Source organism: Raineyella antarctica (assembly GCF_900092135.1).
In the GTDB taxonomy this organism is placed as follows: Bacteria; Actinomycetota; Actinomycetes; order Propionibacteriales; family Propionibacteriaceae; genus Raineyella; species Raineyella antarctica.
On the sequence record NZ_FMYF01000013.1, the window covers coordinates 1 to 57246 of the forward strand.

Genomic DNA, 57246 nt, shown 5'->3' on the forward strand with positions numbered 1-57246 from the left:
CCCGTTGCCTCATGTCAAGATGCCCGCGTAGCTTGCTTCGTTGCCTCATCTGATTTTGCCCGGATGGCTGGCTGGGTTCGGGGCGCCTTCTTCGCGGTGGTCAGGGCCAGGAGCTGGCTGGTCAGGGCCTGGATCTCGCGTTGGACGGCCGCGGGGTTGATCTGGCGGTAGCGGCTGGTCAGGGCGGCCTTGACCAGCCCGGTCACGCTGGGTTCGGCCTGGGCGCGCTGGTAGGGGGTCTGGGCGGTGTCGTACTTCTTGATCACCTTGGCGCCGACCCGCTCCTTGGCGATGAGTTTCTGCTGGGGGTAGAAGAAGTTCGTCAGGTCGGTCTGTCGGGCCCAGATCCGGTTCAGCAGATCGAGCTCGCCGGCGGTGTCGTAGCGGTGGTAGCCGACGATCTGACGGACCTGGGTCCAGTTCTTCTGCTCCACGTGCGCGCCGTCGTTCTTGTTGCCCGAGCGTGAACGGGTGAAGGTGATCTCCTGCTCGGTGCAGTAGCGAAGAAGCTCGTGGTTGATGAACTCGCTGCCGTTGTCCGAGTCGATCCCGCGCAGCGGGAAGGGCAGGTGTTCCCGGATGTCCACCAGCGCCTCGAAGACCCACTTCTGGGCCTTGTTGCGCACCGACCGGTTCTCCACCCACCCGGTCGCGATGTCGGTGACCGTCAGGGTGAACGCGAAATCGCCGCGGGAGTTGCCACCCTCGTGGCCGACCAGGTCGATCTCGACGAAACCGGGCACCGCGTCATCCCAGTCCGCCCAGGTCCGCATCGGGATCGCGTCCTTCAGCAGCGAACCGGGCTTGGTGTGGGAGTGCCCACGCACGGCCAGTTTCGCCCGGTCCGGGGCGAGCCGGCGGTCGATCGTGGCCGCCGAGATCCGACACAACGCCGCCGCGGTCTCCTCGTCCAGATCCAGCTCCCCGAAGGCGCGCAGCACCGGAACCAGCTCGCCCAGGAACGGGGCCATCCGCTTGCCCGACGCCGCCCCCATCACCGCCCAACACGTCCGCAACGCGACCATCACGTCCTCCCCGTAGACCGGCGGGCGCCCCTTGCGGGGCCGGACGATCTTGACCTTCAACGCCTCGCGCAACGCCTTGCGGGCATGGTCACGGTGCCAGCCCGTCAGCTCGCACAACTCGTCCAGGATCACCTTCTTGCCCGCCCGGTCCGCCGCCTTGTAGCGGCGAGCGCTCGCCCTGGTCACAGCCCGACGTTCAGCCATCGTCAACCCCATCAACTCGGCGTACCGGCACAGCAGCCACAGGGCCGGTCGACGCGCCGCTACGCGGGCATTCCTAGTTGAGGCAACGACCCCCTCCACGCGGGCATCTTTGATGAGTCAACGCGCCGTTTTGCGCTGGAGGCCCAGACCTTGCTATGGTTTCCGTCGCCCGTGAATCCCGTTTTTTCGGGGGTAGCGAGCACGGCAGGTTGCCCGAGCGGCCAAAGGGAGCGGTCTGTAAAACCGTCGGCTTCGCCTACGCTGGTTCGAATCCAGCACCTGCCACACGCACGGCCGGGGAACCGGCTTGCACCAGGAACTGCAGATGGACCTCGGTTTGTCAGCAAGCAGTAACTTGTGTAAGTTTGTTCCTCGGCAGCTGGACCGGGAGGCCTCCCGGGCCAGGGTGCAGGCCCCTATAGCTCAGTAGGTAGAGCGTCTCCATGGTAAGGAGAAGGTCAGCAGTTCGATTCTGCTTGGGGGCTCGAAGTCCGCATCCACGGGCAGCGACCAGTGGATGGCGGCCAGGTGACTGGCTCGGACCATGATGGCGGGGTAGCTCAGTTGGTGAGAGCGCACGACTCATAATCGTGAGGTCGCGGGTTCGAATCCCGCCCTCGCTACCACTCAGACGTAATGACTTGACGAAACAGGGGATAGACCATGGCCAAGGCTTCTGACATCCGGCCGAAGATCACGCTCGCGTGCACCGACTGCAAGGAGCGCAACTACATCACCAAGAAGAACCGGCGCAACAACCCGGATCGCCTGGAGATGAGCAAGTTCTGCCCCAAGTGCGGCCACCACACCGCGCACCGCGAGACCCGCTGATCGCGCGTACCAGTTCTCGAGGAGGGCGTCACCCCATGGGGTGACGCCCTTTTCCGCATTCTTCGGCCTGTGTCTGCTGCGTGTCGACACCGCCCGTGACCGAGTAGCCTCTGGGTATGGCCATCACGTCTGAGCACGCCGGGAGGACCTACCCGGCCACGGAGCCCTACCAGGTGTCCCGTGCCAAGATCCGAGAGTTCGCCCGTGCGATCGGCGATGACAACCCCTCGTACGCCGGCCCGAACCCGGTGGCCCCGCCGACCTTCGCCTTCGTCGTCGCCTCCAACGCCTGGGAGGCGATGTTCGCCGACAAGGAGCTCGGCCTCGCACTGCGCCAGGTCATCCACGGCGAACAGCGGTTCGACTACACCCGCGCCCTGCGCGCCGGTGACGAGGTGGTCGGCCGGCTCACCATCGACCAGGTCCGGCTCCGCGGCGCCGCCGAGTTCATCACCACCACCGTGGACGTACGTACGACCAAGGGCGAGCCGGTCTGCACCGTCACCGCCCAGCTGATCCACAACCGCGAGGACGCCACCAGCAAGGAGGTCGAGCGATGACCGAGCCGACACCCCTCACCATCGGCAACGAGCTGCCCTCGCTCACCGTCGACCTCACCCGCGCCGACCTGGTCCGCTACGCCGGCGCCTCGACGGACTTCAACCCGATCCACTGGTCGGACCGGATGGCCCGCAAGGTAGGGATGCCGTCCGTGATCGCCCACGGCATGCTCACCATGGCGACCGCCCTGCGCGTGGTCACCGACTGGGTCGGCGACCCGGCGAAGGTCCGCAGCTACTCCTGCCGCTTCACCAAGCCGGTCCCCGTCCCCGACGACGACGCGGGCACCGAACTGCGTATCACCGGCGTGGTCAGTGCGCTCACCGACGAGACCGCGACCGTCACCCTCACGGCCGTGATCACCGGTCCCGACGGCGAGGACGTCAAGGTGCTGGGCAACGCCAAGGTAGAGGTCGACCGTGGCTGAACTCCTCTCCGACCACACCACCTTCCACCTCGGCGGCCCCGCGGCCCGCTACGAGGTGGCGCGTGACGACGCGACACTGGTCCGGCTGGTCTCCGAGGCCGACGCCACCGGTGAACCGGTCCTCGTCCTGGGCGGGGGGTCGAACCTGCTGATCGGCGACGAGGGGTTCGACGGGCTCGTCGTCGAGGTCGCCACCTCCGGCCTGTCCTTCGAGGAGGTGTCCTCGTGCGCCGGCGCCAACGTCACCGTCGCGGCGGGGGAGTCCTGGGACGGGTTCGTCGCCGAGGCGGTCGAGCGCCAGTGGCGTGGACCCGAGACCCTCTCCGGCATCCCGGGCAAGGTCGGCGCGGTCCCGATCCAGAACGTCGGCGCGTACGGCAGCGAGGTCAGCCAGTACATCGTCCGGGTCCGGACCTGGGACCGGCAGGAAGGTCGTCAGCGTACGTTCTTCCCCTTCGAGTGCCGGTTCGGGTACCGCAACTCGATGTTCAAGGAACAGCCCGGCCGCTGGATCATCCTCGACGTGTCCTTCCAGTTCCTGCTCGGTGACCTGCTCTCCTCGGTCCGCTACCAGCAGTTGGCCGACAAGCTGGGGATCGGACCGGGCGAGTCCGCCCGGGCACCCCAGGTGCGCCAGGCGGTGCTCGAGCTGCGCGCCGGCAAGGGCATGGTGCTCGACCCGGAGGACCACGACACCTGGAGCGCCGGGTCGTTCTTCACCAACCCGGTGCTGCCCGAGGCGGTCGCTGCCGCCCTGCCCGAGGGGGCGCCGCGCTACCCGGCCGGCCCGGGTGAGGTGAAGACCTCGGCGGCCTGGCTGATCGAGCACGCCGGTTTCCCCAAGGGCTGGCACCTGCCGCGCTTCGGGTCCGGCGAGGCCCCGGCGGCGCTGTCCGGCAAGCACACCCTGGCCCTCACCAACCGCGGATCGGCCACGACCGCGGACGTGGTCGAGCTGGCGGCCCGGATCCGGGCCGGCGTACGGGAGAAGTACGGCGTCACCCTGGTCCCCGAACCCACCCTGATCGGCTGCAGCCTCGACGATCGCCTCGACTGAAAGGACCCTCCCGTGACCGAGCCGGCGTCCCTGGAGTCTCCCCTGTCCACCGTGAACGTGAGTGCCACCCCGGACGACACCCGACCCGACTTCGCGGTCTGGGCACCCCGCCCGGCACGGGTCCGGCTGTGGACCCGGCCGGTCGGTGGGAGTGCCGCCGACCCCCGGGTGATCGACATGGTCCGGGCCGAGGACGGCTGGTGGGAACCGGACCTGCCGGCCGGCGGCGAGCTCGACTACGGCTACCTGCTCGACGACGACCCGACCCCCCGTCCGGATCCGCGCACGCTCCGCCAGCCGTACGGGGTGCACGGCGTCAGCCGGACGTACGACCCGGGCGCGTACGACTGGGCCGACGAGGCCTGGACCGGCCGCCAGCTTGCCGGCTCGGTGATCTACGAGCTGCACGTCGGGACGTTCACCCCCGAGGGCACCCTGGACGCCGCGATCGGGCGGCTGGACCACCTGGTCGACGTCGGGGTCGACGTGGTCGAGCTGATGCCGGTGGCCGCCTTCAACGGTCCCCGCGGCTGGGGGTACGACGGGGTGCACTGGTACTGCGTGCACGAGCCGTACGGCGGTCCGCAGGCCTACCAGCGCTTCGTCGACGCCTGCCATGCGCGCGGGCTCGCCGTCATGCAGGACGTCGTCTACAACCACTGGGGCCCCTCGGGCAACTACCTGCCGCTGTTCGCCCCCTACCTCGACGAGGCCACCGACACCCCGTGGGGCTCGCCGGTCAACCTGGACGGTCCGGAGTCGGACGAGGTCCGGCGCTACGTCATCGACAACGCCAGGACGTGGCTGCGGGACTTCCACGTCGACGGGCTACGGATCGACGCCGTCCATGCCCTCTCCGACCCGGGCCAGGCCCTCGACATCCTCGAGGAACTCGCCTCCGAGGTCGACGCGCTGAGCGCCTTCCTGGGCCGTCCGCTGGCACTGGTCGCCGAGTCCGACCAGAACAACCCGCGGCTGTTCGTGCCGCGGGAGGCCGGCGGCTACGGCCTGTCGGGCCAGTGGGCCGACGACTTCCACCACGCCGTGGTGGCCAACCTCACCGGCGAGGTCGCGGGCTACTACGCGGACTTCGCGGACCCCGATGCCCTGGCGTACGTGCTGGCGCACGGGTTCCTGCACGACGGGACCTTCTCGACCTTCCGCGGCCGCCGGCACGGGCGTCCGCTCCCGCCGCAGACCCCCGGCTGGCGACTGGTGGTCTGTGCCGACAACCACGACCAGATCGGCAACCGGGCCGCCGGTGACCGGCTGCGCAGCCGACTCGACGAGCGCGGGCTCGCCCTGGCGGCCGTCCTCACCCTGACCTCGCCGTTCACCCCGATGATCTTCATGGGCGAGGAGTGGGGCGCCTCCACCCCGTGGGCCTTCTTCACCTCCCATCCCGAGGAGGACCTCGCTCGTGCGGTGACCGAGGGGCGCCGGGCCGAGTTTGCCCGGATGGACTGGGATCACGGACAGATCCCCGACCCGCAGGTCCCCCAGACCTTCGAGGCCTCGGTCCTGGACTGGTCGGAGCCGGGCCGCGGTCCGTACGCCGAGCAGCTGGAGCTGGTCCGCAACCTGCTGCTGCTGCGACGGTCGTGGCCGGACCTGGGCGACCCGAGACTGGAGCGTACGCAGGCCTACGTCGCGCCCCAGGACGAGCACCTGGTGGTGATGGAACGTGGCGAACGCATCATCGTCGCGGTCAACCTGGGGGAGCGGACGGTCGACACCGGCCTGGCTGGCGAGCTGCTGCTCGGGACCGGCGAGGTCTCGCAGGGTCCGGACGGGGTGCGGCTCGGGTCGCGCTCGGCAGTGGTCCTGCAACGATCCTGAGACGGGCCACATCGGCTTGTCGCGGTGACTAATCTTCTGGGGGAGAGGTGGTCGGCAGGCCTCCGGTTCGACATCGGGCGGCGGATCTGCGTAAACTACCGATCTTGTCAGCGGGAAACCGCTGGCGGACGGCACTAGCTCAATTGGCAGAGCATCGGTCTCCAAAACCGAAGGTTGTGGGTTCAAGTCCCTCGTGCCGTGCGAGTCCGCCTCGGGGCAGTCCGAGCGGGCGCGACGAGTAGTCCTCGACGGCGCTAGAGTCGGTGATGTCGTCCGAGCGGGTCGATGGCACTCTTCGCCCGCCGGAGGCACCATGACCGACACAGGTTCCCGTGACCTGGCGAGACTAAGGACGACGTGTGGCAGAGGACATGACGGATCCCATCGATCCGGATGACGTCGAAGCCGCAGAGCAGCGCGCCTCGGTTCCGGCCGAGGAGCAGCGCGGGCTCCGCCGTCCGGCCCGCAGGGCCACGTCTTCTTCCCAGCGTTCCGATGTGCCTGCGTACGAGCAGAAGGCCGGCCCCGTCAGCTTCGTCAACCAGTCCGTGGACGAGTTGAAGAAGGTCGCCTGGCCCACCAAGGAGGAGATGGGTGGCTACTTCGTCGCCGTCCTCGTCTTCGTGGTGTTCATCATGCTGCTGGTCAGCCTGCTCGACACCGGTCTGGGCTGGGTGGTGCTGAAGGTGTTCGGCTCATGAACGACAACGACCGAGAGGGAAACGTGGCAGACAACGACGAGTTCGATCCGTCCGAGGTGGAGATCGACCTGGACGCGTTCGAGGACGAAACCGTCGGTGACGAGCCCGACTTCGATTTCGGCTTCGACGGCGATGATGACGACACGGTTGCCGACGAGGAGCTGAGCGCCGCCGACATCTTCGGTGTCGAGGAGCCCCCGGCCGAGCACTTCCTCGCCGACGGCGGGACGGCCGAGGCGTCCGCTTCGGCCGAGCAGGATGCGACCGCGGAGGCCGAGGACGAGTCCGAGGCCGAGGCGACCGACGAGAGTGCCGATGCCGAGGTGACCGACGAGGTTGCGGAGGACGTGGGCCAGGACGAGAGCACCGAGGACGAGGCGGAGGCCTCGCTGCCCGCCGCTCCGATCTCCCCGCCCCGCGGGCTGGACGACGACTTCGAGATCAACCTGAACTTCGACGCCGACGAGGTGACCGAGTCCCCGGCCGAGCCGATGGACTTCGATGCCGAGGTCGAGATCGACAAGGCCATGGCCGAGCTGCATGCCGACCTGGAGAGCAAGTTCGGTGACTGGTTCGTCGTGCACACCTACGCCGGCATGGAGAACCGCGTCAAGCAGAACATCGAGCAGCGCGTGACCTCCCTCAACATGGAGGACTACATCTACGAGACGATCGTCCCCACCGAGACCGTCGTCGAGATGAAGAACGGCAACAAGAAGGAAGTCACCCGTGTCTTCCTGCCCGGCTACGTCCTGGTCCGGATGGACCTCACGGACGAGTCCTGGGGCTGTATCCGCCACACCCCGGCGGTCACCGGCTTCGTCGGCAACGCCAATGACCCGACGCCGCTGATGCTCGACGAGGTCGAGAGCATGCTGCGCCCCGGGATCGTCGCCAAGGTCGCCGCGTCGGCCCAGGGCAAGGGCAAGCGCCCGGTCAAGAAGATCGAGGTGCAGGACTACCAGATCGGCGACTCGATCATGGTGATCGAGGGTCCGTTCGCCGGAGTCCCGGGCACCATCACCGAGATCAACCCGAACACCCAGCGACTCATCGCGACGGTGGAGTTCATGGGCCGCGACACCCCGGTGGACCTGACCTTCCCGCAGATCGAGAAGTCCTGACCCCGGGTCACCCCGCCATCACCGAGGACCCCTCCGCCGCGCGAATTACGCGGCGGAGGGGTCCTCGGGTTAAGATGTGAAACCGTGCTGTCGTGTGCCCGTTCCCGGGTGCCCCCAGCGCGACCGGTCGGTAGCTGAGCACCCCAGCCAGGTTCCCCTCGCACCGATCGGCAGCGAGTACCTCACGTACCCGCACGCCCCGCGCCTGCCACGGGGATGTCGACAATCGGCCGTACGGTCCCGTGCGGCCGCCGAGAAATGGTCGTACGCCCGCGTACGACCATGAGCATGCACTGAAAGGACCCTCGCATGCCTCCGAAGAAGAAGGTCGCGGCGATCGTCAAGATCGCCATCAACGCCGGTGCGGCCAACCCCGCGCCGCCCGTCGGTACCGCCCTCGGCCCGCACGGCGTCAACATCATGGAGTTCTGCAAGGCGTACAACGCCGCGACGGAATCCCAGCGTGGCAACGTCATCCCCGTCGAGATCACCATCTACGAGGACCGGTCGTTCACCTTCATCACGAAGACGCCGCCGGCCGCCGAGCTGATCAAGAAGGCCGCCGGCCTGAAGAAGGGCTCCGGCACCCCGAACAAGGACAAGGTCGGCAAGCTCACCGCCGATCAGGTCCGCGAGATCGCCACGACCAAGCTGCCCGACCTCAACGCCAATGACGTCGACGCCGCGATGAAGATCGTTGCCGGCACCGCCCGTTCCATGGGTGTCACCGTCGAGGGCTGAGGCCCGCCCTTCCGTTCGGCGACGAACGGAGTCCACCTCCACCGGACGTGGGAGGACCAGCGCGGTCCGCACCACAACTGGTACCCCAGCAGTTAAGGAAACCAGCACATGAAGCGCAGCAAGGCCTACCGGGCAGCCGCCGCCAACCGCGACGACGCCGCCCTCTACTCCCCGGCCGAGGCCCTGACCCTGGTCAAGGACAACGCCTCCGCCAAGTTCGACGAGACGATCGAGGTCGCGATGCGCCTCGGCGTCGACCCCCGCAAGGCCGACCAGATGGTCCGCGGCACGGTCAACCTGCCCCATGGCACCGGCAAGACGGCGAGGGTCCTCGTCTTCGCCACCGGTGCGAACGCTGAGGCCGCCACGGCCGCCGGCGCCGACGAGGTCGGTGCCGACGAGCTGATCGAGAAGATCCAGGGTGGCTACCTGGACTTCGACGCGGTCGTCGCGACGCCCGACATGATGGGCAAGGTCGGCAAGCTCGGACGCGTCCTCGGCCCGCGCGGCCTGATGCCGAACCCGAAGACCGGCACCGTGACGATGGACGTCGCCAAGGCCGTCACCGAGATCAAGGGCGGCAAGATCGAGTTCCGCGTGGACCGTCACGCGAACCTGCAGTTCATCATCGGCAAGGCTTCCTTCTCCCTGGAGCAGCTGCAGGAGAACTACTTCGCCGCCGTCGAGGAGATCGTCCGCCTCAAGCCGACCACGGCCAAGGGTCGCTACATCAAGAAGATCTCCGCGTCCTCCACCATGGGCCCGGGCATCCAGATGGACCCGGCCAAGGTGAAGTCCGAGGTCGAGGCCTCCGCCTGATCCACCGCATGCAGGCCAGGCACTCGCCCGGCCACGTGAGCTCGAAGGGCTCCGTTCCCCCTGGGGGAGCGGAGCCCTTCGGCGTACGGGGGAGCCGGGACCGGGACCAGTCCCTGCGCCGGGGCGGTCCTCTGGGCCTAACGGTCTTGGAGGTCGTGTACGGTCTCGGGTCCGTACGCTCCTCGGGTGCGATTTGGCGCTGGCGGCGCGGACCCGTATAGTTGTGCGAGCTGAAGACCGCTGGTGGTCGTACGTCTGTCGTACGCCCTAAGCTCCACCCGGAGGCCCGCGCAGGCGAGATTCATGATGGTTCGTTCGGCCGGTTCCGGCTCCACGTACGCTCATGTGCCCCGTGCCTGTGCATCGGGGCTTTTTTGTTGCCCCACCTCAGGTGGCCGGTGGTCGAGGCGTACGTCCCGCTGGGGACGTAGAACCGACAGAAGTGGAAGGAGACCCATGGCGAGGGAGGACAAGGCAGCAGCTGTCAATGAGCTCAAGGAGCAGTTCGAGAGCTCTGGCGCTGTTGTGCTCACCGAGTACCGCGGCCTCACCGTGGCGCAGCTGAAGAACCTTCGGCGCGCGCTGGGCGAGGACGCCACCTACGCCGTGGCAAAGAACACCCTCGTGAAGGTGGCGGCCAACAAGGCCGGTATCGACACGCTGGACGAGATCCTGACCGGCCCGAACGCCCTGACCTTCATCAAGGGTGACATCGCGGCAGTGGCCAAGGGCCTCAAGAACTTTGCCAAGGAAAACCCGCTCCTGGTCATCAAGGGTGGCGTCATGGAGGGCAAGTTCCTCGACGCCAAGCAGGTCGGCGCTCTGGCCGACCTCGAGTCGCGCGAGGTCTACCTCGCCAAGCTCGCCGGCGCCATGAAGGGCAACCTTTCGCAGGCCGCCGGGCTGTTCGCCGCTCCGCTGCAGACCGCTGCTCGCGCCCTGGGTGCGCTGCAGACTGCCGCCGAGGGCAACCCCGACCTCATTGCCGGGGCCGGCGTGGCCGCCCCCGCCGCCGAGGCGACCACCGAGCCCGAGACCGTTGAGGCAGCCCCGGCTGCCGAGGCCGACGAGGCAGCGCCTGCTGCCGAATGATCCGCTGACGGATCACCACCACCGCAGGCGTGGCCCGTTCGGCCAGACTGCAACACACATCAAGAAGTGAGGAACCATCATGGCCAAGCTGACCACTGACGAGCTGATCGCCGCTTTCAAGGAAATGACCCTGATCGAGCTCTCCGAGTTCGTGAAGCTCTTCGAGGACACCTTCGAGGTCACCGCCGCTGCCCCCGTCGCCGTCGCCGCTGCCGCTCCGGCCGCCGGTGCCGCTGAGGAGGCCGAGGAGGAGGCCACCGAGTTCGACGTCATCCTCGAGTCGGCCGGTGAGAAGAAGATCCAGGTCATCAAGGAGGTGCGCGCCCTCACCTCCCTCGGCCTGAAGGAGGCCAAGGAGCTCGTCGAGGCTGCCCCGAAGGCGATCGTCGAGAAGGTCGCCAAGGACGCCGCCGAGGCCGCCAAGGAGAAGCTCGAGGCTGCCGGCGCCACCGTCACCATCAAGTGACTCGCGCCTCGGAGCCCGCGGGCTCCGAGGAGGCAACTCTCGTCCGCAGGGGCGGGTCCCACAGGGATCCGCCCCTGCGGCGTTTCGCGGTGGGGTGGGATGGGTGTCGGCCTTGCGATGTTTCTCGCTGCCACTAGACGAGTTCGCTGCCGCTGGACGAGTTCGCTGCAGTCGCGCGGCTTCGCTGCCAGTGCAAGGGCAGTGAGGTCGGCCAGGGGCAGTGAGGTCGGCCAGGGGCAGTGAGGTCGGCCAGGGGCAGTCAGCGTGTACCCGCCATTGGAGAGCGGAAGGTCGATCCCTTCATGGTCACGTGCACTGACTGCCCATCTCCGGGCCTGGTCGTCTCCCGCCGTCAAGGATTCTCGGATCCCCGCGAAGCGGACCCATCAGAGGTGCCGACAGAGGATCCCAGGGGCTCGATGGCCGAGCCCGGTTTGCTGCTCGTTCGTGGGTCTCCTCCCCCTGGCTCTTCGCTGCTGTCAAGTCAGTTCGCTGCAGTTGCGCGAGTTCCCTGCCAGTGCAAGGGCAGGGGGGTGGGCTAGGGGCAGCGAGGCCGGCCCAGGGCAGCGAGCCCGCGGGACTCAGGAACAGACGTGGGTTTGGGACGGCCCCGGGCGTCGTCGGCACCGAGGAAGCGGATCCTCGCGAGGTCCCGGAAGCAGGCCCATCGCGCGTGATTACCCAGCAGGTGTTGTCCGTTTGCCCCAAGGTGTTGGCAGTCCCGTTGTCCGGCTACCGGGACGATCCTCGGGCCTGTTCCATGGAGATGTGGACGACTTCATGGCGTACGCCGGACCCAACGGAATCATCACCATCGATCAACTGGCCAGGTGTGGGATGACGACCGAGGAGGTCAGCCGCGCGGTCCGGAATGGATCCCTGGTACGCCTCCGCCGAGGAACCTACGCCACGGGACTGCCCGACGATCCGACCGCGCGCCACCGCCAGTTGGTGGAGGCCACGGTGCCAGCGCTGGGGGAGAGCGCCATCATCAGCCACCAGTCCGCGGCGGTGTGCCATGGTCTGGCTGTGCCCTGGTCGATGCTCGACCCCAGGATCCACCTGACCAGGGCACTCGGGGGCGGGAATCGGCGCCCGAGAATCGTCAGCCATGTCGGGCACATCCCCAGCGACCACGTCACGACCCTGGACGGCCTGCGACTGACCTCCGTAGCCTGGAGCGTCGTGGACTGCGCCAGGACACTGGGATTCGGTGGCGGTCTGGCGGTCGCGGACAGTGCGCTCCGCCTCGCACCCCAACGAGGCGACATGGGACAGCTGTCCGCCCTACTTGACTCCGCCCTGCAACAGCAGCAGGGACGGCACGGCATTGCCACGGCGCGGGCAGTCGTGGCATTCGCCTCACCGCTGCCGGAGAGCCCGGGCGAATCGGTGAGTCGAGCCGTCCTGCGGCAGGTGGGACTGCCCGACCCGGTACTCCAGTACGAGATCCGGACCCCCGCAGGCGTCTTCGTCGCCCGCACCGACATGGCGTGGCCGGAGGACAACACCGTGGGTGAGTTCGACGGCAGGCTCAAGTACCGACGCGGAAGGGACGATGCCGCGGATCCCGGATCAGTCGTCTACCGCGAGAAACGGCGTGAGGAAGCGATCCGCGACCTCGACTGGGAAGTCGTGCGGTGGGGCTGGGACGAATTGGGAGACCCGGCCGCCGTGGCCGTACGCATCCGTTCCGCGATGGCGCGAGGCCGTCGCCGCAAGGGGAGGACGTAGGCGCCAGACCCTTGGGACCGTCGGATCAGGACCCTCAGATCCCGAACCTGGCCGCCACCCCCCGTGCCAGCAGGTCGATCCCGAGTTCCAGCCGGTCGCGTTCATCGCCAGCCGGTCCGGGCAGCACCCCGAGCGCCACGGCCTGTGCCCGGGACTGCTCGTTGATGGCCAGCCCGAGGGTCAGGTGGAGGGCGGTGGCGCCGACCGAGGAGGCCTCCGGGTCCGCGATGCCGGCCTCCCGCAGGAGCTGCACGAGGGGCTCCTCCGGGTGCAGGCTGCCGAGGCTGAGGGCCAGGGCGGAGGAGGCGAGTTCGGCGCCGTCGCGGTGGGCCAGTAGTGCCGCGCGCAGGGACTGGGACCAGCTGACCAGCGATCCGCGCCAATCCTCGCCCGGGGCCGGCGCGGTGACCTCGGACAGGATGTGCTCGGTGACTGCCCCCAGCAGCTCCTGCTTGTTGGCGTAGTGCCAGTAGAGTGCGCCCGGCTGGACCCCGAGGGCCGTTGCCAGGCGACGCATGGTGAGGTCGGCCAGACCGTACGCGTCGAGGATCTCGACCGCCTTGGCGAGGACGTCCCCGCGACTGAGCGCCATGGTTCCTCCCGTCGTGGTCACCGACCCACGAGCCTAGTCGCCTGGCCGGCGCACTTGTGCCGGGCCCAGCGCCGACGCCTACCACCGACGCACCGCCACCGAGGACACCCCGGGGCCCAGCTGCACCACCCGACACCCCCTCAGCCACGGACTTGAACACCGTATAGTGAACGCTGTTCAATGTTGCGCCCCACATCGATCCGAGGAGACCGCATGACACCGCAGGACACGCTCACCGCCGAGCGCGCTGACCGTACGAACGATCCCGACCTCGCAGGCGGCGCGGATGCCCAGGGCTCCGGTTCGACGGCCGCAACGGTCGATCCCGGTGTCCTGGCGGAGCGCATCCTTGCCGGCGGCGAGATCAGCCGCGGAGAGGCGCTGGCGCTCCTGGCCACGCCGGACGCGGATGTCCTGGGCCTGGTCCGGGCCGGTGGCCGGCTCCGCCGGCACTGGTTCGGCAACTCGGTCAAGCTCAACTACCTGGTCAACCTGAAGTCCGGCATGTGCCCGGAGGACTGCGGCTACTGCTCCCAGCGGCTCGGCTCCGAGGCGGAGGTGCTGACGTACTCCTGGCTCTCCAAGGACAAGGCGGTCGAGGTCGCCCGGGCCGGGATGGAGGCCGGCGCCAAGCGGGTCTGCCTGGTCTCGTCCGGTCGAGGCCCCTCCAACCGTGACATCGACAGGGTGGCCGACATCATCGGTGGGCTCAAGGAGGAGGACCCGGAGATCGAGGTCTGCGCCTGCCTCGGCCTGCTCAAGGACGGCCAGGCCGAGAGGCTGGCGGCCGCCGGCGGGGACGCGTACAACCACAACCTCAACACCGCGGAGTCCAACTATGCCGACATCTGCTCCACGCACTCGTACGCCGATCGTGCCGACACGGTCGACAAGGCCAAGGATGCGGGCCTGTCGCCGTGCTCCGGCCTCATCGCCGGGATGGGGGAGACGCCCGAGCAGTTGGTCGAGGTCGTGTTCGCCCTGCGCGGACTCGACTCGGACTCGGTGCCGGTGAACTTCCTGATGCCGTTCGAGGGCACCCCGCTGGAGGGTACCCACCGGCTGACCCCGCTGGACTGCCTGCGGATCCTCGCCATGGTCCGCTTCGTGCACCCCGACAAGGAGGTCCGGATCGCCGGCGGCCGCGAGGACAACCTGCGCTCGTTGCAGCCGCTCGGGCTGGAGGTCGCCAACTCGATCTTCCTGGGCGACTACCTCACCTCCGAGGGGCAGGCCGGTGCGGCCGACCTGCAGATGATCGCCGACGCCGGCTTCGTGCCGGTGGGGGCGGAGGACGACCCGGCGTACGTGGCGCCGCAGGTCGGCCGGGGCGCGCCGGTCGTGCGCCGCCGCGGTGCCGGCACCGACGTGGCCCCCAACGCCTGATCCACGAGGTCCGGCCCGCCGACCCGTGCGGCGGGCCGTTCCTGTCCCCGCTCCGGATCGTCCTGACATCCGCCCCGGACCCCGGGCCCGCAAATGCGCTTCGGTGGCGTACGATGATCGCGAGGTTTCGGCCGGAGACACGTTCTCCGGCCACCAGGGCGTCGCCCGATGTTCACCCGGTCCGGCTGGCAGGCCGACGCGGCGCGGGGTAGATTAGGCGACAGCGGCGAAGATCTGGGCTATCATAAGTGGTTGCACTTTTTCACTATGACTGGTAGTGTCGTGCTTTGCCTGTTGTCGCCTGCCGCCCTCACAGCTCCTCCACGCCCATCCTGCCCCCGTTGACGGGATTCGTGGTCGTTGCTGTCCTCCGGTCTGTGGCACTGGCATCCAACCGCCTGCCAGTTCTGGAAGGACCAAACTGTTGGCCGCCGCGCGCATTGCCTCGAAGAACACCGACGTCATCTCCTCGACGGGACGTATCTCGTTCGCGAAGATCCACGAACCACTGCAGGTGCCTCACCTGCTCGATCTGCAGATCAAGTCTTTTGACTGGCTCCGTGGGAACGATGCCTGGAAGGAGTCGGTGGAGGAGGCCCTCGAACAGGGCCGCACCGATATCAACACCAAGTCCGGCCTCGAGGAGATCTTCGAGGAGATCTCCCCCATCGAGGACTTCTCGGAGACGATGTCCCTGTCGTTCCGGGACCACCGCTTCGAGGAGCCGAAGAACACGGTCGAGGAGTGCAAGGAGAAGGACGCCACCTACTCGGCTCCGCTCTTCGTCACCGCCGAGTTCATGAACAACGACACGGGCGAGATCAAGTCCCAGACGGTGTTCATGGGGGACTTCCCCCTCGTCACCGACCGGGGCACGTTCATCATCAACGGTTCTGAGCGCGTCGTCGTGTCGCAGCTCGTCCGTTCCCCGGGTGTGTACTTCGAGCGCACCCCGGACAAGACGTCCGACAAGGACATCTACACCTGCAAGATCATCCCGTCGCGCGGTGCGTGGCTGGAGTTCGAGGTCGACAAGCGCGACCAGGTCGGCGTACGCCTCGACCGCAAGCGCAAGCAGTCGGTCACGGTCCTGCTCAAGGCCCTGGGATGGACCAACGAGCGGATCCTCGAGGAGTTCGGCCAGTACGAGTCCATCCGGCACACGCTGGAGAAGGACCACACCACCGGCCAGGACGACGCGCTGCTGGACATCTACCGCAAGCTGCGCCCGGGCGAGCCGCCGACCGTCGAAGCGGCCAAGAACCTGTTGGAGAACTACTACTTCAACCACAAGCGCTACGACCTGGCCAAGGTCGGCCGCTACAAGATCAACAAGAAGCTGGGGATGGGCCTGCCCTTCGACCAGCAGGTACTGACGATCGACGACATCGTCGCCTCGATCCGCTACGTCGTCGCGCTGCACGACGGCCAGAACACCCTGCCCGGCGTTGACGCCAACGGCGAGGTCGTCGACGTGCTCGTCGAGGTCGACGACATCGACCACTTCGGCAACCGTCGTCTGCGTACGGTCGGCGAGCTGATCCAGAACCAGCTGCGCACCGGCCTGGGCCGCATGGAGCGTGTGGTCCGCGACCGCATGACCACGCAGGACATCGAGGCGATCACCCCGCAGACCCTGATCAACATCCGCCCGGTCGTGGCGGCGTTGAAGGAGTTCTTCGGCACCTCGCAGCTGTCGCAGTTCATGGACCAGAACAACCCGCTGGCCGGCCTGACGCACAAGCGTCGCCTCTCGGCCCTGGGCCCCGGTGGCCTCTCCCGTGACCGCGCCGGCATGGAGGTCCGTGACGTCCACCCGTCGCACTACGGCCGCATGTGCCCGATCGAGACCCCTGAAGGCCCGAACATCGGCCTGATCGGCTCGCTGGCGTCCTTCGCCCGGGTGAACGCGTTCGGCTTCATCGAGACCCCGTACCGCCGGGTCGTCGAGGGCCGCGTCACCACCGACATCGACTACTTGACCGCCGATGTCGAGGACCGCTACGTCATCGCCCAGGCCAACGCGCCGCTGAACGAGGACGGCACCTTCTCGGAGGAGCGCGTCCTGGTCCGCAAGCGCCACGGCGACGTCGACACGCTGCCGAGCTCCCAGATCGACTACATGGACGTCTCGCCGCGACAGATGGTGTCGGTGGCGACCGCCCTGATCCCGTTCCTCGAGCACGACGACGCGTCCCGCGCCCTGATGGGCTCCAACATGCAGCGCCAGGCCGTTCCGCTGGTGCGCTCCGAGGCCCCGTTCGTCGGCACCGGCATGGAGTACCGTGCGGCCGTCGATGCGGGTGACGTCACCCTGGCCAAGAAGGACGGCGGCGTCACCTCGGTGACCGGCGACGTGATCGAGATCTCGAACGACGACGGCACGCTGTCGGCGTACAAGCTGGAGAAGTTCGTCCGCTCCAACGCCGGCACCTGTGTCAACCAGCGTCCGCTGGTCCAGGTCGGGCAGCGCGTCGAGGCCGGCACCCCGCTGGCCGACGGCCCGTGCACCGACAACGGCGAGCTGGCGCTCGGACGCAACCTGCTCGTGGCCTTCATGCCGTGGAACGGCCTGAACTACGAGGACGCGATCATCCTGTCCCAGCGCCTGGTGCAGGACGACGTCCTGACCTCGATCCACATCGAGGAGCACGAGGTCGACGCCCGCGACACCAAGCTCGGTGCCGAGGAGATCACCCGGGACATCCCGAACGTCTCCGACGACATGCTGGGCAACCTGGACGAGCGCGGCATCATCCGGATCGGCGCCGAGGTCACCACCGGTGACATCCTCGTCGGCAAGGTCACGCCCAAGGGCGAGACCGAGATGACCTCGGAGGAGCGCCTGCTCCGCGCGATCTTCGGTGAGAAGGCCCGCGAGGTCCGCGACACCTCGATGAAGGTGCCGCACGGCGAGTCCGGCACGATCATCGGCGTCAAGCTGTTCGACCGTGACAACGGCGACGACCTGGCCCCCGGTGTGAACCAGATGGTCCGCGTCTACGTGGCCCAGAAGCGCAAGATCTCGATCGGCGACAAGCTCGCCGGACGCCACGGCAACAAGGGCGTCATCTCGAAGATCCTGCCGGCCGAGGACATGCCGTTCCTCGAGGACGGCACCCCGGTCGACATCATCCTGAACCCGCTGGGCGTGCCCTCGCGCATGAACGTCGGCCAGGTCATGGAGCTGCACCTGGGCTGGATCGCCAAGACCGGCTGGGACGTCACCGACGTCGAGGAGCCGTGGGCCGAGCGCCTGCGCTCGGTCGGCCTGGGTCGGGTGGAGAGCGACAACACGCTGGCCACCCCGGTCTTCGACGGCGCCACCGACGTGGAGCTGGCCGGGCTGCTGAAGCACGGCCTGCCGAACCGCGACGGGGTCCGGGTCATGCAGGGCACCGGAAAGGCGCGGCTGTTCGACGGCCGCTCCGGCGACCCGTTCCCGGAGCCGATCGGCGTGGGCTACCTCTACATGCTGAAGCTGCACCACCTGGTCGACGACAAGATCCACGCCCGGTCCACCGGTCCGTACTCGATGATCACCCAGCAGCCGCTGGGCGGCAAGGCGCAGTTCGGTGGCCAGCGTTTCGGCGAGATGGAGGTGTGGGCACTGGAGGCGTACGGCGCTGCCTGGGCACTGCAGGAGCTCCTCACCATCAAGTCCGACGACGTCTCCGGTCGTGTGAAGGTCTACGAGGCGATCGTCAAGGGCGAGAACATCCCCGAGCCGGGCATCCCCGAGTCCTTCAAGGTCCTGATCAAGGAAATGAAGTCGCTGTGCCTCAACGTGGAGGTCCTCTCCTCCGACGGCGTCGTGCAGGACCTGCGCGACTCCGAGGACGAGAACTACCGCGTCCCCGACGGCTTGGGGGTCGACCTCCGTCGCCGCCCCGATGCCCTCGCCCAGGGCTGACAGCTCCTACCCACCAGCAACTCTTTCAGGACTATCAGCCCGTCTGACGAGACGGGAGGAAGAGATACATCGTGCACGACGCGACATCTTTCGACATTCTGCGGATCGGCCTGGCCACGGCCGAGGACATCCGCGGCTGGTCCCACGGCGAGGTGAAGAAGCCGGAGACCATCAACTACCGCACCCTGAAGCCGGAGCGGGACGGCCTGTTCTGCGAGAAGATCTTCGGTCCCACCCGGGACTGGGAGTGCAGCTGCGGCAAGTACAAGCGGGTCCGCTTCAAGGGCATCGTCTGTGAGCGCTGTGGCGTGGAGGTCACCCGCTCCAACGTCCGCCGCGAGCGGATGGGCCACATCGAACTGGCCGCCCCGGTCACGCACATCTGGTACTTCAAGGGTGTGCCGAGCCGGCTCGGCTACCTGCTGGACATCGCTCCGAAGGACCTCGAGAAGGTCATCTACTTCGCCGCGTACATGATCACCCGGGTCGACGAGGAGGGTCGCCACCGCGACCTGCCCTCGCTCGAGGCGAAGATCACCCAGGAGAAGAACAACCGCTCCAAGCAGCGGGACGCCTCCATCGAGCAGCGCATGAAGAAGCTCGAGGAGGACATGGAGAAGCTCGAGGCCGAGGGCGCCGCCGCGGACATGAGCCGCAAGGTCCGTGCCCAGGCCGAGAAGGAGATCAAGCTCCTGCGTGACCGCGCCCAGCGCGAGATCGACCGCCTCGACGCGGTCTGGGACCGCTTCAAGGGCCTCAAGGTCCAGGACCTCGAGGGCGACGAGGTCCTCTACCGCGAGATGAAGTCGCGCTTCGGCCGCTACTTCGCGGGCTCCATGGGTGCCGCCGCGATCCAGCAGCGACTGCGGGACTTCGACCTGCAGGCCGAGTCCGAGAACCTGCGCAACATCATCCAGACCGGCAAGGGGCAGCGGAAGACCCGCGCGCTCAAGCGCCTCAAGGTGGTGTCCGCGTTCCTGCAGACCGGCAACTCGCCGGAGGGCATGGTCCTGGACGCCGTCCCGGTCATCCCCCCGGACCTGCGCCCGATGGTGCAGCTGGACGGTGGCCGCTTCGCGACCTCCGACCTGAACGACCTCTACCGTCGCGTCATCAACCGCAACAACCGGCTGAAGCGCCTGCTCGACCTCGGGGCCCCCGAGATCATCGTGAACAACGAGAAGCGGATGCTGCAGGAGGCCGTCGACTCGCTGTTCGACAACGGTCGTCGTGGCCGGCCGGTGACGGGTCCGGGCAACCGCCCGCTGAAGTCCATCTCCGACATGCTCAAGGGCAAGCAGGGTCGCTTCCGCCAGAACCTGCTGGGCAAGCGCGTCGACTACTCGGGCCGTTCGGTCATCGTGGTCGGCCCGCAGCTGAAGCTGCACCAGTGTGGTCTGCCCAAGACCATGGCGCTGGAGCTGTTCAAGCCCTTCGTGATGAAGCGCCTGACCGACCTCAACCACGCCCAGAACGTGAAGGCCGCCAAGCGGATGGTCGAGCGCAAGGACGGCCGGGTCTGGGACGTCCTCGAAGAGGTCATCACCGAGCACCCGGTGCTGCTGAACCGCGCACCTACGCTGCACCGCCTCGGCATCCAGGCCTTCGAGCCCCAGCTGATCGAGGGCAAGGCCATCCAGCTCCACCCGCTCGTGTGTACGGCCTTCAACGCCGACTTCGACGGTGACCAGATGGCCGTCCACCTGCCGCTGTCCGCCGAGGCCCAGGCCGAGGCGCGCATCCTGATGCTGTCGACGAACAACATCCTGAAGCCGGCCGACGGTCGTCCCGTCACCCTGCCGACCCAGGACATGATCATCGGCATGTACTTCCTGACCCAGGAGCGCGAAGGCCTGCCCGGCGAGGGCCGGGTGTTCCGTGACCCCGCCGAGGCGCGGATGGCCTTCGACCTCGGCGAGATCCGTCTCGGCTCCTCGGTCACCATCCGGATGAAGGACATCGTCCCGCCGGAGGGTGAGGAGCTGCGCGAGGACGGCACCATCATGATGCGTACGACGCTGGGTCGGACCATCTTCAACGAGGCCCTGCCGGCGGACTTCCCGTACGTCAACTACGAGGTCTCCAAGAAGCCGCTCAGCCGGATCGTCAACGACCTGGCCGAGCGCTACCCGAAGGTCGCCGTCGCCATGGCGCTCGACAACCTGAAGGACATCGGCTTCGGCTGGGCCCCCCGGTCCGGCGCGACGGTGTCGGTCTCCGACATCGAGACCCCGGACAGCAAGCCCGAGCTGATCGCCCGCTACGAGGCCAAGGCCACCGCGATCGACAAGCAGTACGAGCGCGGCAAGTCCACCGCCGAGGAGCGCCGCTCGAACCTGATCGAGCTGTGGCAGCAGGCGACGGCCGAGTTGACCTCCGAGATGGAGAAGAACTTCTCCCGGACCAACCCGATCTACATGATGGTCCACTCGGGTGCCCGAGGGAACATGACGCAGATGCGCCAGATCGCCGCCATGCGAGGCCTGGTGGCCAACCCCAAGGGCGACATCATCCCGAGCCCGATCAAGTCCAACTTCCGTGAGGGCCTGACGGTCCTGGAGTACTTCATCTCCACCCACGGTGGTCGGAAGGGCCAGGCCGACACCGCTCTGCGTACGGCCGACTCGGGTTACCTGACCCGTCGTCTGGTCGACGTGTCGCAGGACGTCATCATCCGCGAGGAGGACTGCGGTACCGAGGCGGGCCTGACCAAGCGGATCGCGATCATGCGCAACGGCGAGCTCGTGCCCGACCCGACGATCGAGGTCGCGGTCTACGCCCGCTGCCTCGCGGTCGACATCGTCAAGGACGGCGAGGTGCTGCTCCAGGCCGGTGTCGACCTGGGCGACGTCAACATCGACATGCTGATGGCCAACGGCATCACCGAGGTCAAGGTCCGGTCGGTGCTCACCTGTGAGTCCCACTCCGGCACCTGCGCCATGTGCTACGGCCGTTCCCTGGCCACCGGCAAGCTCGTCGACGTCGGCGAGGCCGTCGGTATCGTCGCGGCCCAGTCGATCGGTGAGCCCGGCACCCAGCTGACCATGCGTACCTTCCACACCGGTGGTGTGGCCGGTGACGACATCACGCAGGGTCTGCCGCGTGTCGTCGAGCTGTTCGAGGCCCGGTCCCCGAAGGCCAAGGCCCCCATCGCGGGTGCCGCCGGCCGGATCCGCCTGGAGGTCACCGACCGTGGACGCAAGATGTCCATCGTGCCGGACGACGGTGGCGAGGAGATCGAGATCGTGCTCGGCCGCCGTACCCGCCTCCTGGTGGAGGACGGCGACCACGTCGAGGTCGGCCAGCAGCTGTCCAACGGCCAGCTCGACCCGCAGGACGTGCTCGAGGTCCTCGGTGTCGCCGCGGTGCAGCAGCACCTGGTGGACGAGGTCCAGAAGGTGTACGGCACCCAGGGCGCCCCGATCCACGACAAGCACCTGGAGATCATCATCCGCCAGATGCTGCGTCGCGTGACGGTGCTGGAGTCCGGGGACACCGACATGCTCCCCGGCGAGCTGATCGACCGTCCCTCGTACGTCGCCAAGAACCGCAAGGTCCTGGCCGAGGGTGGCCAGCCCGCCCAGGGCCGTCCGGTCCTGATGGGCATCACCAAGGCGTCGCTGGCGACCGACTCGTGGCTGTCGGCGGCCTCCTTCCAGGAGACCACCAAGGTCCTGACCGACGCGGCGATCCACGGCAAGTCGGACTCGCTGCTCGGCCTGAAGGAGAACGTCATCCTGGGCAAGCTGATCCCGGCCGGTACCGGCCTGGAGCGCTACCGCAACATCCGGGTCGAGCCGACCCCGGAAGCCAAGGCGGCGGCCTACACCATGGCCAGCTACGACGCGTACGACTACGACCTCATGTCGGGGGCGGGTACCTCGGTGCCGCTCGACGACTTCGACATGGGCGAGTACCGCTGAAGTGAATGACGTCGTGGGGGGCATCCGGGATCGGGTGCCCCCCACGGCTGTCACCACCGGGGTGACCGGCGGCTCGGGGGGCCCTCCCGGTGGGACGTTTTGACCATCGGGCCCTGAGTAGGTAACCTTGGTATCTGTGTCCGGCGTGTCCGGACCAATCGCAGCGCCCGCTCATGAGGTGGTCGGCCGAACCGGGCCGATCGAGGTTGAACCGGTGAGGCCCCGTATCGCGTCGTACGCGGTGTCGGCCGCCCACGGACCTCCGGAACACCCCTGGCAGAGCCGCGATCCGCGGTCGTCCCGCCTTCGGGAGCCGACGTCGCGTGAGGATATGATCCCCGCGCGCTCGTCCTCTCCGGGCAGGGGATCGCAGCAGAGGAGTCATCCAGACCCCGTTCAGGAGTCGTACGACAAGGGCGAGCCCGGCCATCGGGGGAGTCCGAACAACGGAAAGAGATACCAGCCGGTGCCAACTATCCAGCAGCTGGTCCGCAAGGGCCGGACAGACAAGGCGACCAAGAGCAAGACGCCTGCCCTCAAGGGCTCGCCGCAGCGCCGTGGCGTCTGCACCCGCGTCTACACCACCACCCCGAAGAAGCCGAACTCGGCGCTGCGGAAGGTCGCCCGCGTGCGTCTCTCCAGCGGCATCGAGGTCACCGCTTACATCCCCGGCGTCGGCCACAACCTGCAGGAGCACTCGATGGTGCTCGTGCGCGGCGGTCGTGTGAAGGACCTTCCGGGCGTTCGCTACAAGATCATCCGCGGCTCGCTGGACACCCAGGGTGTCAAGAACCGTAAGCAGGCCCGTAGCCGCTACGGCGCGAAGAAGGAGAAGTAATGCCTCGCAAGGGACCCGCGCCTCGGCGCCCCATGCCCGCTGACCCGGTCTACGGTTCGCCGCTGGTGAGCCAGCTGGTCAGCAAGATCCTCGTCGACGGCAAGAAGTCCGTCGCCCAGAACATCGTCTACAGCGCCCTCGAGGGCACCCGCGCCAAGACCGGCGTCGATCCGGTGCAGACCCTCAAGCGCGCGCTGGACAACGTGAAGCCGGCCCTCGAGGTCAAGTCCCGCCGTGTCGGTGGCGCGACCTACCAGGTGCCGATCGAGGTCAAGCCGGCCCGCGCGACCACGCTGGCCCTGCGCTGGCTGGTCGGCTTCTCCCGCGACCGTCGTGAGAAGACCATGGCCGAGCGTCTGATGAACGAGATCCTGGACGCCTCGAACGGCCTCGGTGCCTCCGTGAAGCGTCGCGAGGACACCCACAAGATGGCCGAGGCCAACAAGGCTTTCGCTCATTACCGTTGGTGACAACCATGTCTCACGGCCACGGGCGCCGATGGCTGGTCCCCGACTGTGCGCGTTCCGCGCATCGTCCGCGGATTGGCCCGTCGGCGCCCGTCGCCGTACCCTGTGCTGGGTTGCGTCTCGCATGCCGCCCGTCAGGCCAGACCGCCCTCGAGGCATACGAAGGCCGGCACAACACTGAACACCGGTCCAGCCGCCACGCGCGGTCGACCCGGACGATGACCGCACACATGACGAGAGGTACCCTTCGTGGCTGTCGAGATTGAAACCGACCTGGCCAAGGTTCGCAACATTGGCATCATGGCCCACATTGACGCCGGTAAGACCACTACTACCGAGCGCATCCTGTTCTACACGGGCATCAACTACAAGATCGGTGAGGTCCACGAGGGTGGCGCCACGATGGACTGGATGGAGCAGGAGCAGGAGCGTGGCATCACCATCACCTCCGCCGCCACCACGTGCCACTGGCACGACATCCAGATCAACATCATCGACACCCCCGGCCACGTGGACTTCACGGTCGAGGTCGAGCGGTCGCTGCGCGTCCTCGACGGCGCCGTCGCCGTCTTCGACGGTGTCGCCGGCGTCGAGCCGCAGTCGATGACCGTGTGGCGCCAGGCCGACAAGTACGGCGTGCCGCGCATCTGCTTCGTCAACAAGCTCGACCGCACGGGTGCCAGCTTCGAGCACGCCGTCCAGACCATCCGTACCCGCCTGGGTGCCACGGCCGCTGTCATGCAGCTGCCGCTGGGCTCCGAGGGCGGCTTCTACGGCGTCATTGACCTGGTCTACATGCGTGCACTCGTGTGGCGCGGCGAGACCACCGTCGGCGAGGACTACGAGATCGAGGAGATCCCGGCCGACATGAAGGAGGCCGCCGAGGCCGCTCGTACCGAGCTCCTCGAGGTCATCGCGGAGAACGACGACGAGTTCATGGAGAAGTACCTCGGTGGCGAGGACTTCACCCCGGAGGAGCTGAAGGCCGCCGTACGTCGCGCCGTGCTGTCCAGCTCGATCACCGCCGTCTTCACCGGCAGCGCCTTCAAGAACAAGGGCGTGCAGCCGCTGCTCGACGCCGTCGTCGACTACCTGCCCTCCCCGCTGGACGTCCCCGCCATCGAGGGCTTCAAGCCCGGCGACGAGTCCGTGGTCATCGAGCGCCACCCGAGCGACAGCGAGCCGCTGTCCATGCTGGCGTTCAAGATCGCCGCCGACCCGCACCTGGGCCGCCTGACCTACATCCGGGTCTACTCCGGCCGTCTGGAGACCGGTTCGACCGTGCTCAACTCGGTCAAGGGCAAGAAGGAGCGCATCGGCAAGATCTACCAGATGCACGCCAACAAGCGCGAGGAGATCGCCTCGATCGGCGCCGGCCAGATCGTCGCCGTGATGGGCCTGAAGGACACCGGCACCGGTGACACCCTGTGCGACCCGGCCAAGCCCGTCGTGCTGGAGTCCATGACCTTCCCGGCCCCGGTCATCGAGCAGGCCATCGAGCCGAAGTCGAAGGCCGACCAGGAGAAGCTCGGCGTCGCGATCCAGCGCCTCGCCGAGGAGGACCCGACCTTCCAGGTCCACACCGACGAGGAGACCGGCCAGACGATCATCGCCGGCATGGGTGAGCTCCACCTGGACGTGCTGATCGACCGGATGAAGCGTGAGTTCCACGTCGAGGCGAACATCGGCAAGCCCCAGGTTGCCTACCGTGAGTCGCTGAAGAAGAAGGTCGTCAAGTTCGAGTACACCCACAAGAAGCAGTCGGGTGGTTCGGGCCAGTACGGTCGCGTCATCATCGACGTGGAGCCGGGCGAGCCGGGCACCGGCTATGAGTTCGTCAACGCCGTGACCGGTGGACGTATCCCCAAGGAGTACATCCCCTCGGTCGACGCCGGTATCCAGGACGCCATGCAGTTCGGCGTGCTCGCGGGCTACCCCGTCGAGGACGTCAAGGTGACCCTGACCGACGGTGCCTACCACGACGTCGACTCCTCGGAGCTCGCGTTCAAGATCGCCGGTTCGATGGCCTTCAAGGAGGCCGCGAAGAAGGCCAACCCGGTCCTCCTCGAGCCGATCATGTCCGTCGACGTGACCACCCCCGAGGACTACCTGGGCACCGTCATCGGTGACCTGAACGCCCGTCGTGGCCAGGTCCAGTCGATGGAGGACCAGCACGGCAACAAGGTCGTCCACGCCCTCGTCCCGCTGTCGGAGATGTTCGGCTACGTCGGCGACCTGCGGTCGAAGACCTCGGGCCAGGCCTCGTACTCGATGGAGTTCAACTCCTACGCGGAGACCCCGAAGACGGTCTCGGACGAGATCATCCAGAAGGCCCGCGGCGGCGAGTGATCGCCTGAGTTCCTGAACGGCGCCGCGCAGTCGGACCGATCCACGGCGATCGGTTTGACTGGGCGGCGCCGAGAGGGAACACTAAGTTGGGTCACCCACGGGCGACCCGACAGTAGTCAGACCGGTACTCCGGTAGAAAACACGCTCGTCTCGCAACCTGTGAGGCGACCATCAAGAAGGAGCCCCAGTGGCAAAGGCCAAGTTCGAGCGGACCAAGCCGCACGTCAACATCGGCACCATCGGGCACATCGACCACGGCAAGACCACTCTGACCGCGGCGATCTCGAAGGTGCTCCACGACAAGTACCCGGACCTGAACGAGGAGTCCCCCTTCGACTCCATCGACAAGGCTCCCGAGGAGCGTCAGCGCGGCATCACGATCTCGATCGCCCACATCGAGTACCAGACCGAGAAGCGCCACTACGCGCACGTTGACTGCCCCGGTCACGCTGACTACGTCAAGAACATGATCACCGGTGCTGCCCAGATGGACGGCGCCATCCTGGTTGTGGCCGCCACCGACGGCCCGATGCCGCAGACCCGCGAGCACGTGCTGCTCGCCCGCCAGGTGGGCGTGCCCGCCATGGTCGTCGCCCTGAACAAGTGCGACATGGTCGACGACGAGGAGCTCATCGAGCTCGTCGAGATGGAGGTCCGCGAGCTGCTGGCTTCGCAGGACTTCGACGAGGACTGCCCCGTCGTCCGCATCTCCGCCTACCAGGCCCTGCAGGGTGTCCCGGAGTGGGTCAAGTCCGTCGAGGACCTGATGGACGCGGTCGACGACTACATCCCGACCCCGGTCCGCGAGACCGACAAGCCCTTCCTGATGCCCGTTGAGGACGTCTTCACGATCACCGGTCGTGGCACCGTCGTCACCGGCCGTATCGAGCGTGGCATCGTCAAGGTCAACGAGACCGTCGAGATCGTCGGTATCCACGACAAGACCCAGTCCACCACGGTGACCGGCGTCGAGATGTTCCGCAAGCTGCTCGACTCGGGCGAGGCTGGCGACAACGTCGGCCTGCTGCTGCGTGGCACCAAGAAGGAAGACGTGCAGCGCGGCATGGTCGTCTGCAAGCCCGGCTCGGTCACCCCGCACACCGAGTTCGAGGGTCGCGTCTACATCCTGAACAAGGACGAGGGTGGCCGTCACAAGCCGTTCTTCGCCCACTACGCACCGCAGTTCTACTTCCGTACGACCGACGTGACCGGCGCCATCGAGCTGCCGGAGGGTGTCGACATGGTCATGCCCGGTGACAACACCGACATGAAGGTCACCCTGATCCACCCGATCGCCATGGAGCAGGGCCTGAAGTTCGCCATCCGCGAGGGTGGCCGCACCGTCGGCGCCGGCAACGTGACCAAGGTCATCAAGTGACCTTGTGGCACCAGCCACGCTGATCAGGTTCGACTGATCGACCAAGGAGGCCCGTCCCCGTCAGGGGGCGGGCCTCTTGTCATGCGTGGGTCCGGGGCGTACGTGTGGGGGCCCGGCTCGGGTGGGGCCCGGGCGCGGCCTGGGCTGGGACGTGGCTCGGCCTGGGCAACCAACATGGGGGTCGCGGCGGATCGAGGCGGTGCCGAGGCCTGCCCTGGAAGCTGTGCGCTGCCGTTGGCGGACTTCAATGCCCCTCTCAGGCCTCGCTGCCGTTGCAAGGGCAGTGAGGTCGGCCAGCTGCAGCGAACGTCCCCGGCGGCAGCGAACCTGGCCAGTGGCGGGGAGTGGGGCCAGAGTCCAGCCGGGGCCGAGGGGAGGAACCGGGGCGAGGGCAGCGTCCAGCCGGGGCCGAGGGCGGCGAACCGGGGCGAGGGCAGCGAACTCCAGCGCCACCGTCCGGGAACCGGCACCCTTGACCCTCCCGGAGCCTCGTGTGAGGATCGGCGCATGTGCAACTACTGCGGATGCCAGGAGCAGACGCTGATCCGTGACTACTACGCCGAACACAACGGCTCCCGCGACCTCGCCGACCGCGCCCGGCGCCAGATGGACGAGGGCAGGTACGACGAGGCCCGGGAACACGTCACGCTCCTGCTCGCCGAGCTGGAGGGCCACTGGGCGGGGGAGGAGGGCGGCCTGTTCGCCGTGATGGTGGACCGCTACCCGGACGACTTCGCCGACTACATCCGCCCGCTGGTCGAGGAGCATCGGGCCCTGGCCACGTTCCTGCGCGAGCTGGACGTCACGGACGCGGAGCACCGGGCCGCGTTCGCCGCCCAGGTCCTGGAGCTGCACGAGCACATGATGCGCGAGGAGGACTCGCTCTTCCCTGCCTCGGTCGTGACGTTCGACGGGGAGGACTGGACGCGGGCGATCGACGGCTGGCAGCAGGCGCACCCGGGTCGTGAACTGATCGCCGACTGAACCCGGCACAACAGCACAACGGAAAGGGCCGGCCACCCCGCGGGGGGTGACCGGCCCTTCTCGATCCTCTGTGGAGCCCGTGCCGGGTCCCGGGGAGGCACCCGACGAGGCCCGTCTCAGCGACGTGCCAGCCAGGGCCCCAGTGGCCTCAGAGGCGCGCCTGCCACTTGTCGGTCCAGACCAGGTCGTTCGGCTGGCCCTTGAACTCCGACTTGCCCTCGAGCTTGTCGATCGTCTGCTTGACCGTCTCCGCGTTGGCGGCGTACGCGTTGACGTAGCACTTCACCATGGTCGCGTCGTGCAGGTGCGTGGTGAAGTTGAACGACACCATGAACGTGGGGACCTCCCACACGTACCACGGGCACTCGTTGCTCATGGCGGTCTTCCACTGGATGCGGTAGTTGTTCTGCGCGCCGTAGCCGATCACCTCGGCGACGACCAGCGCCGCGTCCACCTCCTCGCGGTACTTCAGCGTCGCACCCTTGACCCGGGTGGTGCCGTCGTTGAGGGTGACCTGGTAGCCGCGCGACTCCAGCTCCTTGGTGACCAGGTCGACGGTCTCGTCGCTGCCGGCGGCGATGCCGCCCTTCTCACCGGCCAGGTAGTAGAGCCGGATGCGCTTGTGGTCGGTGGGGTTGAGGGGCAGCTGGTCCAGGGTGTTCTTGACCAGCGTGATGCCCTTGTCCGCGGCCTCGGCGCGCATCTGCAGGTGCTCCTCGCAGCCGACGACCTCGAGCTCCTCGGGCGCCTTGGTGAGGGTGCCGTTCGCCTTCTTCTCGGGGAGGCGGAGCTTGGCCTTCAGGCCGAGGATGCGGCGCAGCGCATCGGTCATCCGCTCCTCGCTGATGACACCGTTGCGGTAGCCCTTCAGCATGAAGCCGAAGTCCTCGTCGATGTCGTTGAAGAACAGGAACATGTCGCAGCCGGCGGCGATCGAGCGGGGGACGTAGTCCTCGCGGCGCATCGCGGAGGTCATGCCGAGCATGTGCGAGGCGTCGGTGATCAGCAGGCCGTTGAAGTCGAGCTTCTCCTTCAGCAGCGTGGTCGCCAGCTCCGGGGCCAGCGTGGCGGGCAGCACGTCCTTGTCCTGCAGACCGGGGACGAGGGCCTTCTGGACGGCCGGCGCGGCGATGTGGCCGGCCATCACCATGTCGAGCCCGTTGGCGATGTGGTGGGCGTACACGCGACCGTACGTGTCCATCCACTTGTCCATCTCGAACTCGTTGATGCCCAGCACCAGGTGCTGGTCGCGCTCCTCCAGGCCGTCACCGGGGAAGTGCTTGACGCAGCACAGCACCTCGGACTCCTTGAGGCCCTCGACGTACGCGGAGGTGTAGGTGATGACGTCGTCCGGGTTGGTGCCGTACGCCCGGGTGTTGACGATCGTGTTGCGCCAGTTGTAGAGGATGTCCACGCACGGGTCGAAGTTCACGTTGACGCCGAGGGCGGCCTCCTCGCGGCCGGAGACGTAGCCGGCGTCGTGGGCGACCTTGGGGTCGCGGGAGGCCTCGGACTGGGCGCCCGACGCGATGTAGGTGCCGTCCTTGCAGGCGCCGTTGCCGCCGGCATCACAGTTCGCGGCCACCAGCAGCGGGATCTTGGAGTCCGTCTGCAGCTCGTTCAGCAGGTTCTGCACCTGGTCGGACGTACCGCCCTGGTAACGCGCCCCGCCGATGTGGTACTTGGCCAGGATCTCCTTGTTGGTCAGGGTGTTGCCGGAGAACTGGTCGGCCCCGAAGAAGAACAGGTTGACGAAGAGCTGGCCCACCTTCTCCTCGTCGCTCAGGGAGGCGATGGTGTCCTCGACCCAGGCGATCCGTTCGGCATCGAGGTTGTAGGGCTTCTGGGTCAGGTCGACTTGTGCGGGCATCGGGACGTCCTGTCTGTAGTGCGTGTGTGCTGTGCTGGGGGCCGGTCGGGTGGGCCGGAGCGAAGGGTCCGGTCAGCTGGCCGGAGTGAAGGCGATCGGTCGGCTGGGGCCGGAGGGCCGCGTACGCCCGTCGTGGTGACGGGCGTACGCGGCAGGGGGCTTACTTGACCCGAGGCATCGAGACCTTGCGGTTCCCCGAGACGGTCTCCCACGGGACCTCGTCGGGGAGCTTGGCGTTGTACTCGTCGATCAGCTGCTGCTGGTAGGCGCCGGCGTACGTGCCGTCGAGGAACCTGGCCAGCGCCTCGTCCTTGAAGCGCTCCCAGGAGTGCTTCTCCTGGCCGGGCAGGATCGGGTAGAACAGGCAGTCGACCTTCGAGGCGGCGTCGCGGTCGCCGGGGGCGTCACCGATCAGCAGGATGTGGTCGTCGGGGTACTTGCCCTTGGCGGCGTACTGGACGTGCTCGGCCTTGGAGCCCATCTCCTGGCCGGCGATCACCTGCATGTACTGGGCGATGCCGTGCTCGTTCCACTCACGGTTGAGTGCCTCCAGCGGGGTGGCGGAGACGGTCATCTCGTCCACGCTGTCGTGCATCGCCTGCATGGCCTCGCGCACCCCCGGGAACGGGCCGCAGCCGTGCACCATGTCGGCGATCCGGGCGTTGACGTCGTTGCCCCAGGCGATCATCCGCTCGGCGGTCTCGGAGGGGTGCTCCTTGGCGAAGGCGGCCACGCCCTTGTCGGAGAGCGGGTGGTCGGACTCGATGAACTGGGTCAGCTCCGGGTAGTCCGGGATGGTGACGCCGCGCTCGGCGACCTCCGCCCGGTCCCGCAGCAGGTCGAGCAGCTGGCGCAGGGCGAGCCACCGGTTCAGGCCGCGGGTGATCGAGCCGAGGTTGACGAACAGGGCCGTCTCGCGGGCCAGGGTGGACACCGGCTGCAGGTCCCACCCCTTGATGTACGCGGGGGTGAAGCACTCCAGGTGCTTGATGTCCATCGCGTCCATCGCACAGCCATCGGAGTCGATACCGGCGAAGAAGTCCTTCGTCGGCTTGAAGTCGACCAGTACCTGGGCGGCCGCGGGGATGTTCTCGGTCATGGAAAGTCCTTACTCGTTCGCTGGGCCGGGTGGTCAGATGTGGCTGTCCGGCAGGCCGCCGAAGGCATCGACGGGGGAGATGCCGGTGAACTGCGACTTGCCCTCGAGCTTGTCGAGCACCGCGTCCTGGGTGAAGTCCTTGTCGTCGTAGGCGTTGATGAACGTCTTGATCTGGGGGACGTCGGGCAGGTGGTTCGGGCAGGCGAACGAGACGAAGATCGTCGGGACCTCGTGGACGTACCACGGGATGTCCATCGTGCCCTTGGTGGAGGGCCAGTAGACGCGCTCGATCGGCTGCATCAGGCCGTCGACCTTGGCCACCGAGATGACGAGGTCGTAGTTGTCGGTGATGTCGGAGATCGGGGACTTGCCCTCGTACGCGCTCATCACCAGCTTGGCCAGCTCGTCCGGGCCCTTGCCCTCGGCCTTGCGCTTGAGGGACTCGTACACGGTCACCTCGTAGCCGCGCTCGCGCATCTTCTCGGCGAAGGAGTCCGCGGGATGGCCGGCACCGCCACTGAGGGAGGTCATCGGGTTGGGCGAGCCCTCGATCGGGACGACCAGCACCCGCTTGTGCTTCTCGGTCGAGATCGGCAGCGGGGCGAAGCGCTTGTCCTGGTCCTTGACCAGGGTGATCGCCCGGTCGGCCACCTCGACGGCGAGGGCCTTGTTCTCCGGCAGGCCGATCTTGTCCAGCGCGTCCTCCTTGGGCGGCAGCAGCTCGGCGCGGGAGCGCTGGTGCAGGCCCAGCTTGGCCTTCAGGCCCAGCGTGCGGGTGATCGCCTCGTCGAGGCGCTCCTGGGTGAGCAGCCCGTTCGAGAGGCCCTCCTTCATCCAGGCGACGTCCTCGTCGGGGTCGTTGAAGAACAGGAACAGGTCGCAGCCGGCCATGATGGCTGTCGGCAGCACCTCGCGGCGCGGCATCGCGCCGGTCATCGCGACCATGTGCGAGGCATCGGTGACGACGACGCCATTGAAGCCGAGCTGGCCACGCAGCAGGTCGGTGGTGATCGCCTTGCTCAGCGTGGCGGGCAGGATGTCCTCGTCGGTCATCTGCGGCTCGAACTTCTTCTGGTAGCTCGGCAGCGCGATGTGGCCGGCCATGATCGAGGGCAGGCCGGCGTCGATCAGGCCCTGGTAGACCTTCCCGAAGGTGGCGTCCCACTCGTCGGTGGACAGCCAGTTGGGGGCGGAGGAGAGGTGCTGGTCGCGCTCGTCGATGCCGTCACCGGGCCAGTGCTTGGCGGCGGGCATGATGCCGGACTCCATGATGCCCTTCATGTAGGCCTTCGACATCTCCAGCACCAGGTCGGGGTCCTTGCCCCAGGTCCGCACCGAGATGATCGGGTTGCGCCAGTTGTTGTTCAGGTCGACGATCGGGGCGAACGACCAGTTGCAGCCGATGGCGGCCGCCTCGACGCCGGAGATGCGGCCCATCTCGTACGCGTACTTCGGGTCACCGGTTGCCGCGATCTTCACCTCGTGGCCGACGTAGGTGCCGTCGTTGGCGGCACCGTTGCCACCGGCCTCGGTGTTCGCGGCGATCAGCAGCGGGATCCTGGTGTTGTCCTGCAGGCACCGGTTCTGCTCCCAGATCTCCGGCGCGGGCGCCTTCTGGTAGCGCACGCCGGCGATGTGGTAAGTGTCCAGCACACCCTTGAGGTACTCAGGGTCGCGGCTGGACCCCATGTTGATGAAGAGCTGGCCGATCTTCTCGTCGAGTGACATCGACGCGAGGGTCTGTTCGACCCAGGCCACCCCCTCGTCGTCCAGGTTGAACGGCATCGCCTTGAGATCGACCACGGCCCTGACTCCTCATCGTGTCATCACTGTTTCTTCGGGACGTTCTCAACCTAACGAGGCGCCGAGAAGGTCGGACAGTGAATGCCAAGTGTTGCCAGTAGCGGGATGTCCGCCGCCCGCCGACACCGGGGCTGTGATGGGGTGGAGGGCTGGGGGCCGGGCCCCGGGATCAGTTGTGCCAGCGCCGGGGCTCGGTCTCAGCCGTCAGTCGCAGCCCTCGGGACCGCACGCCGGGGCGTCGCCGTCGGAGTCCAGGGTGATGAAGTTGCGTGGGGCCGGGTGGGCCTCCTCCCACACCTTCTGCAGGGCCTGGGCGAAGAGTTCGGTGGGCTGGGCGCCGGAGATCGCGTACTTGTCCTCGAGCACGAAGAAGGGCACGCCGGTGACGCCGATCGACCGCGCGGTGTTGAAGTCCCCGAGCACCTCGGCGTGCAGCCGGTCGTCCTCCATCGCCGTCCGGACGGCCTCCTCGGACAGGCCGTGGCGGCCGCCGACGGCCACCAGCACCTCCGGGTCGCTGATCGCCTCACCGCGCAGGAAGTGCGCCGACAGCAGGTCGTCCTTCACCGCGCCGACGTCGACGCCGCCCGTGCCGGCGGCAAGGTGCAGCAGCAGGTGCGCGCGCAGCGAGTTGGCCGGCACCAGGCGGTCCCAGTCGTACTCCAGGCCCACGGTCCGGGCCTGCTCCGAGACCGTCCCGAGCATCTGGCCGACCTGCTCGGAGGACATGCCCTTGACCGAGGCGAGGTACTCCTGCTCGCTGCCCTCGTACCGCTCCGGCAGCGAGGGGTCGAGCTGGTAGGAGCGCCAGGTCACCCGTACGTCGTCCCTGTGCGCGAAGCCAGCGAGGGCGGCCTCGAAGCGGCGCTTGCCGATGAAGCACCACGGGCAGGCGATGTCGGACCAGATGTCGACGCGCAGGGTCATGTCGTGCCTTCCTTGGGGGCCGTGGGGCCCTGGCTCATCGACGGACGAGCAGGGCCACGGGGTAGTCGAAGAGGATCTGTGCCACCTCGACCGTACCCGAGAAGGTCCCGGGCCGGAGCAGGCTGTCGTACGTTCCGTCGAGCCGGACGGTCGTGTCCCGCCACCCACCGGCGGCGGCGAGGCCGCGCGGCAACCGGGTTGCCAGGGTGATCGCACCGCCCCGGTCGAAGCCGACCAGGTGCTGTGCCGCCGGGCCGTCGGCCGGCACCGGCGCGTACCCGGTGAACAGCTCGGGACGGTTCCGGCGCAGGCGCAGGGCCTGCCCGGTGACCCACAGCTTCGCGGCGCCGGTGGCGTCGATCGGTGGTGCCTCGGTGCCCTGCAGGATGCGCTCGCAGGCGGCGAAGTCGACCTGGCGGCGGTTGTCGGGATCGACCAGTGAGTCGTCCCACATCTCGGTGCCCTGGTAGACGTCCGGCACGCCGGGCATCGTCAGCTGGACGAGCTTCTGGCCCAGCGAGTTGGACCAGCCGGAGCGGGTGACCATGTCCAGGATGACGCGCAGCCTCTCGGCGTTGTCCGGGTCGTCGTACGCCCGGTCGATGGCCGCGTGCACGACCCGCTCGAACTCCTCGTTCGGGTCGGTCCAGCTGGTCTGGTCGGCCGCCTCGCGCATCGCCTTGGTGGCGTACGCCTGCACCCGCTCGCGCTCGATCGGGCCGGCCCCGGTCAGGGTCTGGGCCAGCAGGTAGGCCAGCGAACGGTTCTGGATGTCCATTCGCTCCACGAAACCCTGGGCGAACGGTGCCCACACCTCGCCGATCTCGGACAGCACGTTGAGCCGGGCCCGGACGTCCTCGCTGCGCTTGGTGTCGTGGGTGGACAGCGACGTCATCGACTCGGGCCAGTACAGCTGCCGGTCGACCATTCGGCGGTGGAACTCGTCCACGCCGATCCCGAACGTTCCGGGGTCGCCGCCGACCTCGTTGAGGGCGATGTAGCGCGAGTAGCGGTAGTAGGCCGTGTCCTCCACACCCTTGGCCATCACCGCGCCGCACAGCTGCTGGAACCGGACCGACATCGGGTCCTTCGGGTCGTGCAGCCGGTCGGTGACCTGGCCGATGACCTCCTTCAGGTCCGGCCGGGCCTCGATGGCTGCGCGCTCCGCGGCCAGCAGGTAGCCGTCGCCCTGGGGCAGGTAGGAGCGGTACACCTCGTAGCGGGCCGCGATCTCGGCGAGCGCCGACTCCAGCGGTTCGCGCTCCACTGCGGGGGCCAGACGGGCGATCCGGTGGCGCTCGGCCTCCAGCAGCTCGTACGCCGCGTTGAGCTTGCCCTCGAGGATGTGGTCCTCGATGTTCACGTGGTCACCGGTGATCGAGGTGTAGATCCGGGTGAACTGCTTCTCCGCGGACGTGTCGATGAACACGGCGCCGGCATCGAACATCGCGTCGTAGCCGCTGGTGCCCTGGATCGGCCAGCTAGGCAGGGACTCGTTGCGCTCCAGGATCTTCTCCCCGACGATCCAGGCGTCCGGGGCCAGCTCGCGCAACCGGACGAAGTAGCCTCCGGGGTCGGCCAGGCCGTCCGGGTGGTCCACCCGCAGGCCCTGGACGTCACCGTCGCTGATCCACTTGGCGATCCGGGTATGCGTGGCCGCGAAGACCTCAGGGTCCTCCTGCCGCAGGCCGGCCAGCGAGGTCACCGTGAAGAACCGGCGGTAGGTGAGGGCGTCCCGGCCCAGCTGCCAGGGGACCAGCCGGTAGTACTGGCGCTGGTGCACCGCCCGGGCGGAGTCACCGGGGGACCAGGTGCCCTCGGCGACCGGGTAGCGGTGCTCGTAGTAGTGCAGTTCGGCGCCGTCGTCGGTCTCGACCAGCGCCAGCTGGTCCTCGCCGTCCTTGCCCAGCACCGGCAGCAGCACCGGGAAGCGCTCCCACTCGATGTCGTACCAGCCCGCGTAGGGGGAGTCCTTGCCCTCCTTGAGGACGCTCCACCAGGACGGGTTCTGGTCGGGCTCGGCCACTCCGAGGTGGTTGGGGACGATGTCCACCACCACGTCGATACCGGCCGCCCGTGCCGCCTCGACCAGCTCGGCCCAGGCCGACTCGCCGCCACGCTGGGGGTCGACCTGCGTCGGGTCGACGCAGTCGTAGCCGTGCTCGGAGTCGAGTGTCGAGGTCAGGAGTGGCGAGAGGTACAACGCACCGACCCCCAGGTCACGCAGGTAGCCGACCATCCCCGCCGCATCGCGCAGCGTGAAGTCCGGGGTGATCTGGAGTCGGTAGGTCGAGCTGGGTGCAGGCACGGGCTTCCTTTCGGTCAAGTCCGCCGCCAGACTATCGGTCCTGTCACTTCTTGCGGCCCGAGGACCCCGGAGGATCCAGGACCATGGCCGATCCGCCGCCGCGACGGACGGGTTCGGAGGCCGCGGCCAGGCGGCTGAACAGGCCTGCCGGGTCCGATTTCGGTCCAGCTCGTTCACTTCGTCGGTGCGGCCTGCCAGAGTGGGACCTGACCGTCCGGTGGCCACCGTCCGGTGGGTGCGCCGTGCACCCACCGGCCGCGCAGGCCCCGGTCCCTCGACCACCAGGAGTGATCCATGACGACCAACCTCGCGCCCACTGTCCCCTTGCTCGGCGGGGGCCGGATGCCGCTGCTCGGCCTCGGTACCTGGCCGATGACCGGTGCCGAGTGCACCGAGGCGGTGGCCACCGCCATCGACGCCGGCTACCGCCTGGTCGACACTGCCGAGAACTACGAGAACGAGGCCGCCGTCGGCGCCGGCGTCCTGCAGGCGTCCGTGCCCCGCGAGGAGGTGTTCGTCACCACCAAGTTCAACCAGAAGTGGCACGGGCGTGACCTGGTCACCCAGGCGCTCGAGGCGGCGCTGGAGCGGATGGGCCTGGACTACGTCGACCTGTGCCTGGTGCACTGGCCCAACCCCGGGCACGGCCGTTACGTCGAGGCCTTCGAGGGTCTCCTCGCCGCGCAGCAGGCCGGGTTGACCAGGTCGGTCGGCACGTCGAACTACACCGCTGAGTTCCTCGAGGCGCTGTTCGATGCCGGCTACGTGCCGGAGGTCAACCAGATCGAACTGGACCCGACGCGCCCCCGCCGCGACCTGCAGGCGATCCACCGCGAGAAGGGCATCGTCACCGAGGCCTGGAGCCCGCTGGGCCGCTACCACCGCGACGACCTGATGGCCGCACCCGCCGTCGCCGACGCCGCTCGCGAGCTCGACCGGACCCCGGCCCAGATCGTGCTGCGCTGGGAGGTCCAGCAGGACATCGTGGCGGTACCGAAGTCCGCGGACCCGGCGCGCCAGGTCGAGAACCTGTCCCTGTTCGACTTCGAGCTCTCGGCCGAGCAGATGGCCGCCATCGACGCGCTGGCGGACCCGAACGCCGACATCGTCTCCCCGCTCGAGTTCGGCCACTGAGGCTCCCGAGCCAGCCGGGCGTACGGCCGCGGACCTCGGCGTCGAGTGCCGCGGCCGTACGTCCATCCATACGTCCACCAGCTCGTCCGACCGCCCCGTAGCCAAGCCTTTCCTCGGTATCCCGGGGGGCCGCCGACGGTTACCGTTGTTGTACATGAGCACCAACGAGACCGCCGGTCGCCCGGTCGACCTCCACTTCCTCCGCCGCTTCATGTGGCTGTCCGTGGCCGCGGCGCTGGCCACCATGGCGATCAAGGGTGGCGCCGCCTACCTGACCGGATCGGTCGGCCTGCTGTCCGATGCGCTGGAGTCCACGGTCAACCTGGCCGCCGCGCTGATCGGTGTCTGGGCCCTCACCCTGGCCGCCAAGCCGGCCGACGAGGGGCACCCGTTCGGGCACGGCAAGGCGGAGTACTTCTCCTCCCTCGCCGAGGGATCGATGATCCTGGTCGCGGCGACACTGATCGTCTACACCGCCATCCAGCGGCTGATCCACCCGGCTCCGGTCGAGGAGATCGGCGTGGGCCTGCTGCTGTCCACCGGTGCCTCACTGATCAACCTGGCGGTCGCGCTCGTGCTGCGGCGCGTCGGCCGGCGGCACCGCTCGATCGCGCTGGAGGCCGACGGCAAGCACCTGATGACCGACGTGTGGACCTCGGCCGGCGTGCTGGTCGGGGTGGGGCTGGTATTCGTCACCGGCTGGCAGCCGCTCGACCCGATCGTCGCCCTGCTGGTGGGCGTCAACATCCTGGTCACCGGCTGGGGCCTGCTGCGCCGCTCCGGGACCCTGCTGCTCAGCAGCTCGATCGAGGAGTCCGAGCTGGCGCTGCTGCGTGAGGTGGAGGCCAGGGTCGCCGCGCGTGAACCCGTGCACTTCCTGCGCAACCAGACCGTCCAGCAGGGCCAGACGGCGCTGGTCCACGCCTTCATGTGCGTCCCGGACGACTGGACGGTGCTGCGGGCCCGGCGGCTGGCCGAGGAGGTCAAGCAGGAGCTGACCGCCGTGCTGCACCGGACCGACACCTACGTGCACGTCCAGTCGCACTCCTCCCACGACGTCGAGTCGGACGAGGTGCTCGAGGCGCTGGAGCGCGAGAGCCGCCAGTCACGCGAGCAGTCCGCCGGCTGATCAGCAGGAAGCGGGGTCGTTGCCCTCCGAGCCGACGGTGCCCAGCAGGCGTACGCCACTGCGCTCGCCATCGGCCAGCTCGGCCCAGGTGCACGGCAGCTGGACCGCCATCACGGCGGAGACGGGGAAGGCACAGCGTACGGCGTCCGCATCCCCGTGGCCCGCGTCGTACGACAGCTCGTTGGCCAGCATCGGCAGCCCGGGGGAGTGCGCGACCACCAGCAGGGAGTCGACCTCGTCCTCGATCTCGCCGATCCGCTGCAGGAGCGTCTCCACGTCGGCCAGGTAGAGCGCGTCCTGGTACTCCTCGCGAGGCTCGCCGGGCAGGGCGAGGCCGGCGACGGTCTGGCGGCAGCGCTCGGCGCTGGAGCTCATCACGACCTGGATACCGGCGTCGGCCAGCAGGGCACCGGCCGCGGCGGCCTGCCGTTGGCCGAAGTCACTGAGCGGGCGCTCCTTGTCGGAGGCGACGGAATGCGCCGCGGCCTCGCCGTGGCGCATCAGGTAGAGCATACGTTCCATACCCCCCAGGGTACCGGAGCGGGGGAGGGCGGACGACGCGCGTGCCGTCCGCCCTCCCCCCGCGTCCACCTTCCGGCGCCCGGCTCAGGGGTTCGGATCCTCCGAGGGCGGGTGCACCCGTCCGCCGCGGGAACGATCCAGGGACACCGGTCCGACGATCGGCTCCCACCCCCGGTCGGGGCGCCGGATCGACGGGTTCGCCTCGCGGGACCGGTAGACGATGTAGGGCCGGGTCGGGTAGGCGAGCGGGACCGAGAAGGCGTGCACCAGGCGGGTGTACGGCCAGATCGCGAAGAGCAGGAACGCCGCCACGATGTGCAGTTGGAAGTACAGCGGCACCCCGGTCATCAGGTCCGCCTGCGGCTGCAGGCCCAGGATCGAGCGCAGCCACGGCGAGATGGTCGCCCGGTAGTCGTAGCCCTCGCCGCCCAGCACCTGGTACATCACCGTCGCGATGCTGCCGAGCAGGATCGGCAGCGCCAGCAGGACGTACATCACCTTGTCGTTGACGGTGGTCGCCTGGAAGACGCCACCGACCGTACGCCGGCGGTAGATCAGCAGGGCCAGGCCGAGCACGGTGGCCAGGCCGGCCAGCCCGCCGCCGACGGTGGCGAGCAGGTGGTAGGCCTCCTGCTTGATGCCCATCCCCTCGGTCCAGGTCTTCGGGACCAGCAGGCCCATCACGTGACCGGCACCGACGGCAAGGATGCCGTAGTGGAACAGGGGTGATCCGAGCCGCAGCATCCGGCTCTCGTGCAGCTCGGAGGAGCGCGTGGTCCAGCCGAACTTGTCATGGCGGTAGCGCCAGATGGTCCCGACCACGAGCATGGTCAGGCTGACGTAGGGGAAGACGATCCACAGCATGATTTCCAGGGCAGTCATCATCGCTCCAGGGGGTGGGTCGAGCCGGTGCCGGCCGTACGTCGGAGGGCCTCGGTGGGCACCAGGGGTTCGCGGGGACCGAGGGCGTCGACGCCGACCATCTCGGTCGGGGGGCCGCCGGCGATCAGGTCGAGGGTACGCAGGCGGGTGGCCTCGTCCACGTGCGGCAGCGTGAGGGTGACCGCCTCCACGACGGCCTTCCAGGGGCTGGCCAGCTGCCCCAGCGCCTCGCGCAGGACCTCCAGGCCCTCGCGGTGCGAGCCCAGCAGGACCCCTGCCACCTCCGGGTCCCCGAGGGCCGAGAACTCCAGCACGACCGGCAGGTAGTCGGGCAGCTCGTTGGCGGCGAGCTCGTGGCCGGCGGCCCGGTAGGCCTCCAGGAAGGTGACCAGCGCCGTGCCGCGCTTGCGCGTGTCGCCGGTCAGGTAGTACGAGAGGTAGAGCGAGCACTTCCGCTTCAGGTCGAAGGTCTCCACGTACTGCTGGGCCAGGGCATCGCCACCGACGTGGCGGGCATGGGCCAGGAAGGTCGCGAGCCGGTCGCCGATCGGGCGGGGCAGCGCAGCGACCTCGGCCTCGACCGCCGGGTAGCGCTCGAGGTTGGCGGGCGTGGGGTAGTCCAGCAGCACGGCCGCAGCCATGTGCGTCAGGGCGCGCTGCCGGGCGGAGTGCGGGACGACGGCCAGCGCCGGCCGGCGGGGTCGGCCGAGGAAGCTTCCCCGGCCCGCTCCGGGAAGACTCACAGCGCACCTCCGGCGAAGCCCGGGGTGCCGGGGAAGCCATCCAGGTCCTCGCGCCGGCTCAGGGTGAGCCGGACCCGCTGCGCCCCACCGGGCGAGCCGGATCCGTGCGAGCCACCATGGTCGGCCTCGGAGTGTGCGTGCCCGGCCGCGGCCAGTCCCGGACCGTTCATCCCGACCCCGTCGGGCTCGTCGAGCGAGCAGCCCATCGGGTCGACCGCCGCCATGGCGCGGCCGATCTCGCCGTGCGTGGTCGGGATGACGTACCGCTCGTCGTAGTCGGCGATGGCCAGCAGCCGGTACATGTCCTCGACCTCCTGCCCGGTCATCCCGACCGCCGCGGCGATCTCCTCCTGCGGCGGGTTGCCCAGGTTGATGTCGCGCATGTACGAGCGCATCGCGGCCAGCCGGCGCAGCGCCAGCTCGACCGGACGGGGGTCGCCGGCGGTGAACAGCTCGGCCATGTACTCCAGCGGGATGCGCATCGTCGACAGCGCGGTCAGCAGCACCCGGTGGTCCTCGGCATCGTTCCCGGTCCGGGCGACCTCGTCGACGATCGGGGACAGCGGCGGCACGTACCAGACCATCGGCAGCGTGCGGTACTCCGGGTGCAGTGGCAGCGCGACCTCGTAGTCGTGGATCAGGCGCCACACGGGGGAGCGCTGGGCGGCCTGGATCCAGTCGTGCGGGATGCCGGCGGCCTCTGCGGCGACCTGGACCGCGGGGTCGTGCGGGTCGAGGAAGGCGTTCCGCTGGGCGGCGAGCAGGTCGTGCTCGTCCTCCACCGAGGCGGCCTCGGTGACCCGGTCGGCGTCGTACAGCACGATGCCGAGGTAGCGCAGCCGGCCCACGCAGGTCTCGGAGCAGACCGTGGGCAGCCCCTCCTCCAGCCGCGGGTAGCAGAGCGTGCACTTCTCGGCCTTGCCGGAGCGGTGGTTGAAGTAGACCTTCTTGTACGGGCAGCCGGAGACGCACATCCGCCAGCCGCGGCACTGGTCCTGGTCGACCAGCACGATCCCGTCCTCGACCCGCTTGTACATCGCGCCCGAGGGGCAGGAGGCCACACAGCTGGGGTTGAGGCAGTGCTCGCAGATCCGGGGCAGGTAGAACATGAAGGTCTTCTCGTACTCGAGCCGGACCTTCTCGTTCATCTTCGCCAGGATCGGGTCGTTGACGGCGATCTCCTGGGAGCCGGCCAGGTCGTCGTCCCAGTTGGCCGACCAGGAGATCTTCATCTCCTCGCCGGTGATCAGCGAACGCGGGCGCGCCACCGGTACGTGCGGGGAGTCCGCGGGCGCGGTCAGCAGCATGTCGTAGTCGTACGTCCACGGCTCGTAGTAGTCGGCGATCTTGGGCATGTCCGGGTTGTAGAAGATCGTCGCCAGCTTGCGCAGGCGACCGCCGCCGCGCAGCCGGATCCGGCCGTTGGGCTGGCGGATCCAGCCGCCCTTCCAGCGGTCCTGGTCCTCGTACGTCCGGGGGTAGCCGAGGCCCGGACGGGTCTCGACGTTGTTGAACCAGACGTACTCCAGGCCGGACCGGTTGGTCCACGCCTGCTTGCACGTGACCGAGCAGGTGTGGCACCCGATGCACTTGTCGAGGTTCATCACCATCGCCATCTGCGCCATGATCCGCATCAGTACTGCACCTCCTGGCTGCGGCGACGGATGACCGTCACCTCGTCGCGTTGGTTGCCGGTGGGCCCGACGTAGTTGAAGCCGTAGGCGTGCTGGGCGTAGCCGCCGACCAGGTGGGTCGGCTTCATCAGCACCCGGGTCAGGGCGTTGTGGATGCCGCCGCGGGTGCCGGAGGTCTCCGTACGGGGGACGTCGACCGTACGCTCCGTGGCGTGGTGCATGAACACCGTGCCCTCCGGCATCCGGTGGGAGACCACCGCGCGGGCGACCACGACGCCGTTGCGGTTGTACGACTCGACCCACTCGTTGTCCTTGACGCCGATCTTCGCCGCATCGGCCGGGGACATCCAGATGTTGGGGCCGCCGCGGCTCAGCGAGAGCATGTACAGGTTGTCCTGGTACTCGGAGTGGATGGACCACTTGTTGTGCGGGGTCAGGTAGCGCACGCCGACCTCGACCCCGGCGCTCTCGTGGCCGGTGGTGGTGGAGCCGATCTTCGCGTCTCCGAAGAGCCGGTGCATGTCCAGCGGTGGCTTGAAGGTCGGCAGGTTCTCCCCGAGGTCGGACATCCAGTCGTGGTCGAGGAAGAAGTGCATCCGGCCGGTCAGGGTGTGCCAGGGCTTGTCCCGCTCCACGTTCTGGACGAACGCGGAGTAACGACGTCCGCCGGTCTCCGACCCGGACCACTCCGGGGAGGTGATCACCGACTGCGGCTGCTGCTCGGTGTCGGCGTACGTGATCCGGCGTCCCTCGTTCTCCGCGGCCAGGTCGGCCATCCGGGTCCCGGTCCGCTTCTCCAGGGTGTGGAAGCCCTGGGTGGCGAGGTGGCCGTTGGAGGTCCCGGACAGCCGCAGGATCATCTCCGCGGCCTTCACGTCGGTGTCGACCAGCGGCCGGCCGGCGCAGGAGCCGTTCCGGGCCACCCCGTTCATCCCGGCCAGCTCGGCGATCTCCTGCTCCGGGTGCAGCACGATGCCCTTCACCGGCATCCCCAGCTTTTCCGACAGCGGCCCGATGGTGTCGAACTTGTCGCGGATCGCCGTGTAGTCGCGCTCGATGGTGATCAGCTTGGGCATCGTCACGCCGGGGACCATCGGGGTCTCGGCGAGCGGCCTGGTGGCGCCGTGCGGCATGCCCATCGCGTCGGGCGTGTCGTGGTTGAGCGGGGCGGCGAGCAGGTCGTGGCGGGTGCCCAGGTGTTCTCGGGCCATGTCGGAGACGATCCCGGCCAGGGTCCGGAAGATCTCGAAGTCGGTCCGGGACTCCCACGGCGGCGCGATCGCCGGGTTGAACGAGTGGATGAACGGGTGCATGTCGGTCGTCGAGATGTCGTGCTTCTCGTACCAGGTCGCCGCCGGCAGCACCAGGTCGGAGTGCAGCGTGGTCGAGGTCATCCGGAAGTCGAGCGTGGTGAAGAGGTCGACCTTGCCGGTCGCGGCCTCGTCGCGCCAGACCATGTCCCGGGGCCGGCGCTCCGGCTCGCACTCGGCGGCCCGGATGGCGTCCCGCGCGCCCAGCAGGTGCTTGTGGAAGTACTCCGCACCCTTGGCGGAGGAGCCGATCAGGTTGGTCCGCCAGTTGGTGACCACCCGTGGGAAGTTCTCCGGGTCGTCCGGGTCCTCGCAGGCGTAGTGCAGCTCGCCCTTCTGGAGCTGGTCGACCACGTACGCCGGCACCTCCATGCCTGCGGCGGCCGCGTCCTCGGTGATCGTCAGCGAGTTGCGGTCGAAGGTCGGGTAGGTCGGCATCCAGCCGCGCTTGTTCGCCTCGATCAGGGTGTCGGCGGTGGTCCGCCCGCGCATCCGGTCACTGGCCAGCGGGGAGGCCAGCGCGTCGGCGGGCAGCCCGTCGTAGCGCCACTGGTCGGTCGCCAGGTACCAGTAGGAGGCGGTGGTCATGTGCCGGGTGGGCCGTTGCCAGTCGAAGGCGAAGGCGTACTGTTGGAAGCCGGTGATCGGCCGGACCTTCTCCTGGCCGACGTAGTGCGCCCAGCCGCCGCCGTTGCGGCCCTGGCAGCCGCACATCATCACCAGGGCGATCATCGTGCGGTAGATGGTGTCGGCGTGGAAGTAGTGGTTCACCCCCGCGCCCATGATGATCATCGAACGGCCGTGCGAGTCGTCCGCGTTCTGCGCGAACTCCCGCGCCACCCGGGTGATCTGGGCGGCCGGAATGCCCGTGATCGTCTCGGCCCAGGCCGGCGTGCCGACCGCCTCGGTGTCGGTCTCGTCGCGCGGCCACTCGCCGGGCAGCGGCGCCCGCTCGACGCCGTACTGGGCCAGCATCAGGTCGTAGACGGTGGTGACCAGCAGCTCGCCGACCCGGCGGGCAGGGACGCCGCGGCGCACCAGCGAGGAGCTGCCGACGTGGTTGGCGTCCTCGTCATCGGTGCCGGCGGGCACGGTGTCGAACCGGGGCAGCGAGAGCTCGACCGGCTCGTAGGAGCCCTCCAGCAGGGACATCACCGGGTCGATGTCGCCGGCCTCGAGGTTCCACTTGCCGAGGCCGGACTCGCCGAAGCGGTGGCCCAGGGAGCCGTTCGGCACCCGGGGGGCACCGCTGCGGTCCATCACGACCGTACGGAAGGCGGCGTTCTCCTCGGCTGCGAACTCCGGCAGGTCCTCGGCGGTGACGAACTTGCCCGGCACGTGCGTCAGGGTGCCGTCCGGCAGCCGCTGCTCGGCGAGCGCGACCAGGTAGGGCGCATCGGTGTACTTCTTCATGTAGTCCAGGAAGTACGGGGTGCCCGCCGCGACGTGGAAGTCGCGCAGGATGACGTGTCCCATGGCCAGGCCCAGGGCTCCGTCGGTGCCCGGGTGGATCGCCATCCACTCGTCGGCGAACTTGGTGTTGTCGGCGTAGTCGGGGCTGACCGTGACCACCTTGGTGCCCTTGTAGCGCACCTCGGTCATGAAGTGGGCGTCCGGGGTACGGGTGACGGGGACGTTGGAGCCCCACATCATCAGGTAGGAGCTGTTGTACCAGTCGCCGGACTCGGGGACGTCGGTCTGGTCCCCGAAGACCTGCGGGGAGGCCATCGGCAGGTCGGCGTACCAGTCGTAGAACGACAGGATCGCGCCGCCCAGCAGCGAGTAGAAGCGGGTGCCGGCGCCGTACGAGACCTGGCTCATCGCCGGGATGACGGAGAAGCCGGCCAGCCGGTCGGGACCGTAGCGCTTGATCGTGTAGACGTGGGCGGCGGCCGCGATCTCGTTGGCGGTGTCCCAGCTGACCCGGACCAGGCCTCCCTTGCCGCGCTGGGACTTGTACGCGTGTGCCTTCTCCGGGTCCTCGACGATCGACTCCCAGGCGTCGACGGGGTCGGGGTGGGCCCGCTTGGCCTCCCGCCACAGCCGCAGCAGCACCGACCGGGCGTACGGGTAGCGGACCCGGGTGGGGGAGTAGGTGTACCAGCTGAAGGCCGCGCCGCGCGGGCAGCCGCGGGGCTCGTAGTCCGGCATGTCGGGGCCGGTGCCCGGGTAGTCGGTCTGCTGGGCCTCCCAGGTGATGATGCCGTCCTTGACGTACACCTTCCACGAGCAGGACCCGGTGCAGTTCACCCCGTGGGTGGAGCGGACCACCTTGTCGTGCGACCAGCGGTCGCGGTAGAAGACGTCGCCCTCACGGCCGCCGGTGAGGAAGAGTTGCCGCTTGTCCGCCGAGGCGGTGCCGCGCCGGAAGAAAGTCCCCAGGCCGAGCAGGCCGTTGTCGTCACTCGGGGTCGGGGCCGCGTGCTCGGGGCCGGTGGAACCTGCCGGACGTGTGGTGGAGGTCATCGGGGGTCCTTTCGCGATGGGGGCAGCGGTCAGCCGGGAAACGGTGCCCTGGGCCGGGCGTACATCACCCAGGTGAGCAGCGTGCAGAGGATGAAGAAGATCCCGCAGCCGATGAAGAAGGCGTGGGCGTCGAGGTTGGCCAGGGCCACGCCCACGAAGAACGGACCGAAGGAGGCGATGGCGGCGGTGAAGCCGATCACGCCGCCGGCCTGGCGCGGCGGCATGATCATCGGCATCTGCTTGAAGGTGCCGGCGTTGCCGATGCCCGCGAAGAAGAACATCGCGAACATGGACACCAGGAAGCCCTTGTACTCGTCGGGTGAGCTCGGGTTCAGGAACGTGGCCGCCACCAGGATCGAGATGGACATCCCGACGCCGGCGACGAAGGTCCACAGGGCGCCGCCGAACCTGTCGCACAGCGGGCCCCAGGCCACCCGGACCGCGGAGGCGATCAGCGGCGGCAGGAAGCCGAAGGCGGCGCCGGCGACGAGACCCGAGACGTCACCACTGGCGGGGACGAACTTCGAGGTGATGCCGAAGGTGTTGTTCACCAGCAGGACGAACTGGGCGGCGAACCCGGAGAACGCGCCGAAGGTCATCAGGTAGATCAGCATCAGGGCCCAGGTGTTCCGGTTGCCGAAGATGTCCATCTGCTGGCGGAAGTTGGCCTTGACCGGGACGTCGCGCAGGAAGAACCAGGCCAGCACGGCGGCCAGCACCGTCCAGGGGACCAGCACCAGGCCGACGTTGTGCAGCCAGATCGGGTGGCCGGCCGCCTGCTGCGGGGTGAGGAAGGCGGTGCCCAGCAGGCCGAAGCCCATCACCCACGGGCCGAGGACCTGGATGATCGACATGCCGAAGTTGCCGATGCCGGCCTGGGTGCCCAGGGCCGTCCCGGACTTCGACTTGGGGAAGAAGTAGCCGGTGGAGGGCATGTAGCCCGAGAAGACCCCGCCGCCGATGCCACAGGCGAAGGCGAGCAGCAGCAGGGTCGAGTACGGGGTGCCCGAGTCGCGGACCGCGAAGGTCCAGCCGAGCATCGGGATCAGCAGCAGCAGGGACGACAGCGTGACGAGCTTGCGGGTGCCCAGCAGCGGCGGGAGGAACATCCAGGTCAGCCGGAAGATGCCGGCGGCCAGGCCGGGCATGGAGACCAGCCAGTACAACTGGGCCTTGGTCAGGTCGAAGCCGACCTTGTTCAGCTGCGGTGCCACGGTGGAGACGATGTACCAGGTGCAGAACGCCAGGATCATCGAGTAGGTCGTGATCCAGAGTGTTCGCCAGGCGATGCGACTGTCCCAGGTCTCCTCGTTGTTGGGATCCCAGTTGGACAGATCCGGTGCGAGTGCGGTGCCTGCCGCCATCCTTCGACTCCCTCGTATGTCGTAGTACTACGCGCATCCTGCCGTATTTTTCCCGATCATGCCAAGGAAAATGACCCGAGTTGGTGTGAGGTGTGCTGCACGGAGTTGTGACCGGCCGGCCGATGGGCTGGCCGGCCCGCCACGGGCCGGCGCCCTCGGACGGTGCGGGTCGGGCGGCTGCGGGGACCGTCAGGAGACGGCGCGGAGGGTGGGCGGAACGACCGTCTCCAGGTGGGCGTGGTCGGCCCAGGTGTCGACGTCGGAGCACTCGGGGCCGCTGGTCGCCACAGCGGTCATGGCCAGTCCGGCGACGAGTCGGCGGACGGAGGCGTTGCGCGTACCGCCGTCGGCGGCCAAGGTGTCCAGGCCCCGCTGGAGGGCGTCCGGACGGTAGAGGGCTGCCAGCCATTGCGGATGGCACTCGTGGTCGACCAGGTGGGTGCCGTCGACCCCGTCCAGGTGGGCGAGCAGTCGGGGGAGCGCGGAGGCGATGAACGGCATGTCGCACGCGAGCACCAGGATCGGCGTGCCGTCGCCCACGGAGCGCGGGCCGGTGGTGCCGGAGAGGGCCTGCAGGCCTGCCTCGATGCCGGCGACCGGGCCGCCGTGGGCGGGTGTCTCCTGGGTCTGCAGGACGGTCGCGGGGACCTCCAGTGCTGCCGGGCCGACCACGACGCGGTGCCGCGCCCCGGTCGTGGAGTCCAGGGTGTGGTCGAGCAGGCGGCGCCCGGCGAGGATGACCTCGGGCTTGCACGCGCCCTCGAGGCGTCGCGCGCGGCCGCCCGCGAGGATGATGGCGTCGTAGGTGACCCAGGTCATGGTCCGACCTTAGAACACCTCGGCCCCGGATGCACCTGGTCGCGCCGACCCGGGCGAGCTCGGAGGAACGGCGGCTCAGATGTCGAGCAGGCCGCAGAGGGCGTCCAGCCTGCGGAAGGTGATCCGCCCGGAGGCCTGCTCCCGGACGATCGGCTTGGCGCAGAAGGCGACGCCCAGCCCCGCGGCCGCGATCATCCCCAGGTCGTTGGCACCGTCACCCATCGCGACGGTCCGCCCGGGCGTGGCGCCGACCTCCGCGGCATAGCTGCCCAGGAACTCGACCTTGGCCCGGCCGTCGACCACCCGGCCGACCGTACGGCCGGTGAGCAGTCCGGCGTCGTCCACCTCGAGCCGGTTCGCCCTGACCAGGTCGATCCCGAGCCGCTCCGCCAGGGGCGCGACCACCTCGATGAACCCGCCGGAGACCAGGCCGACGTGGCCGCCCCGGGCCTGCACCGTGCGCACCAGTTCCTCGGCACCCGGGGTGTACGACACCCGTGCCAGAACGTCGGCGAGCGTGGACGCCGGGACCCCGGCCAGGGTGGCGACCCGGCGGGCGAGGCTCTCGGCGAAGTCGATCTCGCCGCGCATCGCCTGCTCGGTGACCCGGGCCACCTCCTCGCGCGTGCCGGCGGCCTCGGCGATCTCCTCGATCACCTCGCTGGTGATGAAGGTGGAGTCGACGTCCATCACGACCAGCTCCGGGCCGTCCAGCAGGGGCCCGCTCACCACGGCGGCGGACAGGTCGTACGCGTCGGCGACGGGTCGTACGTCGATCGTGCCTGGGGCCCCGCCCTCCACGTACACCGCCTGCCAGGCGTCCTCGTGGCGGTGGCGTACGCTGGTCACCCCGGGAAAGAGGGCCTGCGCGGCCTCGATGGCCGCCTCGGGGATGCCGGCGGGGGACACGAGGGCGAGGCGCTGCCTCACGGCGGGAACTGGCTGCACGGCCGCGACCCTACCGCCTCGAAGGCCCGGCGCCGGGCGCCTTCCGCGTGGTCCGCGAGGACGCGGAGCGGCGCGGAACGAGTGATTTGCTCTGGGCCTCGATTGATGACAACATAGTGGGGTTGCTCCGACAGGGCAGCAAGCGTCATCAACATTCCATAGGGTCTCGCACGAGTTGCACCGCCGACAGGGTCGGTGGAGGTGCTCGGGAGTTCGCCCCGCCAGGGGCTCAGATGGGTAGATGACGCATGCTGTTCGGCCGCCAGAGGGTTCGGCTCGGACACCGTGGACCGTCCCCGGATGGATCCCTGGTGAACGAGACGCGCTGAACCGGATGTCACAAAAGAGGACCTCTTGACAGGTCCTTGTGTCTCCAGGATGCGCGACACGCCCGACCGCGTGGGTCGCTCGATCATCGGGATCGCGCGGGTTTTCCGCTGGGTCTGGTCAGACCGGGAGCAACAAGACCGGTACTGCTCACCCGAGCGGCCGCCGAAGCACGAGAAGTAAGGACGAACTGTGGCGGGACAAAAGATCCGCATCAGGCTGAAGGCCTATGACCATGAGGTCATCGACTCCTCGGCGCGCAAGATCGTCGATACGGTGACGCGAACTGGTGCCCAGGTTGCCGGCCCGGTGCCGCTGCCCACGGAGAAGAACGTGTTCTGTGTGATCCGTTCGCCCCACAAGTACAAGGACAGCCGCGAGCACTTCGAGATGCGTACGCACAAGCGGCTCATCGACATCATCGACCCGACGCCGAAGACCGTCGATTCGCTCATGCGTCTCGACCTTCCGGCCGGTGTCGACATCGAGATCAAGCTCTGAGGGACGTCTGAATCATGAGCAACGAACGCAACCTGAAGGGTCTGCTGGGCACCAAGCTCGGCATGACCCAGGTCTGGGACGCTGACAACAAGATCATCCCCGTGACCGTCATCCAGGCCGGCCCCTGTGTCGTGACCCAGGTCCGTACGCCCGAGTCCGACGGCTACTCCGCCGTCCAGCTCGGCTTCGGCGCGGTCAAGGCCCGCAAGGTCACCAAGCCGATGGCCGGTCACTTCGAGAAGGCCGGGGTCACCCCGCGCAAGCACCTGATGGAGCTGCGCACGGCTGACGCCGCCGAGTACGAGGTCGGCCAGGAGCTGACCGCCGACGTCTTCGCCGACGGCGAGTTCGTCGATGTCACGGGCATCACCCGCGGCAAGGGCACCGCCGGTGTCATGAAGCGCCACGGCTTCAAGGGCCTCGGCGCCGGCCACGGTGTGCACCGCAAGCACCGCGCCCCCGGTTCCATCGGTGGCGCCTCCACGCCGGCGCGCGTCTTCCGCGGCATCAAGATGGCCGGCCGGATGGGCGTCGACAAGAAGACGGTGCAGAACCTCAAGGTCCACGCGGTCGACGTTGAGAAGGGCCTCATCCTGGTCAAGGGCGCGATCCCGGGCACCAAGGGTGGTCTGGTCGTTCTCCGCAGCGCCGCCAAGAAGGCTGCCACGGAAGGGAAGGCCGCATGAGCACCCTGACCATCGACGTCCTGGACGCCCAGGGCAAGAAGGCCGGCACCGCTGATCTCCCCGCCGAGATCTTCGACGTCGAGCCCAACACCGCGCTGATCCACCAGGTCGTGATCGCCCAGCTGGCTGCTGCCCGCCAGGGTACGGCCAAGGTGAAGACCCGCGCCGAGGTCTCCGGCGGCGGCAAGAAGCCGTGGCGCCAGAAGGGCACCGGTCGCGCCCGTCACGGCTCGACCCGTTCCCCGATCTGGACCGGTGGCGGTGTCTCGCACGGCCCCGTGCCGCGCTCGTACGCCCAGCGGACGCCCAAGAAGATGATCGCCCAGGCGCTCTACGCCTCGCTGACCGACCGCTTCCGCGACGGCAACATGCGCGTGGTCACCGGCTTCGGCGTGGACGACAAGCCCTCCACGAAGGCGGCCCTGGCCTCCCTCAGCAACTTCTCCGAGGCCCGCAAGGTCCTGGTCGTGGTGAACCGCGACGAGGAGCTGCTGCAGCTGAGCCTGCGCAACGCCGGCAGCGTGCACCTGCTGGTCCCCGACCAGCTCAACGCGTACGACGTGCTGAACGCCGACGACGTCGTGTTCACCCAGTCCGCCCTGGACGCCTTCGTCGGTAGCCGTACCGCCAAGGAGGAGCAGAAGTGAACGAGCCGCTGAAGATCCGCGAGCACCACGACGTGCTGATCGCCCCCGTGGTCTCCGAGAAGAGCTACGGCCTGATCGACCAGAACAAGTACACGTTCCTGGTCCGTCCGAACGCCAACAAGACCGAGATCAAGATCGCGGTCGAGAAGGTCTTCGGCGTCAAGGTCATGGCGGTCAACACCCTGAACCGCAAGGGCCACACCCGCCGGACGAAGTTCGGTCTCGGCAAGCGCCCCGACACCAAGCGAGCGATCGTCACTGTTGCTGACGGCGAGCGCATCGACATCTTCGGAGGCTCGGTCGACTGACCGGGCTCCTCGCTGAGACAAGGAAACACACTCCTATGGGTATCCGTAAGTACAAGCCGACAACTCCGGGCCGACGCGGCTCGTCCGTTGCCGACTTCGTCGAGCTGACCCGGTCGACGCCGGAGAAGTCGCTGCTCGTCGCGAAGCCGAAGACCGGCGGCCGTAACAACAACGGCCGGATCACGACCCGTCACATCGGTGGCGGTCACAAGCAGGCGTACCGCTTGATCGACTTCAAGCGCTACGACAAGGACGGCGTGCCGGCCAAGGTCGCTCACATCGAGTACGACCCGAACCGCACCGCGCGCATCGCTCTGCTCCATTACCTGGACGGCGAGAAGCGCTACATCATTGCTCCGAAGGACCTGCAGCAGGGCGCCCTCGTGGTGTCCGGCGAGGGTGCGGACATCAAGCCGGGCAACAACCTGCCGCTGCGCTCGATCCCGGTCGGCACCACGGTCCACGCCGTGGAGCTGCGTCCGGGTGGCGGCGCGAAGATGGGCCGGTCCGCCGGCACGTCGGTGCAGCTGGTCGCCCGTGAGGGCAAGAAGGCCACCCTGCGTCTCCCCTCCGGGGAAATGCGCATGGTGGACGTCCGCTGCCGCGCCACCGTCGGGGCCGTCGGCAACGCCGAGCAGTCCAACATCGACTGGGGCAAGGCCGGCCGCAACCGCTGGAAGGGCAAGCGCCCGACCGTCCGTGGTGTGGTCATGAACCCGATCGACCACCCGCACGGTGGTGGTGAGGGTCGTACCTCCGGTGGCCGCCACCCGGTTTCGCCCTGGGGCAAGCCCGAGGGTCGCACCCGCGACAAGAACAAGGCCAGCAACCGCGACATCGTCCGGCGTCGCAAGTCCGGCAAGAAGCGCTGATCGAGGAAGGGAAGGTAGAACATGCCTCGCAGTCTGAAGAAGGGCCCCTTCGTCGACGACCACCTGTGGAAGAAGGTGGACGCGCAGAACGAGAAGGGCACCAAGACCGTCATCAAGACCTGGTCGCGCCGATCGATGATCCTGCCCGACATGATCGGGCACACCATCGCCGTGCACGACGGTCGCAAGCACGTCCCGGTGTTCGTCACGGACGCCATGGTTGGCCACAAGTTGGGGGAGTTCGCTCCCACCCGTACGTTCAAGGGCCACATCAAGGACGACCGCAAGTCGCGTCGGCGCTGATCCGAGGAAGTTGAGAGCCAATGAGCAACACTGACAAGGCACGGCCGAGCCGTCGCGCGGCCCTGCTCGGCGATCGCCCTGGTAACTACGCCATCGCCAAGCAGGTGCGGATGTCCGCCCAGAAGGTCCGCCGTGTGGTGGACATGGTCCGTGGAATGGGCGTCGACGATGCCCTGAACACCCTGAAGTTCGCCCCGCAGGCCGCCTCCGAGCCGGTCTACAAGGTGGTGGCCTCGGCCGCCGCCAACGCGGAGAACACCGACGGCCTGCGTCGCAACGACCTGTACATCTCCCAGGCGTTCGTCGACGAGGGCATGACGATGCGTCGCATCCGTCCCCGCGCCAAGGGGTCGGCCAGCCGCATCCTGAAGCGTTCCAGCCATATCACCGTCGTCGTCGAGCCTCGCTCGAATGACACCGAGAACAAGAAGAAGGAGGCCTGAGCATGGGTCAGAAGATCAACCCGAACGGCTTCCGACTCGGTATCACCACCGACCACGTGAGCCGCTGGTTCGCAGAGAAGCAGTACGCCGAGTTCGTCGGTGAGGACAACAAGATCCGCGAGTGGATCCACTCCAACCTGGAGCGCGCCGGCATCTCGAACGTGGAGATCGAGCGTCGTTCCGAGCGGGTCACCATCTTCCTGTACGCCGCTCGTCCGGGCATCGTCATCGGCCGTAACGGCGCCGAGGCGGAGCGCGTCCGCGGCCAGCTGGAGAAGATGACCGGCAAGCAGGTGCAGCTGAACATCCTCGAGGTCAAGGACCCCGACACCGATGCACAGCTCGTCGCCCAGGGTGTCGCCGAGCAGCTCGGCGCCCGCGTGGCCTTCCGCCGCGCGATGCGCAAGGCCCAGCAGTCGGCCATGCGCGCCGGCGTCAAGGGCATCCGGATCCAGTGCTCCGGCCGTCTCGGCGGCGCCGAGATGAGCCGCTCGGAGTTCTACCGCGAAGGCCGTGTGCCGCTGCACACCCTGCGCGCCGACGTCGACTACGGCTTCTACGAGGCCCGTACCAGCTTCGGCCGCATCGGTGTGAAGGTCTGGATCTACAAGGGTGACGTCTCCGGGACGCGTGCCGAGCGCGCTGCCCAGAAGGCCGCCCGTCAGAACGCCAACCAGCGCCAGCGTCCGGCGCGCGGTGGCCGTGGTCGTGGGGATCGCCCCGAGCGCGGTGGCCGTCGTCGTCAGGACGCTGCGGCAGGCCAGGACGCCCCCCGGGCGACCGAGTCTGCCCCCGCGACCGAGAACGCAGGAGCCTGATATCCATGCTGATCCCCCGTCGAGTGAAGTACCGCAAGCAGCACCACCCGGGGCGCTCCGGCGCCGCCAAGGGTGGTACCGCTCTCGCATTCGGTGACTACGGCATCCAGGCACTGTCCAACGCCTACGTCACGAACCGGCAGATCGAGTCCGCTCGTATCGCCATGACCCGTCACATCAAGCGTGGCGGCAAGGTCTGGATCAACATCTACCCGGACCGTCCGATGACCAAGCACCCTGCCGAGTCCCGCATGGGTTCCGGCAAGGGCACCCCCGAGTGGTGGGTGGCCAACGTCAAGGCCGGTGCCGTGATGTTCGAGCTGGCCGGCGTCGATGAGGAAGTGGCTCGCGAGGCCATGCGCCTGGCGATCCACAAGCTGCCGATGAAGGCGCGCTTCATCAAGCGCGAGGTAGGTGAGAACTGATGGCGAAGACCACCAGCGCAGTCGAACTGCGCCAGATGAGCCGTGAGACCCTGAACGAGAAGGTCGTCGAGCTGAAGAAGGAGCTCTTCAACCTCCGGTTCCAGCACGCGACCGGCCAGCTCGAGTCGCAGGGTCGTCTGCGCGAGGTCCGCAAGGACATCGCGCGGATCTACACCGTGCTCCAGGAGCGGAACCTCGGCATCGTCGAGGACCCCGACCGGGCCGCCGACACCACGGACGTCGAGAAGGATGAGAAGGCAGACGCATGAGCGAGCAGACCACTGAGAAGGAGACCGCGGAGCGCGGCCGCCGCAAGGTGCTGACCGGCTACGTCGTCAGCGACAAGATGGAGAAGACCATCGTCGTCACCGTGGAGGAGCGCAAGAAGCACCCCCTCTACGGCAAGGTGATGCGTCAGACCGCGCGCTACAAGGCCCACGACGAGAACAACGAGGCCGGCATCGGCGACCGCGTTCGGATCATGGAGACCCGCCCGACGTCGCGTGACAAGCGCTGGCGCCTCATTGAGATCGTCGAGAAGGCCAAGTAACCACATCGAGTTCCACTAGGCCCTCGGAAACTGGGGAACCAGTGGGACAACCAGGAGATAGAAGATGATCCAGCAGGAGTCGCGACTGAAGGTCGCCGACAACACTGGTGCGAAGGAACTCCTTTGCATCCGTGTTCTCGGTGGTTCCGGTCGTCGCTACGCCGGACTCGGCGACACCATCGTCTGCACCGTGAAGGACGCAATTCCCGGTGGAAACGTGAAGAAGGGTGAGGTCGTCAAGGCCGTCGTGGTCCGCACCGTCAAGGAGACCCGTCGACCCGACGGTTCTTACATCAAGTTCGACGAGAACGCCGCCGTGATCCTGAAGAGCGACGGGGAGCCCCGTGGCACCCGTATCTTCGGACCGGTCGGCCGTGAGCTGCGCGACAAGAAGTTCATGCGCATCATCTCGCTCGCCCCGGAGGTGATCTGACATGAGTGACCAGAAGAAGCTGCACGTGAAGAAGGGTGACCGCGTCAAGGTCATCGCCGGCAAGGACAAGGGCACCGTCGGCGAGATCATCGCCGTCGACCCGTCCAACGAGCGCGTCACCGTCCAGGGCGTCAACATCGTCAAGCGCCACCTGACCGACCGCCAGGCCGGCGGCCGGACGGTCCAGGGCGGGATCGTGTCCTCCGAGGCCCCGATCCACGTCTCCAACGTCCAGCCGGTCGTCAAGAAGGACGGTGAGGAGGTCGTGACGCGCGTCGGACACAAGCGCGTCAAGGTCACCCGCACCCGTGCCGACGGCTCGGAGCACGAGGTCTACCGCAGCGTCCGTATCGCCAAGGCCACGGGGGAGGAGTTCTGATGTCCACCGAGACCACCGAAGCAACCACGCCCGTGACCCGCGAGGTGCCGCGTCTGAAGACGAGGTACCGCGAGGAGATCGTCCCGGCGCTGCGCGAGCAGTTCCAGATCGCCAACGCGATGCAGATCCCCGGTCTGGTCAAGATCACCGTGAACATGGGTGTCGGCGACGCCGCCCGTGACTCCAAGGTGATGGATGGCGCGATCAAGGACCTCACCGCGATCACCGGCCAGAAGCCGCAGGTCACGAACGCCCGCAAGTCGATCGCCCAGTTCAAGCTCCGCGAGGGCCAGGCCATCGGCACGCACGTCACCCTCCGCGGTGACCGCATGTGGGAGTTCCTGGACCGTCTGCTGTCGATCGCCCTGCCGCGTATCCGTGACTTCCGCGGGCTCAACCCGTGGCAGTTCGACGGCAAGGGGAACTACACCTTCGGTCTGACCGAGCAGGTCATGTTCCACGAGATCGACCAGGACAGGATCGACCGTACCCGCGGTATGGACATCACGATCGTCACCTCGGCGACCAACGACGAGGAAGGCCGCGCGCTGCTCAAGCAGCTCGGCTTCCCCTTCAATGACAACCCGAAGAAGGCGAAGGCCAAGGTGTCCGGCTCTCGCTACTCCCGTGGGAAGAAGTGAGTAACTGATGGCAAAGACCGGTCTGAAGGTCAAGCAGTCCCGTAAGCCCAAGTTCGCGGTTCGCGGCTACTCCCGCTGCCAGAAGTGCGGCCGTCCGCACTCCGTCTACCGCAAGTTCGGCCTGTGCCGCATCTGCCTGCGGGAGATGGCCCACAAGGGCGAGCTGCCCGGCATCACCAAGTCCTCCTGGTGAGTCCTGCGTACGCGGTGCCGTCCGTCTGACGAGCGGCGCCGCGTACGAGGGGCAACGGGGGAGGGGCGGACGAGAGTCCGCCGCACCTCCGGGTGGGCCCATGCCCACGGCCAGCCGGTGGGGCCGATGCTCTCACCAGATTCCTAGATTTTCACACTTCCAACGCCGCAGGTCCGGGCCTCGAGCCATCGGAAACCGCAGCGAGAAAGAGGCTTCCTGAGCCATGAGCATGACCGATCCGATCGCAGACATGCTGACGCGTCTGCGTAACGCCAATCAGGCGCACCATGACGAGACATCTATGCCCCACT

Annotated in this window: 52 protein-coding genes, 4 tRNA genes and 1 pseudogene (1 of these 57 only partly in view); 42 read left to right on the top strand and 15 right to left on the bottom strand. The window is 68.1% G+C overall.

Going from position 1 to position 57246, the window contains the following annotated elements:
• Positions 1–14: 14 nt before the first annotated feature.
• A complete protein-coding gene (locus GA0111570_RS15100; RefSeq protein WP_217634033.1) occupies positions 15–1229 on the bottom strand; it encodes an integrase catalytic domain-containing protein in 1215 nt (404 codons plus the stop codon).
• Positions 1230–1432: 203 nt separating this feature from the next.
• Here GA0111570_RS15100 and GA0111570_RS15105 point away from each other — a divergent pair.
• The 16 genes from GA0111570_RS15105 (at position 1433) to GA0111570_RS15180 (ending at position 12621) form a co-directional block, all read left to right on the top strand.
• A tRNA-Tyr gene (locus GA0111570_RS15105) sits at positions 1433–1514 on the top strand.
• A 127-nt stretch (positions 1515–1641) separates the two neighbouring features.
• A tRNA-Thr gene (locus GA0111570_RS15110) sits at positions 1642–1714 on the top strand.
• A 64-nt stretch (positions 1715–1778) separates the two neighbouring features.
• A tRNA-Met gene (locus GA0111570_RS15115) sits at positions 1779–1855 on the top strand.
• A gap of 37 nt (positions 1856–1892) precedes the next feature.
• The gene (gene rpmG, locus GA0111570_RS15120) at positions 1893–2060 is read left to right on the top strand and encodes a 50S ribosomal protein L33 (RefSeq protein WP_092613233.1); all 168 of its coding nucleotides are present in this window, start codon (positions 1893–1895) and stop codon (positions 2058–2060) included.
• 116 nt (positions 2061–2176) lie between these two features.
• A complete protein-coding gene (locus tag GA0111570_RS15125) occupies positions 2177–2620 on the top strand; it encodes an FAS1-like dehydratase domain-containing protein (protein WP_092613237.1) in 444 nt (147 codons plus the stop codon).
• On the top strand, positions 2617–3048 hold the full coding sequence (locus GA0111570_RS15130) for a MaoC family dehydratase (protein WP_092613240.1): 432 nt from the start codon (positions 2617–2619) through the stop codon (positions 3046–3048). Before GA0111570_RS15125 ends, GA0111570_RS15130 begins: the two co-directional genes overlap by 4 nt.
• Positions 3041–4105 (top strand): UDP-N-acetylmuramate dehydrogenase, encoded by a 1065-nt coding sequence (locus GA0111570_RS15135; RefSeq protein ID WP_092613243.1) that lies wholly within the window; start codon positions 3041–3043, stop codon positions 4103–4105. The genes GA0111570_RS15130 and GA0111570_RS15135 overlap by 8 nt, the downstream gene beginning before the upstream one ends.
• 12 nt (positions 4106–4117) lie before the next feature.
• On the top strand, positions 4118–5944 hold the full coding sequence (gene treZ / locus GA0111570_RS15140; protein ID WP_245703242.1) for a malto-oligosyltrehalose trehalohydrolase: 1827 nt from the start codon (positions 4118–4120) through the stop codon (positions 5942–5944).
• Positions 5945–6072: 128 nt separating this feature from the next.
• Positions 6073–6145, top strand: a tRNA-Trp gene (locus GA0111570_RS15145).
• 170 nt (positions 6146–6315) lie between these two features.
• Positions 6316–6645 carry a preprotein translocase subunit SecE gene (secE, locus tag GA0111570_RS15150; protein WP_092613458.1) on the top strand — a complete coding sequence of 110 codons (330 nt, stop codon included), beginning with the start codon at positions 6316–6318 and terminating at the stop codon, positions 6643–6645.
• 323 nt (positions 6646–6968) lie between these two features.
• The gene (nusG, locus tag GA0111570_RS15155) at positions 6969–7769 is read left to right on the top strand and encodes a transcription termination/antitermination protein NusG (protein ID WP_425438633.1); all 801 of its coding nucleotides are present in this window, start codon (positions 6969–6971) and stop codon (positions 7767–7769) included.
• Between the two features lie 309 nt (positions 7770–8078).
• The gene (gene rplK / locus GA0111570_RS15160) at positions 8079–8510 is read left to right on the top strand and encodes a 50S ribosomal protein L11 (protein ID WP_092613248.1); all 432 of its coding nucleotides are present in this window, start codon (positions 8079–8081) and stop codon (positions 8508–8510) included.
• 108 nt (positions 8511–8618) lie between these two features.
• On the top strand, positions 8619–9329 hold the full coding sequence (rplA, locus tag GA0111570_RS15165) for a 50S ribosomal protein L1 (protein WP_092613251.1): 711 nt from the start codon (positions 8619–8621) through the stop codon (positions 9327–9329).
• A gap of 456 nt (positions 9330–9785) precedes the next feature.
• Positions 9786–10421: a 50S ribosomal protein L10 gene (gene rplJ, locus GA0111570_RS15170; protein WP_092613254.1), complete on the top strand. Its 636-nt coding sequence runs from the start codon at positions 9786–9788 to the stop codon at positions 10419–10421.
• Positions 10422–10500: 79 nt separating this feature from the next.
• Entirely contained in the window at positions 10501–10887 is a 387-nt protein-coding gene (gene rplL, locus GA0111570_RS15175; protein WP_092613257.1) for a 50S ribosomal protein L7/L12, read from the top strand.
• 780 nt (positions 10888–11667) lie between these two features.
• Positions 11668–12621 carry a type IV toxin-antitoxin system AbiEi family antitoxin domain-containing protein gene (locus tag GA0111570_RS15180; protein ID WP_281245220.1) on the top strand — a complete coding sequence of 318 codons (954 nt, stop codon included), beginning with the start codon at positions 11668–11670 and terminating at the stop codon, positions 12619–12621.
• A 34-nt stretch (positions 12622–12655) separates the two neighbouring features.
• On the opposite strand, the gene GA0111570_RS15185 is transcribed toward GA0111570_RS15180, so the two are convergent.
• Positions 12656–13213 carry a TetR/AcrR family transcriptional regulator C-terminal domain-containing protein gene (locus GA0111570_RS15185; protein WP_092613263.1) on the bottom strand — a complete coding sequence of 186 codons (558 nt, stop codon included), beginning with the start codon at positions 13211–13213 and terminating at the stop codon, positions 12656–12658.
• Positions 13214–13426: 213 nt separating this feature from the next.
• Between GA0111570_RS15185 and bioB the strand changes: the two genes are divergently transcribed.
• The 8 genes from bioB to GA0111570_RS15225 all read left to right on the top strand — a co-directional run bounded on the left by bioB (position 13427) and on the right by GA0111570_RS15225 (position 28451).
• On the top strand, positions 13427–14599 hold the full coding sequence (gene bioB / locus GA0111570_RS15190; RefSeq protein ID WP_092613266.1) for a biotin synthase BioB: 1173 nt from the start codon (positions 13427–13429) through the stop codon (positions 14597–14599).
• A gap of 424 nt (positions 14600–15023) precedes the next feature.
• Positions 15024–18512 (top strand): DNA-directed RNA polymerase subunit beta, encoded by a 3489-nt coding sequence (rpoB, locus tag GA0111570_RS15195; RefSeq protein WP_092613269.1) that lies wholly within the window; start codon positions 15024–15026, stop codon positions 18510–18512.
• A gap of 71 nt (positions 18513–18583) precedes the next feature.
• A complete protein-coding gene (locus GA0111570_RS15200; RefSeq protein ID WP_092613272.1) occupies positions 18584–22435 on the top strand; it encodes a DNA-directed RNA polymerase subunit beta' in 3852 nt (1283 codons plus the stop codon).
• Positions 22436–22901: 466 nt separating this feature from the next.
• Complete coding sequence (gene rpsL / locus GA0111570_RS15205) at positions 22902–23273, top strand: 30S ribosomal protein S12 (RefSeq protein ID WP_092613275.1); 372 nt, start codon at positions 22902–22904, stop codon at positions 23271–23273.
• Entirely contained in the window at positions 23273–23743 is a 471-nt protein-coding gene (gene rpsG, locus GA0111570_RS15210) for a 30S ribosomal protein S7 (protein ID WP_092613277.1), read from the top strand. Before rpsL ends, rpsG begins: the two co-directional genes overlap by 1 nt.
• Positions 23744–23989: 246 nt before the next feature.
• Positions 23990–26089: an elongation factor G gene (gene fusA / locus GA0111570_RS15215; RefSeq protein WP_092613280.1), complete on the top strand. Its 2100-nt coding sequence runs from the start codon at positions 23990–23992 to the stop codon at positions 26087–26089.
• 187 nt (positions 26090–26276) lie between these two features.
• A complete protein-coding gene (gene tuf / locus GA0111570_RS15220; protein WP_092613283.1) occupies positions 26277–27467 on the top strand; it encodes an elongation factor Tu in 1191 nt (396 codons plus the stop codon).
• 507 nt (positions 27468–27974) lie between these two features.
• The gene (locus GA0111570_RS15225; RefSeq protein WP_092613286.1) at positions 27975–28451 is read left to right on the top strand and encodes a hemerythrin domain-containing protein; all 477 of its coding nucleotides are present in this window, start codon (positions 27975–27977) and stop codon (positions 28449–28451) included.
• A gap of 148 nt (positions 28452–28599) precedes the next feature.
• Here the strand turns inward: GA0111570_RS15225 and GA0111570_RS15230 are convergent, their stop codons facing one another.
• From GA0111570_RS15230 to treY, 5 genes are all read right to left on the bottom strand, one after another.
• The gene (locus GA0111570_RS15230) at positions 28600–30321 is read right to left on the bottom strand and encodes a glycoside hydrolase family 3 protein (RefSeq protein WP_092613289.1); all 1722 of its coding nucleotides are present in this window, start codon (positions 30319–30321) and stop codon (positions 28600–28602) included.
• Positions 30322–30481: 160 nt separating this feature from the next.
• Positions 30482–31420 carry an HAD family hydrolase gene (locus tag GA0111570_RS15235; RefSeq protein ID WP_092613292.1) on the bottom strand — a complete coding sequence of 313 codons (939 nt, stop codon included), beginning with the start codon at positions 31418–31420 and terminating at the stop codon, positions 30482–30484.
• Between the two features lie 33 nt (positions 31421–31453).
• A complete protein-coding gene (locus tag GA0111570_RS15240) occupies positions 31454–33223 on the bottom strand; it encodes a glycoside hydrolase family 3 protein (protein ID WP_092613295.1) in 1770 nt (589 codons plus the stop codon).
• A gap of 204 nt (positions 33224–33427) precedes the next feature.
• The gene (locus GA0111570_RS15245) at positions 33428–34150 is read right to left on the bottom strand and encodes a DsbA family oxidoreductase (protein ID WP_175557534.1); all 723 of its coding nucleotides are present in this window, start codon (positions 34148–34150) and stop codon (positions 33428–33430) included.
• Positions 34151–34184: 34 nt separating this feature from the next.
• The gene (gene treY / locus GA0111570_RS15250; protein ID WP_092613298.1) at positions 34185–36458 is read right to left on the bottom strand and encodes a malto-oligosyltrehalose synthase; all 2274 of its coding nucleotides are present in this window, start codon (positions 36456–36458) and stop codon (positions 34185–34187) included.
• A 294-nt stretch (positions 36459–36752) separates the two neighbouring features.
• Between treY and GA0111570_RS15255 the strand changes: the two genes are divergently transcribed.
• Together GA0111570_RS15255 and GA0111570_RS15260 are read left to right on the top strand one after the other, a co-directional pair.
• Positions 36753–37592, top strand: a complete 840-nt coding sequence (locus GA0111570_RS15255) for an aldo/keto reductase (protein WP_092613300.1) — start codon at positions 36753–36755, stop codon at positions 37590–37592.
• 154 nt (positions 37593–37746) lie between these two features.
• Positions 37747–38721 (top strand): cation diffusion facilitator family transporter, encoded by a 975-nt coding sequence (locus GA0111570_RS15260; RefSeq protein WP_092613303.1) that lies wholly within the window; start codon positions 37747–37749, stop codon positions 38719–38721.
• Here the strand turns inward: GA0111570_RS15260 and GA0111570_RS15265 are convergent, their stop codons facing one another.
• The 8 genes from GA0111570_RS15265 to serB all read right to left on the bottom strand — a co-directional run bounded on the left by GA0111570_RS15265 (position 38722) and on the right by serB (position 49409).
• On the bottom strand, positions 38722–39243 hold the full coding sequence (locus GA0111570_RS15265; protein WP_092613306.1) for a SixA phosphatase family protein: 522 nt from the start codon (positions 39241–39243) through the stop codon (positions 38722–38724).
• Positions 39244–39327: 84 nt separating this feature from the next.
• Positions 39328–40125, bottom strand: coding sequence for a respiratory nitrate reductase subunit gamma (narI, locus tag GA0111570_RS15270; protein WP_092613309.1), 798 nt, complete (start codon positions 40123–40125; stop codon positions 39328–39330).
• The gene (narJ, locus tag GA0111570_RS15275; RefSeq protein WP_139283282.1) at positions 40125–40868 is read right to left on the bottom strand and encodes a nitrate reductase molybdenum cofactor assembly chaperone; all 744 of its coding nucleotides are present in this window, start codon (positions 40866–40868) and stop codon (positions 40125–40127) included. The genes narI and narJ overlap by 1 nt, the downstream gene beginning before the upstream one ends.
• Positions 40865–42502 carry a nitrate reductase subunit beta gene (gene narH, locus GA0111570_RS15280; RefSeq protein WP_092613315.1) on the bottom strand — a complete coding sequence of 546 codons (1638 nt, stop codon included), beginning with the start codon at positions 42500–42502 and terminating at the stop codon, positions 40865–40867. The genes narJ and narH overlap by 4 nt, the downstream gene beginning before the upstream one ends.
• A complete protein-coding gene (locus GA0111570_RS15285; RefSeq protein ID WP_092613318.1) occupies positions 42502–46278 on the bottom strand; it encodes a nitrate reductase subunit alpha in 3777 nt (1258 codons plus the stop codon). The genes narH and GA0111570_RS15285 overlap by 1 nt, the downstream gene beginning before the upstream one ends.
• Positions 46279–46307: 29 nt before the next feature.
• Positions 46308–47642 carry a nitrate/nitrite transporter gene (locus tag GA0111570_RS15290; protein WP_092613321.1) on the bottom strand — a complete coding sequence of 445 codons (1335 nt, stop codon included), beginning with the start codon at positions 47640–47642 and terminating at the stop codon, positions 46308–46310.
• A 189-nt stretch (positions 47643–47831) separates the two neighbouring features.
• A complete protein-coding gene (gene mobA, locus GA0111570_RS15295; RefSeq protein WP_092613324.1) occupies positions 47832–48461 on the bottom strand; it encodes a molybdenum cofactor guanylyltransferase in 630 nt (209 codons plus the stop codon).
• Positions 48462–48536: 75 nt separating this feature from the next.
• Positions 48537–49409, bottom strand: a complete 873-nt coding sequence (serB, locus tag GA0111570_RS15300; protein WP_245703246.1) for a phosphoserine phosphatase SerB — start codon at positions 49407–49409, stop codon at positions 48537–48539.
• A gap of 519 nt (positions 49410–49928) precedes the next feature.
• Here serB and rpsJ point away from each other — a divergent pair.
• The 16 genes and pseudogenes from rpsJ to rpsH all read left to right on the top strand — a co-directional run.
• Entirely contained in the window at positions 49929–50237 is a 309-nt protein-coding gene (gene rpsJ / locus GA0111570_RS15305; protein WP_091414454.1) for a 30S ribosomal protein S10, read from the top strand.
• 14 nt (positions 50238–50251) lie between these two features.
• Positions 50252–50923, top strand: coding sequence for a 50S ribosomal protein L3 (gene rplC / locus GA0111570_RS15310; RefSeq protein WP_092613327.1), 672 nt, complete (start codon positions 50252–50254; stop codon positions 50921–50923).
• A pseudogene (gene rplD, locus GA0111570_RS15315) lies at positions 50920–51561 on the top strand (50S ribosomal protein L4); the annotation flags it as partial. The gene rplC and the pseudogene rplD, both read left to right, overlap by 4 nt.
• A 5-nt stretch (positions 51562–51566) precedes the next feature.
• Positions 51567–51878 carry a 50S ribosomal protein L23 gene (gene rplW / locus GA0111570_RS15320; RefSeq protein ID WP_217634211.1) on the top strand — a complete coding sequence of 104 codons (312 nt, stop codon included), beginning with the start codon at positions 51567–51569 and terminating at the stop codon, positions 51876–51878.
• Positions 51879–51913: 35 nt separating this feature from the next.
• On the top strand, positions 51914–52750 hold the full coding sequence (gene rplB / locus GA0111570_RS15325) for a 50S ribosomal protein L2 (RefSeq protein ID WP_092613332.1): 837 nt from the start codon (positions 51914–51916) through the stop codon (positions 52748–52750).
• Between the two features lie 21 nt (positions 52751–52771).
• Positions 52772–53053, top strand: a complete 282-nt coding sequence (gene rpsS, locus GA0111570_RS15330) for a 30S ribosomal protein S19 (RefSeq protein WP_092613335.1) — start codon at positions 52772–52774, stop codon at positions 53051–53053.
• Positions 53054–53073: 20 nt separating this feature from the next.
• The gene (gene rplV / locus GA0111570_RS15335) at positions 53074–53496 is read left to right on the top strand and encodes a 50S ribosomal protein L22 (RefSeq protein WP_092613338.1); all 423 of its coding nucleotides are present in this window, start codon (positions 53074–53076) and stop codon (positions 53494–53496) included.
• Positions 53497–53498: 2 nt separating this feature from the next.
• Positions 53499–54314, top strand: coding sequence for a 30S ribosomal protein S3 (gene rpsC, locus GA0111570_RS15340; protein WP_092613341.1), 816 nt, complete (start codon positions 53499–53501; stop codon positions 54312–54314).
• Between the two features lie 5 nt (positions 54315–54319).
• Entirely contained in the window at positions 54320–54739 is a 420-nt protein-coding gene (rplP, locus tag GA0111570_RS15345) for a 50S ribosomal protein L16 (protein ID WP_092613344.1), read from the top strand.
• Positions 54739–55008, top strand: coding sequence for a 50S ribosomal protein L29 (gene rpmC, locus GA0111570_RS15350; protein WP_092613347.1), 270 nt, complete (start codon positions 54739–54741; stop codon positions 55006–55008). Before rplP ends, rpmC begins: the two co-directional genes overlap by 1 nt.
• Complete coding sequence (rpsQ, locus tag GA0111570_RS15355; RefSeq protein WP_092613350.1) at positions 55005–55289, top strand: 30S ribosomal protein S17; 285 nt, start codon at positions 55005–55007, stop codon at positions 55287–55289. The genes rpmC and rpsQ overlap by 4 nt, the downstream gene beginning before the upstream one ends.
• 64 nt (positions 55290–55353) lie before the next feature.
• The gene (gene rplN / locus GA0111570_RS15360) at positions 55354–55722 is read left to right on the top strand and encodes a 50S ribosomal protein L14 (RefSeq protein WP_092613353.1); all 369 of its coding nucleotides are present in this window, start codon (positions 55354–55356) and stop codon (positions 55720–55722) included.
• A 1-nt stretch (position 55723) separates the two neighbouring features.
• Positions 55724–56101, top strand: a complete 378-nt coding sequence (gene rplX / locus GA0111570_RS15365; RefSeq protein WP_092613356.1) for a 50S ribosomal protein L24 — start codon at positions 55724–55726, stop codon at positions 56099–56101.
• A complete protein-coding gene (rplE, locus tag GA0111570_RS15370) occupies positions 56101–56742 on the top strand; it encodes a 50S ribosomal protein L5 (protein ID WP_092613358.1) in 642 nt (213 codons plus the stop codon). Before rplX ends, rplE begins: the two co-directional genes overlap by 1 nt.
• Before the next feature lie 7 nt (positions 56743–56749).
• Positions 56750–56935, top strand: coding sequence for a type Z 30S ribosomal protein S14 (locus tag GA0111570_RS15375; RefSeq protein WP_092613360.1), 186 nt, complete (start codon positions 56750–56752; stop codon positions 56933–56935).
• Between the two features lie 223 nt (positions 56936–57158).
• Positions 57159–57246, top strand: the 5' end (the start) of a protein-coding gene (gene rpsH, locus GA0111570_RS15380) for a 30S ribosomal protein S8 (RefSeq protein WP_092613362.1). The gene runs 320 nt beyond the window's last position; only the first 88 of its 408 coding nucleotides appear in the window; it begins with the start codon at positions 57159–57161; the stop codon falls past the right edge of the window.

Excerpts from the sequence above, each read along its gene's own strand:
- GA0111570_RS15100 (WP_217634033.1), bottom strand. The coding sequence starts at position 1,229 with ATGGCTGAACGTCGGGCTGTGACCAGGGCGAGCGCTCGCCGCTACAAG.
- rpmG (WP_092613233.1), top strand. The coding sequence starts at position 1,893 with ATGGCCAAGGCTTCTGACATCCGGCCGAAGATCACGCTCGCGTGCACC.
- GA0111570_RS15125 (WP_092613237.1), top strand. The coding sequence starts at position 2,177 with ATGGCCATCACGTCTGAGCACGCCGGGAGGACCTACCCGGCCACGGAG.
- GA0111570_RS15130 (WP_092613240.1), top strand. The coding sequence starts at position 2,617 with ATGACCGAGCCGACACCCCTCACCATCGGCAACGAGCTGCCCTCGCTC.
- secE (WP_092613458.1), top strand. The coding sequence starts at position 6,316 with ATGACGGATCCCATCGATCCGGATGACGTCGAAGCCGCAGAGCAGCGC.
- rplK (WP_092613248.1), top strand. The coding sequence starts at position 8,079 with ATGCCTCCGAAGAAGAAGGTCGCGGCGATCGTCAAGATCGCCATCAAC.
- rplA (WP_092613251.1), top strand. The coding sequence starts at position 8,619 with ATGAAGCGCAGCAAGGCCTACCGGGCAGCCGCCGCCAACCGCGACGAC.
- rplJ (WP_092613254.1), top strand. The coding sequence starts at position 9,786 with ATGGCGAGGGAGGACAAGGCAGCAGCTGTCAATGAGCTCAAGGAGCAG.
- rplL (WP_092613257.1), top strand. The coding sequence starts at position 10,501 with ATGGCCAAGCTGACCACTGACGAGCTGATCGCCGCTTTCAAGGAAATG.
- GA0111570_RS15180 (WP_281245220.1), top strand. The coding sequence starts at position 11,668 with ATGGCGTACGCCGGACCCAACGGAATCATCACCATCGATCAACTGGCC.
- GA0111570_RS15185 (WP_092613263.1), bottom strand. The coding sequence starts at position 13,213 with ATGGCGCTCAGTCGCGGGGACGTCCTCGCCAAGGCGGTCGAGATCCTC.
- bioB (WP_092613266.1), top strand. The coding sequence starts at position 13,427 with ATGACACCGCAGGACACGCTCACCGCCGAGCGCGCTGACCGTACGAAC.
- rpsG (WP_092613277.1), top strand. The coding sequence starts at position 23,273 with ATGCCTCGCAAGGGACCCGCGCCTCGGCGCCCCATGCCCGCTGACCCG.
- GA0111570_RS15225 (WP_092613286.1), top strand. The coding sequence starts at position 27,975 with ATGTGCAACTACTGCGGATGCCAGGAGCAGACGCTGATCCGTGACTAC.
- GA0111570_RS15230 (WP_092613289.1), bottom strand. The coding sequence starts at position 30,321 with ATGCCCGCACAAGTCGACCTGACCCAGAAGCCCTACAACCTCGATGCC.
- GA0111570_RS15235 (WP_092613292.1), bottom strand. The coding sequence starts at position 31,420 with ATGACCGAGAACATCCCCGCGGCCGCCCAGGTACTGGTCGACTTCAAG.
- GA0111570_RS15245 (WP_175557534.1), bottom strand. The coding sequence starts at position 34,150 with ATGACCCTGCGCGTCGACATCTGGTCCGACATCGCCTGCCCGTGGTGC.
- GA0111570_RS15255 (WP_092613300.1), top strand. The coding sequence starts at position 36,753 with ATGACGACCAACCTCGCGCCCACTGTCCCCTTGCTCGGCGGGGGCCGG.
- GA0111570_RS15260 (WP_092613303.1), top strand. The coding sequence starts at position 37,747 with ATGAGCACCAACGAGACCGCCGGTCGCCCGGTCGACCTCCACTTCCTC.
- GA0111570_RS15265 (WP_092613306.1), bottom strand. The coding sequence starts at position 39,243 with ATGGAACGTATGCTCTACCTGATGCGCCACGGCGAGGCCGCGGCGCAT.
- narI (WP_092613309.1), bottom strand. The coding sequence starts at position 40,125 with ATGACTGCCCTGGAAATCATGCTGTGGATCGTCTTCCCCTACGTCAGC.
- narH (WP_092613315.1), bottom strand. The coding sequence starts at position 42,502 with ATGCGGATCATGGCGCAGATGGCGATGGTGATGAACCTCGACAAGTGC.
- GA0111570_RS15285 (WP_092613318.1), bottom strand. The coding sequence starts at position 46,278 with ATGACCTCCACCACACGTCCGGCAGGTTCCACCGGCCCCGAGCACGCG.
- GA0111570_RS15290 (WP_092613321.1), bottom strand. The coding sequence starts at position 47,642 with ATGGCGGCAGGCACCGCACTCGCACCGGATCTGTCCAACTGGGATCCC.
- mobA (WP_092613324.1), bottom strand. The coding sequence starts at position 48,461 with ATGACCTGGGTCACCTACGACGCCATCATCCTCGCGGGCGGCCGCGCG.
- rplC (WP_092613327.1), top strand. The coding sequence starts at position 50,252 with ATGAGCAACGAACGCAACCTGAAGGGTCTGCTGGGCACCAAGCTCGGC.
- rplB (WP_092613332.1), top strand. The coding sequence starts at position 51,914 with ATGGGTATCCGTAAGTACAAGCCGACAACTCCGGGCCGACGCGGCTCG.
- rpsS (WP_092613335.1), top strand. The coding sequence starts at position 52,772 with ATGCCTCGCAGTCTGAAGAAGGGCCCCTTCGTCGACGACCACCTGTGG.
- rplV (WP_092613338.1), top strand. The coding sequence starts at position 53,074 with ATGAGCAACACTGACAAGGCACGGCCGAGCCGTCGCGCGGCCCTGCTC.
- rpsC (WP_092613341.1), top strand. The coding sequence starts at position 53,499 with ATGGGTCAGAAGATCAACCCGAACGGCTTCCGACTCGGTATCACCACC.
- rplP (WP_092613344.1), top strand. The coding sequence starts at position 54,320 with ATGCTGATCCCCCGTCGAGTGAAGTACCGCAAGCAGCACCACCCGGGG.
- rpmC (WP_092613347.1), top strand. The coding sequence starts at position 54,739 with ATGGCGAAGACCACCAGCGCAGTCGAACTGCGCCAGATGAGCCGTGAG.
- rpsQ (WP_092613350.1), top strand. The coding sequence starts at position 55,005 with ATGAGCGAGCAGACCACTGAGAAGGAGACCGCGGAGCGCGGCCGCCGC.
- rplN (WP_092613353.1), top strand. The coding sequence starts at position 55,354 with ATGATCCAGCAGGAGTCGCGACTGAAGGTCGCCGACAACACTGGTGCG.
- rplX (WP_092613356.1), top strand. The coding sequence starts at position 55,724 with ATGAGTGACCAGAAGAAGCTGCACGTGAAGAAGGGTGACCGCGTCAAG.
- rplE (WP_092613358.1), top strand. The coding sequence starts at position 56,101 with ATGTCCACCGAGACCACCGAAGCAACCACGCCCGTGACCCGCGAGGTG.
- GA0111570_RS15375 (WP_092613360.1), top strand. The coding sequence starts at position 56,750 with ATGGCAAAGACCGGTCTGAAGGTCAAGCAGTCCCGTAAGCCCAAGTTC.